This window comes from Streptomyces sp. NPDC001822 (assembly GCF_042892135.1).
Lineage (GTDB): Bacteria > Actinomycetota > Actinomycetes > Streptomycetales > Streptomycetaceae > Streptomyces.
In genome coordinates this window covers 1864-56728 of sequence record NZ_JBIATW010000016.1, presented here as the reverse complement: position 1 = coordinate 56728, position 54865 = coordinate 1864, and the positions used below count along the sequence as shown (strand labels likewise).

The window sequence follows — 54865 nt, the reverse complement described above, 5'->3', positions numbered from 1 at the left end:
TGCGCACCGCCCATTCACCGGCGAGCCGCCCGGACCGCAGGGCGAAGGAGATTCCCTCCCTGGTCCAGGGTTCCAGCAGCCCGGCGGCGTCGCCGCAGACCACCACCCGGCCGCGCGAGAGGGGCGAGTCGTCGCTCCGGCACCGGGTCAGATGACCGGAGGAGACCGTCGGCTCGAAACCGGCCAGACCCAGCCGGCCGACGAAGTCCTCCAGATAGCGCTTCGTCCCCGCCCCGTCGCCGCGTGCCGAGATCACGCCGACGGTCAGCGTGTCGCCCTTGGGGAAGACCCAGCCGTAACTCCCGGGCATCGGCCCCCAGTCGATGAGCACCCGGCCGGCCCAGTCCTCGGCGACCGTCTCGGGCACCGGGATCTCCGCCTCGAGGCCGAGGTCGACCTGGTCGAGCTTCACTCCGACATGGGCTCCTATGCGGCCCGCGCTGCCGTCGGCGCCGACGACGGCACGGGCGAGCACCGTCTCACCGCCGGCCAGCACCACGGCAACGGTGCGCCGGTCCGGCACGGCGGGCCCGTGCTGCTCCACCCGCGTCACCGTCGCGCCGGTGCGCAGCTCGGCGCCCGCCTTCTGGGCCTCCTCCACCAGACCGGCGTCGAACTCCGGCCGGTTGATGAGCCCGAAGAGCATGCGCCGGGACCTGCGGGTACGGGACAGCTTCCCGTTGAGCGAGAAGGTCACCGCGTGGATCCGGTCCTTCAGCGGGAGTTCGAACCCCGGAGGCAGGGAATCCCGCGAGAACCCGATGATCCCGCCGCCGCACGTCTTGTATCTGGGGATCTCCGCCTTCTCCAGCAACAGCACCCGCCGCCCTGCGACGGCTGCCGCGTACGCCGCGGAAGCTCCGGCCGGACCCGCGCCGACCACGACGACGTCCCATACCGAAGACTCCTGCGGCACCGAGGACTCCTGCGGTACCGACGACGACTCTTCCGGCTCACGTCCGGCGTCTGCGTTCTCGCTGCTCACGATGTGCTTCTGCTCCCGATCCGACCAGTGACCCAACTGCTCACGGCATCCTACGGCGCGGCGCGGCCGAGCTCCTCTGTGGGAGGATCAGCCATGAATTCGTCGTACACGCAACGTCGCACCCTAGGCGTCGCACACCGTCGCGCCGACACCGCGCCATAGTCCTAACGTCGCACCCACCAGGAGCGTGCCCATGACCGCCCGTCCGATTTCCGAGACCGTTGCCTCGCTGATGCCCCGTGCCAAGGCGGAGCTGACCGAGTTGGTGGCCTTCCGGTCGGTGGCGGACCCGGCTCAGTTCCCCAGGAGCGAGTGCGAGGCAGCGGCCGGCTGGGTCGCCGACACGCTCCGGGGGGACGGTTTCCAGGACGTCGCACTGCTCGACACCCCCGACGGAACCCAGTCGGTGTACGGCTACCTGCCCGGCCCGGCCGGCGCGCCCACGGTGCTGCTCTACGCCCACTACGACGTACAGCCGCCGCTCGACGAGGCGGCGTGGCTCTCCCCGCCGTTCGAGCTGACCGAGCGCGACGGCCGCTGGTTCGGCCGGGGCGCCGCGGACTGCAAGGGCGGATTCATCATGCACCTGCTCGCCCTGCGCGCCCTGCGGGCGAACGGCGGCGTCCCGGTCTCCGTCAAGGTGATCGCCGAGGGCTCGGAGGAGCAGGGCACGGGCGGGCTCGAACGGTACGCCGAGGCGCACCCGGAGCTCCTGGCGGCCGACACGATCGTCATCGGCGACACCGGCAACTTCCGGGTCGGCCTGCCCACGGTCACCGCCACGCTGCGCGGTATGACCATGCTCCGGGTGCAGTTGGACACCCTCGCGGGCAACCTGCACTCCGGTCAGTTCGGCGGCGCGGCCCCGGACGCCCTGGCCGCGATGATCCAGTTGCTGGCGTCCCTGCGGGCCGAGGACGGCACGACGACGGTGGACGGTCTCACCGCGGACGCGCGGTGGGACGGACTGCAGTATCCGGAGGACGAGTTCCGCGCGGACGCCAAGGTCATCGACGGTGTGGAACTGATCGGCACGGGCACGGTCGCCGACCGGATCTGGGCGAGGCCCGCGGTCACCGTCGTCGGCATCGACTGCCCGCCGGTCGTCGGAGCCACCCCGTCGCTCCAGGCCTCCGCCCGGGCGCAGATCAGCCTGCGGGTGCCGCCGGGCCAGGACGCCGTCGAGGCCACGAAGCTGCTGACCGCCCACCTCGAGTCGCACGCTCCCTGGGGAGCGCGGGTGACCGTCGAACAGGTCGGTCACGGGCAGCCGTTCCGTGCGGACACCGACAGCCCCGCGTACACGTCGATGGCCGAGGCCATGCGGCTCGCCTACCCGGGTGAGGAGATGCAGGTCTCCGGCATGGGCGGGTCCATCCCGCTCTGCAACACCCTGGCCGCCCTGTATCCGCAGGCGGAGATCCTCCTGATCGGTCTGAGCGAGCCGGAGGCCCAGATCCACGCGGTGAACGAGAGCGTGTCGCCCGAGGAACTCGAACGGCTCTCGGTCGCCGAGGCCCTGTTCCTGCGGAAGTACGCCGAGTCCAAGGCGGTCTGACGCCCGGCCGGTGCGCGGGTACACCCCCGGCCGGGCCGCGCTCGGCGGGGGGGTACGCGTGCGCCGTCCTGCCTCGGCGCAGGGTGTGCCGGTCCGCCGGTACACCCCGCCCCCGGCGGGTCGCCGTGTGCGCGGCGGCCCGCCGGTGCCTATCCGCCCACCGGGACGCCCGCCTCCAGATTCAGCACGGCGGACCGTTCGCGGGCGCGCAGTGCCCAGCGCAGCCGCTCGAAGCGGGTGGGAGGCAGCAGGCCCGCCGCCTCCTCCTCGGTGACGAACCGCCAGCCCCGCAGTTCGGCCCCCGGCAGGAGCAGCTGTGCGGCCTCCTCCGCGCACAGCCGGCCGCCGTCGAAGAGGAAGCGCAGTCCTCCGTACGCCGGCGGTCTGGGCGCCTCCCAGTCGACGACCAGGAGCCTCGGCGGCCTGCCGAGGCTCAGCCCGAGTTCCTCGGCGACCTCGCGCACCCCGGCCTGTGCGGGCGCCTCGCCGGTCTCGACCACTCCGCCGGGGAACTCCCAGCCCGGCTTGTAGGTGGGGTCGACGAGCAGGACGCGGTCCTGTTCGTCGAAGAGCAGAACTCCGGACGCGACGGTCTCCGCGCGCGGTGCGGGAGTCTGCACGATGCCGCATTCCCTGGCCGCACCGCTGCTCAGGGCCTCGGCGATGCGTTCGGCCGTCCCGTGCGGGGTCAGCGAGCTGGTGTCGATGGTGTGCGCGTCGGCCTCGATCCAGCCGAGCGCGGCCCGGTAGGGCTCGATGTGGTCGTAGGCCCATTCCCTGATCCGCTCGCTGTGTCCCGGATCGTCGGCGAATTCCTCGCGCGCGGCGATCCGTTGCCGCAGGATCGTTTCCTCTGCTGACAGCAGCACATGCCGGACGGGTATGCGCCGGGAGGCGAGCCCGCCGAATATCTCGTCCCGGTAGTCCTGCCTCAGCAGTGTCATCGGCACCACCAGCACCCCGGACAGCTCGGCGAGCAGCGCGGCGGCCGTGTCGACCACCAGGCGCCGCCAGATCGGCAGGTCCTGGAAGTCGGTGACCTCCGCGAGTTTCTTCTGGGGCAGCATCCGGCGCAGTTCACCGCCGATCAGCTCGGGGTCGTACAGGGTGCTGTTCGGGATCAGATCGATCAGTTCGCAAGCGGCGCTGGTCTTGCCCGCGCTGAACGCACCGTTGATCCAGACGATCACGGGTCCCCCTCTTCCGTAGCCCCCTGTGGCTTGCCCGCAACACCCCGCTGCGGAAACCCCGTCGGGGCGGTGCGGTTGCGCCGGGGCGAAGGGCGGGAGCGTCCCACCGTACGAGCGCGTACGGGCCGGGCGGCCCGTAACGGGGGACGGCGGGCGTCGTTGGAGCGGATAGCCACAGGAACGACGACGGGGGTGCGCGGTGCGCCGCACGGTACTTGAGCAGTTTCCCGCGGGAGGACCGCGGGGCAGCCGGCCCGCGGAGGAGTTCGCCGCGGCCCGACGCGGCGAGGGCCTGGCAGCGGAGGTCGTGATGGACCTGGAGCAGGACGCGTTCCTCGTGGTCGTGCCCCAGCAGACGGCGGACCGGCGCCGGAGGGCTCGCTGATCCGGCGCCGTACGACCGCTGCGGAGCCCCGGACCCGGGCGTCCCCGCCTACTTCGCCGCCGCGGCCCGTACGCCGTTGACCCCGGCGGGCCGGAGAGCCGAGGCAGCGGCAGCCGCACCCACCAGACCGGCGTCCGTGCCCATCACCGCGGAGGTCACCGTGAGGCCCTGGACGAAGGAGAGCGTGGCGTAGTCGCGCAGGGCCTCGCGCAGCGGCGCGAACAGGACCTCGCCGGCGCCGGCCACTCCCCCGCCTATCACCGCGATGTCGATGTCGGTCAGGGTGGCGGTGGCGGCGATCCCGGCTGCCAGCGCCTGGGCGGCCCTTCCGAAGGAAGCGACCGCGACCGGGTCACCGGCCCGCGCCGCGGCGGCCACCGCGGCCGCCGTCTCGTCGCCGTCGGGCCCCGGACGCCAGCCGTTCTCCAGGGCTCGCCGGGCGATGTTGGGCCCGCTGGCGATGCGTTCGACGCAGCCGCGCGCGCCGCACGGGCACAGGTCACCGTCCAGGTCGACGCTGATGTGACCGATGTGACCGGCGTTGCCCGAGGGGCCGGGGTGCAGCTTTCCACCGAGGACGAGCCCGCCGCCGACCCCGGTGGACACGACCAGGCACAGCGCGTTGTCGAAACCGCGGGCAGCACCCAGCCAGTGCTCGGCCGCGGTCATCGCGACCCCGTCGCCGACCAGCGAGACGGGCATCCCGCCGGTCGCGGCGGAGACGCGCTCCACGAGCGGGAAGCCGCGCCAGCCCGGGACGTTGACCGGGCTGACCGTGCCGGCGGAGGCGTCGACGGGGCCCGCGCTGCCGATCCCGACCGCACCCACCCGGGGCCACAGGGCGGAGGCGGTCAGTTCCGCCAGGACGTCACTCACGGCGCCCATGACCGACTCGGCACCCTCCCGCGCGGGCGTGGGCCGCTGCGCCCGTACGAGCAGGGATCCGCTGCCGTCCACCAACGCGCCGGCGATCTTGGTGCCGCCGATGTCGAGGGCGGCGACGAGGTCGGTATGCATCGGTGTGGACTCTCCGGAGGGGTGAGGGGCAGGACCTGCGACTTCGGTCGACAGTCCTCCCCAGTCTCCATTCTGTTGACAACGTTGTCCAGGGCCTATGCTCGACGCCACAGCTTCGGCACGCTCTTCCGGCACCGCCGAGAGGCGCCCGAAGCACCCGTTCCCGACGACAGGACAGCGCACCGTGGCCGAGACCACCCGTCATTCCGAGTCCCGCTACGGCAACAGGCCGACCATGAAGGACGTGGCGGCGCGAGCCGGAGTGGGCCTCAAGACGGTCTCCCGGGTGGTGAACAGCGAACCCGGGGTCACACCCGACACGGAACGCCGCGTACAGGAGGCGATCGACGCCCTCGGCTTCCGCAGGAACGACAGCGCCCGCGTCCTGCGCAAGGGGCGCACGGCCTCGATCGGACTCGTCCTCGAAGATCTCGCCGACCCCTTCTACGGGCCGCTGAGCCGCGCCGTGGAGGAAGTGGCCCGTGCCCACGGGGCCCTGCTGATCAACGGCTCCAGCGCCGAGGACCCCGACCGCGAGCAGGAGCTCGTCCTCGCCCTGTGCGCGCGCCGGGTCGACGGACTGATCGTGATTCCGGCGGGTGACGACCACCGCTATCTGGAGCCCGAGATGAAGGCCGGCATCGCCACCGTCTTCGTCGACCGCCCGGCGGGCCGGGTCGACGCGGACATGGTCCTCTCGGACAGCTTCGGGGGCGCCCGCGAGGGCGTCGCGCACCTCGTCGCACACGGGCACCGCAGGATCGGCTTCGTCGGCGACCAGCCGCGCATCCACACCGCGACGGAGCGACTGCGCGGCTACCACGCCGCTCTGACGGAAGCCGGCATAGAGGTCCAGGACTCCTGGGTGTCCCTGGGGCCGACCGACCCCGACCGGGTGCGGACGGCCGTCGAGACCATGCTGTCCGGACCCGAGCCGGTGACCGCGCTCTTCTCGGGCAACAACCGGGTGACCGTCACCGCCGTGCGCGTGCTCGCCGAGTGCGACCGCCGGATCGCGCTGGTGGGCTTCGACGACATCGAACTCGCCGACCTGCTCGGCATCACGGTCATCTCGCAGGACGCCGCCGCGGTCGGCCGGACCGCGGCGGAGCACCTGTTCCGCCGCCTGGACGGCGCGGGCCACCCGCCGGCCAGGGTCGAGCTCCCGACCCGGCTCATCCCCCGCGGTTCGGGGGAACTGCCGCCCGCCTGAGGCCGCTCACGGCGCCGTCACGGTGAGCGCGCCGCGGCGGGGCGAGGCGAAGGCGTCGAGGTCTTCCCGGGTCAGACCGGTCGAGGCCTCGACCTCCGCGGTGTCCAGGGCACCGCAGTCGACGCCTCGCAGCAGATAGCCGCTGAGCGCCTTGGCGGTGGCCGGCTCGTCCATGACGTCCCCGCCGGCCCTGGCCACGTAGGCGGCGAGCCGGGAGGCCGCCTGGGCCAGACCCTCGCGGTAGAAGGTGTAGACGGCCGCGTAGCGCGTGGGCAGGTGGCCGGGGTGCATGTCCCAGCCCTGGTAGTAGGCGCGGGCCAGAGCGCGGCGGGTGAGGCCGTGGTGGAGGCGCCATGCCTCGTGGACCTGCTCGGTGGGTCCGACCGGGAGCACGTTGGTGGAGCCGTCGCAGACGCGTACACCGGTGCCCGCCGCGGCGACCTGCATGACGGCCTTGGCGTGGTCGGCGGCGGGGTGGTCGCTCGCCTGGTAGGCCGGGCTGACGCCCACGCAGGCGCTGTAGTCGAAGGTGCCGTAGTGCAGGCCGGTCGCCCGGCCGCGGGCGGCGTCGATCATGCGCGCGACGGCGGCGGTGCCGTCGGCGGCGAGGATCGACTGGCTGGTCTCGATCTGGATCTCGAACCCGAGGCGGCCGGCCGGCAGACCGTGGGCCTGTTCGAATGCCCCTAGGAGCCGTACGAAGGCGGTGACCTGCTCGGGGTAGGTCACCTTCGGCAGCGTCAGGACGAGCCCGTCGGGAAGGCCTCCGGCCCGCATGAGGCCGGTCAGGAAGATGTCCGTGGTCCGGATTCCGCGGTCGCGCACGGCGGCTTCCATGCACTTCATGCGGATGCCCGTGTACGGCGCGGCCGTTCCGTCGGCGTACGCCTCGGCGACCAGCCGGGCCGCACGGGCCGCGGCCTCGTCCTCCTCGGCGTCCGGGCGCGGCCCGTAACCGTCCTCGAAATCGATGCGGAGGTCCTCGACGGGCTCGCGCTCCAGCTTGGCGCGTACGCGGTCGTAAACGGGCGCGGCGAGCTCCGGCGGGATCCCGAGGACCGCGGCGAACGCGTCGGCGTCCGCGGCGTGTTCGTCGAGCGCCGTGAGGGCTCGGTCGCCCCAGCTGCGGACGGTGGTGGCGGTGAAGGTGTCGGCGGGCACGTAGACGGTGTGGACCGGCTGGCGCGTGCCCGGGTCTCCCGGGTACCGGCGGGCGAGCTCGGCGTCCACCCCCGTGAGGGAGGCGCTGATCTCCTCACCGACCGCGCCGGCGAGGCTCGTCGCCACCTTCTCCTGCTGACCCATGGCCGTACCCTCCAGTGTGACTATTTCCGCTTCCTGGAATCCTTCATCCGCATAGCGAAGTTATAAGCCCCCCGGTTCTGCGTCAATGGTGATCGGAAACGGCCTGGGGCCGCGCGGTGGAGAACACCACGCGGCCCCAGGCCGTCGTACGGGCAGGACGTCGCCGGATCAGCCCTTGCGGGACTTGACCTCTTCGGTGAGCTGCGGGACGACGGCGAACAGGTCGCCGACGACGCCGTAGTCGACGAGGTCGAAGATCGGCGCCTCGGCGTCCTTGTTGACCGCGACGATGGTCTTCGAGGTCTGCATGCCGGCGCGGTGCTGGATCGCGCCGGAGATGCCCGAGGCGATGTACAGCTGCGGGGAGACCGACTTGCCGGTCTGGCCCACCTGGTTGGTGTGCGGGTACCAGCCGGCGTCGACCGCGGCGCGCGAGGCACCGACAGCCGCACCGAGCGAGTCGGCGAGCGCCTCGATGATCCCGAAGTTCTCGGCGCCGTTGACGCCGCGGCCGCCGGAGACGACGATCGCGGCCTCGGTCAGCTCCGGGCGCCCGGTCGACTCGCGCGGCGTGCGCGAGAGGACCTTGGTGCCGGTGGCCGTGGCGGAGAAGGAGACCGCGAGGGCCTCGACGGCACCCGCGGCCGGGGCGGCCTCGACGGCGGCCGAGTTCGGCTTGACCGTGATGACCGGAACGCCCTTGGAGACACGGGACTTGGTGGTGTAGGAGGCGGCGAACGCGGACTGCGTCGCGACCGGGCCCCCGTCACCGGCCTCCAGGTCGACGGCGTCGGTGATGATGCCGGCGCCGATGCGCAGCGCCAGGCGCGCGGCGATCTCCTTGGCCTCCGCGGAGGAGGGGAGGAGCACGGCGGCCGGGGACACCGCGTCGTAGGCGGCCTGGAGGGCGTCCACCTTGGGTACGACGAGGTAGTCGGAGAACTCCGGGGCGTCGGCGGTGAGCACCTTGACCGCGCCGTGCTCGGCGAGCGCGGCGGCGGTGTCGGCCGCTCCGTTGCCGAGCGCGACGGCGACCGGCTCGCCGATGCGGCGGGCGAGCGTCAGCAGCTCCAGGGTGGGCTTGCGGACGGCACCGTCCACGTGGTCGACATAGACGAGTACTTCAGCCATGGGACTTCAATCTCCTGCGTGCGAGGGAGTGCGGGGCGGTGGAGGGGACGGCCGGGGCTAGATGAACTTCTGGCCCGCGAGGAACTCGGCCAGCTGCTTGCCGCCCTCACCCTCGTCCTTGACGATCGTGCCCGCCGTACGGGCCGGACGCTCGGCGGCGGAGTCCACCGCGGTCCACGAACCGCCCAGGCCGACCTCGTCCGCATCGATCCCGAGGTCATCGAGGTCCAGGGACTCGACCGGCTTCTTCTTGGCCGCCATGATGCCCTTGAACGACGGGTAGCGGGCCTCGCCCGACTGGTCGGTCACGGAGACCACGGCGGGGAGGGACGCCTCGAGCTGCTCGCTCGCGGAGTCGCCGTCACGACGGCCCTTGACCGTGCCGCCGTCGACGGAGACCTCGGAGAGCAGCGTGACCTGCGGGACGCCGAGGCGCTCCGCGAGCAGCGCCGGGAGGACGCCCATGGTGCCGTCCGTCGACGCCATGCCGCAGATGACCAGGTCGTAGCCGGTCTTCTCGACGGCCTTGGCCAGCACCAGCGAGGTGCCGATGACGTCGGTGCCGTGCAGGTCGTCGTCCTCGACGTGGACGGCCTTGTCGGCGCCCATCGACAGCGCCTTGCGCAGCGCGTCCTTGGCGTCCTCGGGGCCCACCGTGAGCACGGTGATCTCCGCGTCGTCGGCCTCGTCGGCGATCTGCAGCGCCTGCTCGACGGCGTACTCGTCGAGCTCCGACAGCAGACCGTCGACGTCGTCACGGTCCAGGGTCAGGTCATCGGCGAAGTGCCGGTCGCCGGTGGCGTCGGGCACGTACTTCACACAGACAACGATCCTCAAGCTCACGCCGGCTCTCCTACTGCATCGTCATTTCTGGGCTGCCTTGTTGCACGCAGCATAGGCGCCTCATCGGGCGGTTTCCGGTCGGGAGACCGGGCCCCCAGCCGAATATTACTCGCCAGTACACCCAGTACGTTACCCGTAAGCAAGCGCTTGGAACTGTGACGTAGCCAACCAGACCCGCCCCCTGCTCCGCCCTGCTCGGCCTCAGTCTCGCAGAGCCGTGAAACGACCTTGGTGGTAGACCAGCGGCCGGCCGCCCCCGGACGGGTCCCCCGACTCCACCTCGGCGATCACGATGCGGTGGTCGCCCGCGGGAATCCTGGCCACCACACGGCAGACCAGCCAGGCCACCACCCCGTCGAGCAGGGGTACGCCCTCCGGTCCCGCACGCCAGCCGGTGGACGGGCCGAACCGGTCGGCGCCGCTGCGCGCGAAGGTCGCGGCGAGTTCCCGCTGCTCCTCGCCGAGGAGGTGGACGCCTATGTGCCGGGCCTCCGCGACGACGGGCCAGCTGGAGGACGCCGTGCCCACCCCGAAGGAGATGAGCGGCGGTTCGGCGGCGACGGAGTTGAGCGACGTGGCGGTGAAGCCCACGGGCCCGTCACCGGCGGCCGTGATCACGGCCACACCGGCGGCGTGCTGCCGGAACACGGATCGCAGGAGCTCGGGTGCAGCCGTCCTGGGAGTGCGAAGACCGGGCGAGGCCGTCATGGAGAAGTCCTTCTGGGAGAGGGCGTACGGGGCCGTTGGGGGATCAGGCACCCGGACAGCGCGCACTCGCGTGGCGCACGAGGTCGACGTGCACCCGGCAGAAGAGAAGGAGTTCCGGCGGCATGTCGTCAGACTGACGATGCGGTGCGTACACAGTCAAGTGCGTCCCGTCATGTGGGAGATGCGTCACGGCCCGTCACATCGCCTGCCCCAGCGCGGCGACGACATCCGCGGTGCGCGGCTGACCGGTCGCCCGCCGGACCACGCGGCCGGCCGCGTCGAGCACCAGGACGGTGGGCGTCCTGGTGATGCCGAGGCTGCGGACCAGCTCCAGGCGGGCCTCGGCGTCGACCTCGACGTGGGCCACTCCCTCGACCATCCCGGCGACTTCGGCGAGTACGCGCCGGGTCGCACGGCAGGGCTGGCAGAACGCGCTCGAGAACTGCACGAGGGTGGCCCTGTCCCCGAGTTCAGCGCCCAGCCGGGCGGCGTCCAGTGTGCCGCCGGTCTTCCGCCCGTCCATTCCGGCTCCCTTCCCAGAGCTCCGCGCAAAGGGTCAGCACCCGGCGTGCGCATTACATTCCCGGAGGTTTCACGTGACGAGAATCTCTCACCAGGGAGCCTTTGGGGCTGGCCACGGCGTCGCACATGGGGCACCATCGCCACAATGCCGAAAACCTACGGCTGCGTAACTTCCGCGGGGAGAACCCTCCCCAGGCATTGACGAAGGGTCTTCATCCAGATGGCAGAGCTCGTCTATCGACCGGTCATCGGCGCCGCTCGCACCCTGTTCAAGGCGCTTGACCTGAAGATCGACACCCAGGGTTCGGAGCACATCCCGAAGACCGGTGGCGCGGTTCTGGTCAGTAACCACATCAGCTATCTGGACTTCATCTTCACCGGACTCGGCGCCCTGCCGCAGAAGCGGCTCGTCCGCTTCATGGCGAAGGAGTCGGTGTTCCGCCACAAGGTCTCCGGTCCCCTGATGCGCGGCATGAAGCACATCCCCGTGGACCGCGCGCAGGGCGAGGACGCCTACGCGCACGCGCTCGCGTCCCTGCGCTCTGGCGAGATCGTCGGCGTGTTCCCCGAGGCGACCATCTCGGAGTCGTTCACGCTCAAGAGCTTCAAGTCGGGCGCGGCGCGGCTGGCCCAGGAGGCCGGGGTGCCGCTGATCCCGATGGCGCTGTGGGGTACCCAGCGCATCTGGACCAAGGGGCGCCCGCGCAACTTCAAGCGCAACCACACCCCGATCACCATCCGCCTCGGCGAGGCCATGGAGGCGCCCGCCGACCAGTACGCGGGTGCGATCACCCGCCGGCTGCGCGAGCGCGTCCAGGAGCTCCTGGAAGCCGCGCAGCGGGCCTATCCCGTGCGCCCCAAGGACGCGGCCGACACCTGGTGGGTGCCGGCGCACCTCGGCGGTACGGCTCCGACCCCCGCCGAGGTGCGCGAGCGCGGCTGACGCCGGCCCGCGGCCGCCTGCCCCGGCGAAACGTCACACCACGGCACGTGCGTCGCTGAGGGGCGCCCCGGCGCTTCCCGCCCGCCCGTGGGCCGGGCATGACGGCGCGGCCGGACGGAAACCACTCCGTCCGGCCGCGCGTCCACTGCGGGGGCCTAGCGGGCCATCTCCTCCTTGAGGGCCTGCACGAAGGCGTCCACGTCCTCCTCGCGGGTGTCGAAGGCACACATCCAGCGGACGTCTCCCGCCTTCTCGTCCCAGAAGTAGAACCGGAAGCGCTTCTGCAGCCGCTCGCTCACCTCGTGCGGCAGCCGCGCGAAGACGGCGTTGGCCTGCACCGGATAGAGGATCTCCACCCCGTCGACCGTGCGGACCCCGTCGGCGAGCCGCTGGGCCATGTCGTTGGCGTGGCGGGCGTTGCGCAGCCACAGGTCCCCCGCCAGCAGCGCCTCGAGCTGGACCGAGACGAAGCGCATCTTGGAAGCCAGCTGCATCGACAGCTTGCGCAGATGCTTCATGGCACGCACGGAGTCCGGGTTGAGCACGACGACGGCCTCACCGAAGAGCGCGCCGTTCTTGGTGCCGCCGAAGGACAGCACGTCGACGCCGACCGCATTGGTGAAGGTGCGCATCGGCACGTCCAGCGACGCGGCGGCGTTCGCTATCCGGGCGCCGTCGAGATGCACCTTCATGCCGCGCTCGTGGGCGTGCTCGCAGACGGCCCGGATCTCGCCGGGCGTGTAGACGGTCCCGAGCTCGGTGTTCTGGGTGATCGACACGACCTGCGGCATCGCCCGGTGCTCGTCGTCCCAGCCGTAGGCCTCGCGGTCGATGAGCTCGGGGGTCAGCTTTCCGTCCGGGGTGGGCACGGTGAGCAGTTTGAGCCCGCCCATGCGCTCCGGCGCGCCGCCCTCGTCCACGTTGATGTGCGCGGATCCGGCGCAGATCACCGCGCCCCACCGGTCGGTCAGCGCCTGGAGCGCGGTGACGTTGGCCCCGGTGCCGTTGAACACCGGGAACGCCTCGGCAGTGGGGCCGAAGTGGCTGTGCATGACCCGCTGCAGGTGATCCGTGTAGTCGTCCTCCCCGTAGGCGACCTGGTGGCCGCCGTTGGCGAGAGCGAGGGCCGCGAGTATCTCGGGGTGCACACCGGCGTAGTTGTCACTGGCGAAACCGCGTACCTGCGGATCGTGATGACGTCGCGCGTCGGTCCTTACGGTTGCGGGGTCAGCCACAGACGCTTTCCGTTCAATTCTCCGGCGGGCTTGTCCCAGACGCCGGCGATGGCCTCGGCCAGCTCCTGGACGTCCGTGAAGCCCGCGAACTTCGCTTGGGGGCGCTCGGCGCGCATCGCGTCGTGCACCAGTGCCTTGACCACCAGGATCGCAGCGGCCGCCGTCGGGCCCTGGTCGCCCCCCGCCTTGCGGAAGGAGTCGGCGAGTGCGAGCGTCCATGCCTCCGCCGCCGCCTTGGACGCGGAGTAGGCCGCGTTGCCCGCGGTGGGACTGCTGGCACCCGCCGCGCTGATCAGCACGTAACGTCCCCGGTCGCTGCGTCCCAGCACGTCCTGGAAGGCCAGCGAGGTGGACTGGACGGTCCGGATCAGGAGCTTCTCCAGGAAGTCCCAGTCCGCCAGACTGGTCTCCGCGAAGCCCGCGCTGCCGCGCCAGCCCCCGACGAGGTGGACCAGGCCGTCGACACGGCCGAATTCCTTCTCCGTCTTGAAGGCCCAGTCGCGGGCGGCTTCCGGATCGAGCAGATCGACGGTGTCACCGGTGACCGTCGCGCCGCCGTGCGCGTACCGCGCGGCGTCGACCGCTTCGGCCAGCCGCTCGGGGTTCGCGTCGGACGCGACCACGGTCGCGCCCGCCTCGGCGAGCCTGAGCAGGGTCGCCCGCCCTGCCGGTCCCGCCGCTCCGGCCACCGCGACGACGGCCCCCTCGAGCGCACCGCTGTCGGCCCTGCCTGTTGCGTTCATCGCCACCGCCTCCTCAGACCGCGCCCTCACGCGGCTGCCCGCCCGGCATCCGCCGCAGTGATCCCCTTGGTGGAGGCGATCACATGCTTCAACTTCTTGGAGAGCGCCTCATAGAACATGCTCAGGGGAAACTCGTCCGGAAGCACGTCGTCGACGAGCTTACGGGGCGGTTGTGCGAGGTCCAAGGCCTCCGGGCCCTTGGCCCAGCGGGAGCCCGGGTGGGGAGAAAGATAGGTCGCGACCAGGTCGTACGCCGCGAACCAGTGCACCAGCTTCGGGCGGTCGATGCCTTCGCGGTAGAGCGTCTCGATCTCTCCGCAGAGCTGGTTGGTGACCTGCGGGGCGCGGGCCCAGTCGATCTTGAGCGTGTTGTCGGTCCAGCGGACCACGTCGTGCTTGTGGAGGTACGCGAAGAGGAGCTGGCCGCCGAGACCGTCGTAGTTGCGCACGCGCTCGCCGGTGACGGGGAAGCGGAACATCCGGTCGAAGAGGACGGCGAACTGCACGTCACGGCCCTGGCCGAAGCCGTCGGACTCCAGCTTCACAGCCTCCCTGAAGGCGGTGAGGTCGCAGCGCAGCTCCTCCAGCCCGTACATCCAGAACGGCTGCCGCTGCTTGATCATGAAGGGGTCGAAGGGCAGGTCACCGTGGCTGTGGGTGCGGTCGTGGACCATGTCCCAGAGCACGAACGCCTGCTCGCAGCGCTTCTGGTCGCCGAGCATGTCCTTGATGTCGTCGGGCAGTTCGAGGCCGAGCAGGTCGACCGAGGCCTCGGTGACCCGGCGGAAGCGGGCGGCCTCGCGGTCGCAGAAGATGCCGCCCCAGCTGAAGCGCTCCGGCGCCTCGCGCACGGCGATGGTCTCGGGGAACAGCACGGCGGAGTTGGTGTCGTATCCCGCGGTGAAGTCCTCGAAGGTGATGCCGCAGAACAGAGGGTTGTCATAACGCGTGGCCTCGAGGTCGGCCAGCCACTCCGGCCAGACCATCCGCAGCACGACGGCTTCGAGATTGCGGTCGGGGTTGCCGTTCTGCGTGTACATCGCGAACACGACCAGGTGCTGAAGGCCGTCGGCGCGGTTCTTCGCGGGCTGGAAGGCCAGCAGGGAGTCGAGGAAGTCCGGGACACCGAAGCCGTCCGCGACCCAGCGTCGCAGGTCCGCGACGAGCGCGCGGTGGTAGGCGGCGTCGTGCGGGAGCAGCGGCGAGAGCTCCTCGACGGCGGTGGTCACCCGCTCGACGACGGAGGCGGCGGCCTCGGCGGAGGGGGCGTTCTCGGCGTCAAGGTCTATGGAGCCGTCCTTGGACTGCCAGGGGCGGAGCTCCTCCACGGCACTCTTGAGCGCGGGCCAGGCCGGGTGCTCCACGACCCGCTGGGCGGCAGCCGTCGCACCGGCGGTGGCGGTCTGCTCAAGAATTTCCGTCATGACACTTCCTTCACGGGAGAACCTCGCGTCAAGTAACCGTATCCATGTGCGGTTCCTTCGGACAAGTGGAGAGCAGAAAATTATCCTGCCATCCCCCATGCTCACCGCGATTTTTCCTGCCACACATCCGCAGGACAACTTCTTCCTCACGACTGGCCGGGCAGTCGAGGCCCGGCGCGCACGAACTGGTTCTCTGGGGGGCAGGAGTCGCACACAGGGCAAGGACGACGGACGGAAGCGGGAGTGTCTTGACTTTTCTCACCATCGGTCATCGCGGAGTCATGGGTGTCGAACCGGAGAACACGCTGCGCTCGTTCACGCACGCGGAGCGGGCCGGCATGGACGCCGTCGAACTGGATCTCCATCTGAGCAAGGACGGCGCACTCGCCGTGATGCACGACGCGTCCGTGGACCGGACCACGGACGGACAGGGGCTGATCGCCGAGAAGACGCTCGGGGAGCTCCGCGAGCTCGACGCCGGGCAGGGCGAGCGGGTGCCCGTGTTCGAGGAGGTCCTCGACGCGGTCCGGTCGCCGCTCCAGGCGGAGATCAAGGACGTGGCGGCGGCTCGGGCGCTGGCGGACGTGATGCTGCGACGCGACCTGGCCGGCCGCGTGGAGGTGTCCTCGTTCCACGACGAGGCCGTCGCCGAGATCGCGCAGCTGGTTCCGGGGGTCAGGACCGTCCTCATCGCCAGCCGCTGGCAGGGCGACGTGGTGGACCGCGCGAAGGCGGTCGGCGCCGCCACGCTGGCTCTCAACATCCGCCGCCTCACCCTGGAGGTGGTCGAGCAGGCGCACGCGGAAGGCCTGAAGGTGATCGGCTGGGTCGTGAACACCCAGGACCACCTGCGGCTGGTGCGCGCGCTGGGCCTGGACGGCGCGACGACCGACTACCCGGAGATCCGGCGCGCGGGCCGCTTCACCGCGTGAGACCCCCCGGGGTCCGGCGCGCGGGCCGCCGTCAGAGGCGCTTCACCAGCAGTTCGAACGCGAGGTCGTCACGCTGCGGGACCCCGAAGCGCTCGTCGCCGTACGGGAAGGGTGTCAGCTCTCCCGTACGGCGGTAGCCCCGGCGCTCGTACCAGGCGATCAGCTCCTCGCGGACCGAGATCACCGTCATGTGCATCTCGTCCACCCCCCAGTCGGAGCGGGCCGTGCGCTCCGCCTCGGCGATGATCACCTTGCCGAGTCCCGCGCCCTGCAGCCCGGGCCTGACGGCGAACATGCCGAAGTAGGCGGCTCGGCCGCGGTGTTCGAGCTGGCAGCAGGCGACGGTCTCGCCCTCCTGCTCGGCGATCAGGACCCGCCCCGAGGGATCGACGATGATCCCGCGCACCCCGTCGGCATCGGTGCGCCTGCCCTTGAGTATGTCCGCCTCCGTGGTCCATCCCGCCCGGCTCGCGTCCCCCCGGTAGGCGGACTCGACGAGTCGCACGAGGGCCGGGACATCGTCCTCGGTCGCGTCGCGGAAGGTCAGTTCTGCCCGTGCCGTGGCGGGTGCGATGTCCATGGGGCTCTTCTCCGGTGAGGCGCTGCCGACTGTGCCTTCCCGAGACTAACCCGCCCCCCGACCGCCCCCCGCAGGCCCGGGCGCGCTCCCCCAGTACTCCAATGCGCCCCGGTAGGAGCGGTCCGGACGGGGCATCGATGGGACGACACCGGCGTCGTCCGGCGTAGGGGGAGGTGTGCTGTGCACGGTCCGGCACTGTCCGGCTGGCTGCTCATGGTGCTGTGCGGGCTCACGGGGACCTACTGCCTGCTGCGTACCCGGGACGGCACGGAGCGGGAGCGCGGCATGGCGCGCGCCGAGGCGCTGATGGGTTTCGGCATGGCGGCGATGGCCGTGCCCGCGGCCCTGCTCACCCTCCCGAACTGGATGTGGGCCGTGTACGCCGTGACGTTCGGCGCGTCGGCCCTGCGCGCCCTCGCGTACGCCCGGGCCGGAGGGCATCACTTGCACCATCTGGTGGGGTCGCTGGCCATGGTCTACATGTCGGTCGCGATGATTCCGGCGTCGGGGCTCACGGCCGACGGTCACTCGGGGCACGGTGCCGGTGCCGCGGGAGGCGTTCCCGTACTGACGGGAGTGCTGCTCGTCTACTACGCGGCCTACGTCCTGCGCTCGGCGGGACGGCTCATTCCGGCCTCCCCGCCCGTGGCCGTGGCGGACGGCGGGACGGTGGGCGTCGGCTGGGGTGCGCGGCCGGAACTGGCACTCGCCTGCCGGCTGACCATGGCGATGGCCATGTTCGCCATGCTTCTCACACTGTGAGACAGCGGCCGTCCCACACCGTGGCGTACGTCACTTGACGCGCACGGCCGTACCCCGGGATACGGCGGCGCTCATAGGGTGACGCCCATGTTGGTCTCCCTGGCCCTGCTGCTGCTCGGTGTCCTGGCCGCCGTCGCGGCCCCGGGCCTGATGGCGAAGGCCCGGTGGCCGGACCGTGAACCCGTCGTCGCCCTGTGGGTCTGGCAGTGCGTCGTGGCGGGCGTCCTGCTGTCGTTCGCCCTCTCCATGACCTTCAGCGCGGCAGCCGCCTGGCAGGCGGTCCGGGGCCACGTCTTCGCACCCGCCCCGCACGGCGTGGTCGAGGCGTACGCCCTCGGCGCGTACGGGCCGTGGTCGGCGGTCATCGCGGTGCTGCTGGCCCTCGGCGGCCTGTGGAGCGGCGCGATGCTCGTGCGGGAGATCCACCGGGCCGGCCGCCGGCGGCGGCAGCGGCGTTCCGAACTGCTGGCGCGCTCCCCGCTGATGCCGGGCGAGGAGCCCGGCGGCGGACGCATCGTGGTCCTGGAGGGGGAACGCCCGGACGCCTGGTGGCTGCCCGGTTCGGCTCCTCAACTGGTGGTCACCACGGCGGCACTCGACCGACTGAAAGGCCGTCAGCTGGACGCCCTGCTGGCTCACGAGCAGGGACACGCCCGGGCCCGGCACGACTGGCTGCTGCACTGCTCGGGCGCCCTGGCGAACGGATTTCCGCAGATCCCCGTCTTCGCGGCGTTCCGGGACGAGATGCACCGGCTCGTCGAGCTGGCCGCGGACGACGTGGCGTCACGACGCTTCGGACGGCTGACCATCGCGCTCGCCCTGGTCGAACTCAACGAGGGCCGTGGGGTGTTCGGACCGGGCCCGGGGTCCGGCACCCATGTGCCGCTCCGGGTCGACCGCTTGCTCGCGCCGACGCAACGGCTGTCCGCGGGACGCCGGCTGCGGCTGACGGCGGCGGCCGCACTGGTGCCGGTCGTGCCGCTGCTGGTGGCCTTCGTGCCGGGACTCAGCGCACTGGGATAGCCGGACGCTCCCCCCGTCCGCGAGGATCGTCCCCATGCATTCCCCCTCACGCGACACGCATTCCGGCCGCCCTCTCCTCCTCGTCGCGGGCCTCGCCTGCGCCGTCCTCTCCGCCGTCCTGCTGTCGCTGGTCGCGGTGCGCTGGCCGCCGCTGATCTCCGCGGACGGCTCGGTGGCGGAGGCGTTGCACCGCAGCGCGGTGGGAGAACCGGTTCTGGTCCACGTCAACCGCGTGCTGACGGACTGGGTGTGGGACCCCTGGACGATGCGGGCGCTGACGGCCGTGGCCGTGGTCGTCCTGTGGTGGCGTGGAGCGCGGTTGCTCGCGGTGTGGGTGGCCGTGACGAGCGTCGTCACGACACTCGTGCAGCAGGGGCTCAAGGCCCTCGTGGGGCGGGAACGCCCCCGGTGGCCCGATCCGGTGGACTCGGCGAACTACGCGGCCTTCCCCTCGGGGCACGTGATGACCGCGGCGGTGACGTGCGGGCTCCTCCTGTGGCTGCTCCGCCTCCACGGCGCGCAGGCCCCGCTGTGGTGGGGCTCACTCGCCCTCGCCGTGGTGTCGGTGGCCGGCGTGGCGCTGACGCGCCTCTACCTGGGTGTGCACTGGCCGAGCGACGTGCTGGGCGGAGCGCTCCTGGGCGGGGCCGTGTGCGCGCTCTCCGTCGCCGCGTACACGCGCCGCACCGGCGGGGCGCCGTCGACGCGCAGCCGCCCTTGTAGGCAGGTCACGGGGCGGCGATGATCGGGCCATGCAGATCAAAGGCGCACTCTTCGACTTCTCCGGAACCCTCTTCAGGATCGAGCCCGTCATCTCGTGGCTGCGCGCGGCCATGGACCGCACGGGCACGGTCCTGGACGAGGCCGATGTCGAGAGGTACGCACAGCGCCTGACGGCCGCCGGGGCACTGCCCGGAGGCCCGCCCCCCGAGCGGATCCCGTCCGAACTGGCCTCCGCCTATGCCGTTCGCGACAGCAGCGCGCGGCTCCACAGGGAGGCGTACACGGGCCTGGCCCGGCAGGCCGGCCTGCCGGATCCCCGCCTCTGTGACGCGCTGTACGAACGCCACATGGATCCCGCGGCCTGGCAGCCGTATCCCGACGCGGAGGCGGTACTGCGCGGACTGCGCGACGACGGGGTCGCGGTCGGTGTCGTGAGCAACATCGGCTGGGACCTTCGCCCCGTCTTCCGGGCGCACGGCCTGGACGGCCTGGTCGACGCCTACGTGCTGTCCTACGAACACGGCGTCCAGAAGCCCGATCCCGGGCTGTTCCGCACGGCGTGCGCGCTGCTGGGCCGGGATCCGGCGGACGTGGTCATGGTCGGTGACGACCGCCACGCGGACGGAGGAGCGGCGGCCATCGGCTGCGAGGTGCGCTTCGTCGACCACCTCCCCGTGGCGGAGCGGCCCGACGGCCTCCGGGCACTCGGCCTGGCGGACCTCACGGACGAGGGCCGCGTCACCCGCGGTTCGTGAAGGATTCCGGGAGGAGGTGTGAGGGATATCCCTGTCCGCGAGGGGGGTCCGCGGCTCTGACGGGGCCTAACCTGGTGGGCATGTCCCCGTATCCGAACACGTCCGCCCGCGTGCGCCCCGCCTCTGTGGTCAACGAAGCGATCCGTGACCTGTGGCAGCGCTCGGGGGGACTGCTGTCTCCGGACGACGAGACCGAGTACCAGCGCCTTCTCGTGGAGTGGGCCGCCGCCGCGGGTACGAGCGTGCGGCCGGCGGCCTGACGTCCCGGCGGGCCGGTCCCGCCCGCGGCTGATTCCGGCGATCCCCCGCATCGCCGGAATCAGGGGTACAGCATGGCCCCGCGCGGTCCACCGGTCAATGAGACGGACGCGCCCCGCCGGACGGGGACCGTCCGGCGGGGCACTCGTTCTCACCTGCGGTGGAGCGGTCGGTCAGTGGCGGAAGTACTCCGGCTGCGTCTGCACGTTGAGCTCGGGCAGGCGCACACGCTTGGCCGGGTCCGTCCGCCGGTCGTCGAGCTTCAGGACGTCGAAGCCCTTGGCGATGTCGTTGGAGTAGATGTAGCCGTTGTAGTAGTACGCGGACCAGGGGCCCGCGGTGGTGACGGCGTCCGTGGAGACGGGGCCGCGCTCGAAGTACGCGATCTCCTTGGGCTTCGAGGAGTCGGTGAAGTCCCACACGGAGACCCCGCCCTGGTACCAGGCCTGGACCATCAGGTCACGGCCCTTGACGGGGATGAGCGAGCCGTTGTGGGCGACGCAGACCTCCGTGTCGGCCTGGGGGCGGTCGATCTTGAAGTAGCTGCGGAAGACCAGCTTGCGCTTGTCGCCCTTGCCGGTGATGTCGTAGATCCCGTCCGCACCCCGGTTGGGGCCGATCTCGTCGTTGCAGGTGGCGGCGCCGCCCCCGCCGAGCTCGTCCGTGAACACGACCTTGTCGGCGTCCTGGTTGAAGCTGGCGGAGTGCCAGAACGCGAAGTTCACGTTGTCCTGGACCCGGTCGATGATCTTCGGGTTCTCCGGGTCCTTGATGGAGAACAGCAGGCCGTCACCCATGCAGGCGCCCGCGGCGAGGTCCTTGGACGGCAGGACGGTGATGTCGTGGCAGCCGGTGGTCTTGGACACGCCCGGGTTGTCGGGCGCGCCCGGGTTCCCGCCGTCCGGGAAGAGGACGGGGAAGGAGACGATGCGGGCGCTCTCGGGAGCCTTGCGCGGCACCTTGATGACGGAGATACCGTCGTGCGGCGGCTGGCAGTCCGGGAACGTCGCGTTCGGCGAGTAGGAGGAGACGTAGACGTAGACGTCCTTGCGCTCCGGAATGATCGTGTGGGTGTGCGAACCGCACGCCGTCTCGACCGCGGCGACGTACTTCGGGTTGCGCTTGTCGCTGATGTCGAAGACCTTCATGCCCTCCCAGGACGACTTCTCCGTGGCGGGCTGTGTGGTGCTGGCACACGAGTTGTCGCTGCGCGAGGAGTCGGTGGACAGGAACAGCAGGTTGCCCGAGACCGAGATGTCGTTCTGCGAGCCGGGGCAGAGGACCTGTGCGACGGTCCTCGGCTTCTTCGGGTTGCTGATGTCGAAGATGCGGAAGCCGTCGTAGTTCCCGGCGTAGGCGTACTTGCCCTGGAACGCCAGGTCGGTGTTGAGCCCCTGGAGCGCGTCCTTGGGGATGTTGGTGAGGTGCTCGATGTTGTCGCTGTGGACTATCTCGTCCACGCCGGGTATCTCACCGCTCTTGATGGCGGCCCTGGCTTCGGCCTGCTCACTCGCGGAGACGCCGCCGCGGGTGGTGGCGGCGTCGCCCGGGTCCGGCGTGGCCGCGGCGGGCCCGGCTGTCAGCAGAGTGGCGAAGAGCCCGGCCGCGGCTGCCGCCACACCCAGACGTCTGCGCCGCACGCTTGTGGTGTGCAACGAGGTCACTGCGTCCTCCCTTGTATCCGTTCGTCGAGGAACGGTTCATGGACCCCGGCAGTATCGTCCCTCCCATGTACACACCAACAGATGGCAACACAGATGTAATGAAAGTTTTTGATCATCACCCGGTGGAAGGTGTTAGGACGGTCTGCAACACACTCAAGTGCCCATGGAGGTCACCGTGCTGATACGCCGTCGGACGTCACGCCTGCGCACCGTCGTCCTGGTGGCCGCCCTCTCGGCCGCCCTGTTCGCGAGCGGCTGTGACGAGGACGGCGGTGACGGCGCGACGAAGTCCGCCGCGGACAGGGGCCCTTCGGTCATCGCACCCGGAAAGCCGGGTGAGCCCGCGCGGACGCTGTCGCCCGGCGAGGCGGTCGCGGCCGCCGGGGACGACACCCCCAACTCCGCCGACATCCGGTACGCCCGGATGATGATCGAGCATCACCGCCAGGCACTGGTCCTCACCGCCCTCGTCCCGGACCGGGCCCGGTCGGCTTCGGTCGAGCGGCTCGCGCAGCGCATCTCCGCCGCCCAGAAGCCGGAGATCGCCGCCATGGAGGGGTGGCTGAAGAACAACGGCGTGGAGGGCCGCGAGGAGACCCACGAGCATGCCTCGATGCCGGGGATGGCGACCGAGGCGCAGATCGCAGAGCTGCGTGCGGCGCGGGGGAAGGCATTCGACGCGCTCTTCCTGAAGCTGATGATCACTCACCATCAGGGTGCGGTCACGATGGCCACGGAGGCCCTCGCGGACGGCAACAACGTGCTGGTCGAGGAGATGGCCAACGATGTCGTGGCGCAGCAGACCGTCGAGGTGGAGCGCATGCGGGCGCTCATGACCTGAGCCGTGCGGGGACCCCGGGCCGGCCGCTCAGCTCTCGCCGTGGCGCTCCGCCTGGAGGGCGGCCGCACCGAGGACGCTGTCCAGCAGTCCGGGGAACAGCGCGTCCAGGTCCTCCGCCCGTACACAGTTCAGCTTCGCCGTGCCGCGGTAGAACTGGCTGATGACGCCGCTCTCGCGGAGCACCCTGAAGTGGTGCGTCGAGGTGGACTTGGACACCGGGAGGTCGAAGCGTGAGCAGGCCAGTTCGTCGGCCGCCCCCGCAAGCTGGCGCACGATCCTGAGCCTGACCGGGTCGGAGAGCGCGTGGAGCACTCCCTCGACACGGATCTCCTCGCGCGAGGGGTGGACGAGCACGCGGGCGGCGTTCGGCGTCACGACGGCTCCACTTCGTACGGGGACTCCATTGTACGAGAGTCATCGAATTTCATTCCGGCACCGCTGCCACCACGAGGCGGGCCCGCGGGCTTCCGTCCTGCCTCCGGCCGAGGCTCTCCAGCGGCAGGAGCCGGGTACCGAAGCCCGCGCGGCCGAGATCGGCCAGGACCCCGGTCAGCGGGAACGTGCGGTAGTACATGATGAATCGCGGGCGCAGGAGGGCGTTGCGCACCCTCATGGCGGCATCGAAACCGAGCAGCGACCAGTAGGCCCGGGAGCCGACCGGGGGCGGCGCGCCCACCGGGAAGACGAACAGTCCGCCCGGCCTCAGGGACGCGCGCACCTGGGCGAACAGCCCGGGGCGCTCCGACGGCAGGAAGTGCCCGAACGCCCCGAGACTCAGAGCCAGGTCGAAGACCGGCCGGAACGGCAGGGCCCGGGCGTCCGCCCGCACCCAGCCCGCGTCCGGGCGGTCGCCGTCGGCCGGGTGCGAGCGCCCGGCCACGGCGAGCATGCCCGCGCTGAAGTCGACGCCGGTGACGCGCTCCGTGCACAGACCGCGCAGCACTCCCACCCCGGCACCGGTGCCGCAGCAGACGTCGAGGCCGCTGCCGAAGGGCCCGAGGGGCCGCACCGCGTCGGTGACGGCGTCGAGGACCCGGTCCGGGGTGCGGTACGGCGTCAGGTCGAACTTCGGGGCGAGCAGGTCGTATCCGCGCATCGTCGAGGAGAGCGCCTGTACGGCCAGTTCGCGAAGCGTGGGGCCCTGCGGAGTGGACATCGCGGTCAGCGTACCGACAGGAGTGGCGTCACACCGCTCGGCCGTACTGATTCGGCGTCCGGACCTCGCCGCCGAGCTCCCTCGACGCCCTGCGGGCGAAGTAGGGGTCGCGCAGCAGTGCACGGCCGAGCAGGACCGCGTCCGCACCTCCGTCGGTGATGATCTTCTCGGCCTGGACCGCGTCGGTGATCAGTCCGACGGCCGCGACCGGGAGGCCGGTCTCGGTGCGTACGCGTTCGGCGAACGGCACCTGGTAGCCGGGCTCCACGGGGATCCGCGTGTTCGGCGCCAGTCCGCCGGTCGAGACGTCCAGGAGGTCGACTCCGTGCGCGAGCAGCAGACGGGCCAGGCGGACCGTCTCGTCGGCGGTCCAGCCCTCGCGTGCGTCGTCCGCGTTCTCGGTCAGCCAGTCGGTCGCGGAGACGCGGAAGAACACCGGGAGTTCCTCCGGCCACACCGCGCGCACCGCGTCGACGACCTCCAGGGCGAGACGCGTGCGGTTCTCGAAGGAGCCGCCGTAGGAGTCGGTGCGGTGGTTGCTGTGCGGGGACAGGAACTGGCCGATGAGGTAGCCGTGCGCACCGTGGACCTCGGCGACCTGGAAGCCCGCGGCGAGCGCGCGGCGGGCGGCCGCCGCGAAGTCGTCGACGATCTTCTTGATGTCGTCGACGGTCAGCTCGGCGGGTGCGGGGTCACTCTCGTCGTACCCGAGGGGACTCGGGGCGACCGTCTGCCAGCCTCCGGGCTCGCCGGCCCCGAGGGGAGTACCGCCGCGCCAGGGCAGATCCGTCGAGGCCTTCCGCCCGGCGTGCGCGAGCTGGATGCCGGGGACCGTTCCCTGGCTCCGGAGGAAGTCGGTGACGCGCCGGAACGCCTCCACCTGCCGGTCGTTCCAGATGCCGAGGTCCGAGGGGCTGATCCGCCCCTCGGGGCTGATGGCGGTGGCCTCCGTCAGGACGAGTCCCGTGCCGCCCACCGCGCGCGCCGCGTAGTGGGCGAAGTGCCAGTCGTTGACCGTGCCCGCGTCGGGCCCGGAGGCCTCCGCGCTGTACTGGCACATCGGAGCCATCCAGACACGGTTGGGGACGGTCAGCGACCTCAGGGTGTAGGGCTCGAAGAGTGCACTCACGGGGGGCTCCGATTCATCGGGACGCGACGGGGGGCGGCCGGCCGGGACGCACCCGGTCACCACTTCGTACGAGAATCACCGTACTACGAGAATTACCGTACTACGACGAGCGTCGAATTATGAAGTCGCGCGACGGCCGCCCCGTCAGCTCCCCGGGCGCAGCCGGCGCCTCAGCCCGATGTCGGTCTCGGCCGAGTAGACCTGGCTCCAGCTGCGTCCGGCTCCCGATGTCCACGTCACCAGGACGTTCGCCCCGTCCGGCCTGACCGACTCGACCGTCATGCTCCGGTTCCCGTCGCGCACGTCGCCGCGCAGCAGTTCACCGGCCTTGACCGTGACGGGCTCCGACCCGGCGTTCTCCGCCTCGGCCGCCGCGGCGACGAGCGCCGAGGCCAGCTCCCTGGCCGCAGCGGGGGAACAGGTCCAGGAGGCGCGAAGCGCGGGTCCCTCGACCCGGATGCCGACCCGCGCGGGTCCGTCCTCCGGGCCGGGCCCGATGCCGAGCACCGCCTCTCGGCCCTCGGTGTCCTGGACCTCGACGCTCATCCGTGTCTCCTCCTCGTCCCGCTCCGGCCGGCGGAACTCGGACCACCGGCCCTCATGGAGTACCACGACGGGGCCGGCCGGGCGGAATCCGAGGGCCCGGGACCCGGGCCGCCCGAAAGTTTCGACGGAGCCCCGCACCCCCTCGGAGCGGGTGCGGGGCTCCGCTCCTCACTCCCGGGCGAGCGGCGGTTCGAGCGACGTGGCGCACACCATGCGCCGCCGGTGATCGACGGTGCGCTCGGGTCCGGTGAGACGCAGCCGCACGGTGTGCTTGACGTCCGCCGGGTCGCTGGACGTGGCGAAGCGGAGTTCGAGGTCACCCGGCTCCACGATCCGGCGCCCCGCGGTCCCGGTGAAGGAGACCAGGTCCGCGTGGAAGCGGAACCCGACCCTGCGCGACTCCCCCGCGGCGAGCGGCACCCGGGCGTAGGCGATCAGCCGGGCCTCGGGGCGCGTGGTCTGGGCGACCGGGTCGTGGGCGTAGAGCTGGACGATCTCGGCCCCGTCGCGGTCGCCGGTGTTGCGGACCGTGATCGCGAGGTCCGTCTCTCCGTCGGTGGGGAGCTCGGCCGGCACATCCGGGCCGGGCTCCCAGTCGAACGAGGTGTAGGACAGCCCGTGCCCGAACGGGTAGAGCGGGCTCGGGTCGAGGTTGCTCACCCCGTTGGCACGGCCCAGCGGGGGCTGGAGATACGTCCACGGCTGTCCCCCGGGACCTTCGGGGACCCCCAGCGGCAGACGTCCGGAGGGATTCACCCGTCCCGAGAGCACACCGGCGAGCGCCGGACCGCCCTCCTCGCCGGGGAAGAACGCCTGCACACAGCCCGCCGTCCTGCCGGCCCACCGGCCGAGCGCGTACGTACGTCCCGTCAGCAGGACCAGGACGACCGGGGTGCCGGTGGCCAGGAGTGCGTCCAGGAGTTCGCCCTGCCGCCCCGGCAGGGCGAGGTCCGCCGCGTCACAGCCCTCTCCGGACGTGCCCCGCCCGAACAGCCCGGCCCGGTCCCCGAGTACGGCGACGCAGACATCGGCCCCGGCGGCCAGCGCGGCTGCGGCCGCGATGCCGGAGGTGTCCGTACCGTCCACCTCACAGCCCTGGGCGTGGTCGACGCCGGCGCCCGGGAACTCCTCGCGCAGGGACTCCAGCAGCGTCGGAACCTCGATGCCCATGGGAGAGCCGGGGTGCTGGACCCCGACGTGGCTGGGGAACGAGTAGCAACCGAGCATGGCCAGGGGGTCGTCGGCGCGCGGTCCGACGACCGCGATCCGGCCGGTGCCGCTCAGCGGCAGCACGCCCTCGGGGTTGGCCAGCAGCACGCAGGAACGCTCCGCGAGCAGCCGGGCCAGGGCCCTGTTCCGTGGCGGGTCCAGGTCCACCGTGCCGCGTGCGCGGCCCGGCTCCACACCGTCGAGCGCCGCGGGCAGGGCCGACTGCCCCGGGTCGAGCAGTCCGAGCGCGCACTTCTGCAGGAGGACGCGGTGCAGGGCGCGGTCCAGGAGCTCCTCCGCGATACGGCCGTCCCGCACGGCGGCGACCAGTTCGTCGCCGTAACTGCGCACGGTGGGCAGTTCGACGTCGACTCCCGCGGTCAGGGCGAGGCGGGCGGCGTCCCCACGGTCCCCCGCCACCTTGTGCAGGGTCTCCAGGAAACCGATGCCGAAGTAGTCGGCGACGACCGTGCCGGTGAATCCCCAGGTGTCCCGGAGGAGTCCGGTGAGCAGGGAGGGGTCGGCGGCGGCGGGGACGCCGTCGATCTCCGCGTAGGAGTGCATCACGGAGCGCGCCCCGCCCTCCCCGACCGCCATCTCGAACGGCGGAAGGATCACGTCCGCCATCTCCCGGGCGCCGGCCCTGACGGGGGACAGATTGCGTGCCCCCGCCGACGCGGAGTACCCCGCGAAGTGCTTGAGGGTCGCGACGATCCCGGCGGACTCCAGACCGCGGACGTAGGCCGTGCCGATGGTCGCGACCAGGTAGGGGTCCTCACCGACGGTCTCCTCGACGCGGCCCCAGCGCAGGTCCCGCACCACGTCCAGGACCGGCGCCAGTCCCTGGTGGACGCCGACCGACCGCATGTCCTCGCCGATCCGCCGGGCCATCTCGGTGACGAGCCCGGGATCCCAGGCCGCACCCCAGGCGAGCGGGACCGGATAGGCGGTAGCGCCCCAGGCGGTGAAGCCGGCCAGGCACTCCTCGTGGGCGAGTGCCGGGATACCGAATCTGCCGGCCGCGACGATCCTGGCCTGGGCGGTGGCCAGCGCGACGGCTCCGACGCCCGGGTCCACCGGAGCGGTGCCGAACGGCCGGGTGAGCTGGCCCAGTCCGCGGGTGGTGAGGTCCTCGAAGTCGACGGGGTCGACCATGTCGTTCTGGTGCGGCGCGACTCCGTCGCCCTCGGCGTCGGCACCCACCCAGATTCCGTACAGCTGGGCGGCCTTCTCCTCCAGCGTCATCCGGGACGCCAGATCGGCCACCCTCTCCTCGGGGCTGAGCGCGGGATCGCGCCACGGGCCGTCCGCGGCCGGGGGCGGGTCGGCCGGACGGGCCTGCGGTGCGGGGTGGATTGCCATGGCGGCAGGGGTTCCTCTCATGAGTGCGGTGGTCCGGGGCGGCGTGGGGGCTCTACTTGCCGCCCACCCCCATCAGTCCGTCGATGAGCGCCCGCCGGGCCACGAGGTACACGGCGAAGATGGGGACGACGGAGAGGACGATCGCTGCCAGGACCGCGGGGATGTTCACTCCGAACTGGGTCATGAAGTTGAACAGCCCGAGCGTCAGGACGCGGTTCTCCTCCGACTGGGTCAGGATCAGCGGGAAGAGGAAGCCGTTCCACGCCTGCAGGGCGGAGAAGATCGCCACCGTGCTGATCCCTGCCCTGGACAGCGGGACCGCGAGCTGCCAGAGCATCCGGACGGGTGACGCGCCGTCGAGGGCCATCGCCTCGTACATCTCCTCGGATACGTCGCGCATGGTGCCGCTGAGGACCAGGACCGCGACCGGCATCGCGAAGGCGGCGGTGGGCAGGATGATCGCCCAGAGGGTGTCGTACAGGCCCAGCCTGCCGATCATCAGGTACAGCGGCACGATCACCGCCTGGGCCGGGATGGCGACACCCAGCAGGAACATCCGGAAGGCGAGCGAGGAGAGGCGGCTGCGGGTGCGCACCGCCACGTAGGCCACCGGGACGGAGAGGACCAGGACGATCGCGACCGTGGCGAAGGCGACGATCGCGGTGTTGCCGAGCAGTGCGGCGAAGCCGCTGTCCAGCACGGTTTCGTAGTTCTCGAACGTCGGGTCGGCGGGGACGGCCAGCGGGTCCCCGTTCAGCGCCTGGTCCTGGCGCATCAGCGACGCGGAGACCAGCGTGTACAGCGGCACCAGGACGACGACGAGCCAGATCAGCGAGCCGAGGCCGGCCACCGGGTTGCCGAGGCGCCTCCGGCGCCGGACCGTGCGCGCACCGCTGGGAGCGGCGGGCACCGGCCGGTGCCGGGGTGGTGCGGTACGGGTGTCGGTCGACATGGCGTCACATACCTTCCCGGGTGGACCGCATGGTCCCGAACCCGCTGAAGCGGACCATGATCAGCGAGATGCCGGTCGCCACCACGACGAGTGCGGTGGCGATGGCCGCGGCGTAGCCGAGGTCGTACGTCTGGAAGCCGGTCCGGTACATCAGGTAGGGCAGGATCGTCGTGTCCGTGCCGGGGCCGCCCTTGGTCATGATGAGGACGGTGTCGAAGTACGTCAGCGACCCCACGATCATCAGCACCGACGAGGTCGTGATCGTGTGGCGCAGCTGCGGCAGGGTGATGTGGAAGAACTGCCGCACCATGCCCGCGCCGTCGATGGCGGCGGCCTGGTGGAGGACTTCGGGGATCTGCCGGGCCCCGCCCTGGTAGATCAGCGTGTGGAACGGCATGAACTGCCATCCGCCGACGAACGCCACCACGAGCAGGGCGCCGGTGGAGGACCCCATGACGCCGGGATCGATGCCGAGCCAGGGTCCGATCGTCTTGATCACACCGAAGTTGGGGTCCAGCAGGGCATGGAAGAGCATCGCGATCGCGGTGGTGGAGAGCAGCAGCGGGACGAAGAAGACCGCCGACAGGAAGGCGCGGCTGCGCTGGCGGCCCGCCGCCCAGACGCCCAGGAGCAGGGCCACCGGAGTCTGGAAGGCCCAGCTGACCGTGGTGAGCAGCAGGCTCAGCCAGGCGGCCCGGCCGAACTCCGCGTCCTGGAACAGCCGGGTCCAGTTGTCCAGGCCCGTCGGGGTCGGGGAGCCGAGCCCGTCCCACCGGCAGAACGAGAGGTAGACGGCGATCGCCAGGGGCACGATCGCGAAGACGGCGAAGAAGAGGAGGCCGGGGACCGCCCAGACGACCGGGGGACGGCCGGCGTTGCCGACGGCCGTGCCCCGGTCCCCGTGCCTCCTCGCGGCCGGGATGTGAGAGTGCATCGTTACTCGGCGGCCTTCATCGCTGCGACGAACTGCTCGGGCGTGCTCTTGCCGGCGAACAGCTTGCTGATCTCCGTCAGAAGCGGTGTGGCGTACCGGGCTTCGAGCGCCTGGTCCCACGAGAGGGTGAAGCTCGGGGCCTTCTGGACCATGGCGTACTGATCCGCGGCGAACTGCGGGTTGGGCGAACCGCTCAGCATCGAGGCGGCGTTGGAGGTGGTGGGCACGTCACCGTTGTCGACGAGGGCCTGGGCGTAGGTCGTGGACGCCATGGTCTTGAGGAACGCGACCGCGGTGTCCTTGTGCTTGGTACGGGCGTTGACCGACCAGTAGTTGGTCGGGTTGCCCACGACGTTCGCCGCGTCGCCCGCTCCCCCGGCGACGGTCGGGAACGCGGTCCAGCCGAGGTCCTTCTTCGCGAACTCGGGGGCCTTTCCCAGCTGGGTCGAGTACTCCCACGAGCCCATCAGGTGCATGGCCGCCTTGCCCTTGTTGAGCAGGGTCGGAGCGCCGCCGTTGCCGTAGTCGACCGAGTTGAAGTTCTTGCCGAAGGCTCCGTCGTCGATGAGTTTCTCGACGGTCCTGGCCGTCTCCAGCACCGCCGGGTCGCCCCAGCCGCCGGTGTCGCCGTTCTGGATCCTCCGGAAGACCTCGGGCCCGCCGATCCGGTCCAGCAGGTACTCCATCCACATCAGCTCCGGCCACTTGTCCGCGCCGCCGAGGGCGAACGGTGTGACACCGGCGCCCTTGAAGGTGGTGACGGCCTTCTGGAGGTCCTCCCAGGTCCTGGGCGCCTGGAGGCCGTGCTCCTTGAACAGGGCCTTGTTGTAGAAGAGCATCACGGGCTGCATTCCGCGCATCGGGACCCCGTAGATCTTCCCGTCGAGGCTGCCGGCGGTCATGACGGACGGCAGGAAGCCGTCCTTGAGCACAGCGTCGTTCTCGACCGTGGAGGTCAGGTCGACGAGGTTGTCGGAGTCGACGTACGGCTTGATGGACCCGCCGCCCCAGTTGAAGAAGACGTCCGGAGCGCCGGGTGAACCCATGGCGCTGCGCAGCTTGTTCACGTAGTCGGTGCCCGGGACCGACACCAGCTTGACCTTGACCTCGGAGGTCTTGTTGAAGGCGTCGACCGCGGCCTGCTGGACCTTGACCGCGTCGTCGCCGTAGACGTAGGCGGTGATGGTGCCGCCGCCGTCCCCGCCGGTCCCGGAGCCGCAGCCCGCCAGCAGCCCTGTCATCACCATCGCCGCAGCTGCGGCGGCCCATCTCGTCGTACGCGTGCCCTGAGCGAATGTCCCCGACCGCATGACCGCACCTCTGTCGAATGTTTCGGCGTGCCGTTCGAATGTTGCCGGAACCGTACGGTCGCGTTTCGGGCTCGTCAAGAGGGCGGGAGCAAGGATTCACGGACCCCGCCCGGACCTCCGTCCGCCCGGCCGGGGAAGCTACGATTCGTGCATGAGCCCTGCAAAGGTCCAGCACCAAAAGGAGAAGGCGTCTTCCGGCGAGCCGACGGAGGGCACCGCCACGCTGGCGGAGATCGCCCGAGCGGCCGGAGTCTCGGCTCCGACAGTTTCGAAGGTGCTGAACGGCCGTGCCGACGTCGCCGCCGGCACGCGCACCCGGGTGGAGGAGCTGTTGCTCCTGCACGGCTACCGCCGGCGGCGCGGGACCACCCAGCAGTCCCGGCTGATCGACCTCGTCTTCCACGAACTGGACAGTGCCTGGGCGATGGAGGTCGTCCGCGGCGTCGAGAACGTCGCCCGGGAGGAGGGGCTGAGCCTGGTCCTCTCCGAGAGCGCGGGCCGGCTCACCCCGGGCCAGACGTGGGTGGACGGCGTCCTGGCGCGCCGCCCCGCCGGGGTCATCCTGGTGCTCTCGGACCTCGACGCGGCACAGCGCGCCCAGCTGACCAGCCGGTCCATCCCGTTCGTCGTGGTCGATCCGGCCGGCGACCCCGGGGACGACATCCCGTCGGTCGGGGCGGCCAACTGGCAGGGCGGCATCGCCGCCACCCGCCATCTGACCGGCCTGGGCCACCGGCGGATCGGCGTCATCGGCGGGCCGTCCCGCATGATGTGCAGCCGCGCGCGGCTGGACGGCTACCGCGCCGCCCTGGAGACGTCCGGCGTGAGCATGGACCCCGGTCTCGTCCGCGAGGGCGCGTTCAACCACGAGGACGGATACACGGCGGCGCTGGACCTCCTGCGACTGCCCGAACCCCCCACCGCCATCTTCGCCGGGAACGACCTGCAGGCCCTCGGCGTGTACGAGGCGGCGCGCGAGCTGGGACTGCGCATCCCGGAGGACCTCAGCGTCGTCGGCTTCGACGATCTGCCGCTCACCCGCTGGATCGGGCCGCCCCTCACCACCGTGCGGCAGCCCCTCATAGAGATGGCCGAGACCGCTGCCCGGCTCGTCCTTGATCTCGGGCGGGGCGGGAAACCGGCGACCACGCGGGTCGACCTGGCGACGAGCCTGGTGGTCCGCAGCAGCACGGCCCCGCCGTCACGCTGAGGCGGCACGGCGGGTACCCGGCGCGGCGCCGGTCCGGACGGGAGCCCCCTGCGCGCGTCGTCGCTACGGCCCGTTGTCAGTGCCGGGGTGCAGACTGACCCGTATCCGGCACAAAGGCGTTTCGGGAGGTCCTGTCATGACCGATGTACTGCTCACCGTCGGCACCCGCAAGGGACTCTTCATCGGCCGCAGGCGCGGCGGGACATGGGAGTTCGGCGATCCGCACTTCAACGCGCAGGCGATCTACTCGATCGCGATCGACACGCGGGGAAGCGCACCGCGGCTGCTGGTGGGCGGAGACAGCGCGCACTGGGGCCCGTCGGTCTTCCACTCCGACGACCTGGGGTCGACGTGGGTGGAGCCGAAGCAACCCGCCGTGAAGTTCCCCCGGTTCACCGACGCCTCGCTGGAGCGGGTCTGGCAGCTGCACCCCGCCGGGCCCGAGGCGCCCGACGTCGTCTACGCGGGAACGGAGCCGGCCGCCCTGTTCCGTTCGGACGACCGGGGGGAATCCTTCGAGCTGGTCCGCCCGCTCTGGGAGCATCCGACGCGATCGCGGTGGGTGCCGGGCGGGGGCGGCGAGGGGCTGCACACCATCCTGACCGACCCCAGGGACGCCGCAGCCGTGACCGTCGCCGTCTCGACCGCGGGCGTGTTCCGGACCGAGGACGGCGGCGAGCGCTGGACGCCCTCGAACAAGGGCGTCTCGGCCGTGTTCCTCCCGGATCCCGATCCCGAGTTCGGCCAGTGCGTGCACAAGGTCACCCGTGACGCCGCCGATCCCGACCGGCTCTATCTCCAGAACCACTGGGGTGTGTTCCGCAGCGACGACGGCGGGAAGCGCTGGAAGGACATCGGCGCGGGCCTGCCCTCGGACTTCGGCTTCGCCGCCGCCGCTCACCCGCACCGCGCGGACACGTTCTACGTGTTCCCGATCAACGCCGACGCCGACCGGGTGCCGGCCGGTCACCGCTGCCGGGTCTTCCGCACCCGGGACGCGGGTGACACCTGGGAGCCGCTGACGCAAGGGCTCCCCGACGGCGACCACTACGGCACGGTGCTGCGCGACGGCCTCTGCACGGACGACGCGGACCCGGCCGGCATCTACTTCGGCAATCGCAACGGCGAAGTGTACGCGAGCGCCGACGACGGTGACAGCTGGCAGCAGCTGGTCTCCCATCTGCCGGACGTGCTGTGCGTGCGTGCGGCGGCGCTCGGCTGACCGGGGGCCGCTCCGCGACACGGCAGCCGTAGGGGGCGGTTCCGCGACGCGGCGGGCCGAAGCGCGCGGCCGGCGGACGTGACCGGCACGGGCGGCCGACGGACGCCGGGGGCGGCCGGTGTGCCCATCGGCCCCGTCGGGTCGCTCCGGGCCGCTTCGGGCCGGGTCAGATCTCCGTCGGCACGCACAGCACGGGCACGGTCGACAGGTGCAGGAGCTTGTGCGGGGTGGAGCCGAGCAGAGCCCCTCGCATCGGGCTCTCGCCCCAACTGCCCACGACGATGACCCGCGCATCGTGGCGGGAGGCAGCCTCGATCAGCGCCTGCGCCGGGCTCAGGTCGATGACTTCGACCGTGGTCGGCACCTCGGCCGCCTCCGCCGAGGCGACCGCGCGTTCCAGCCCCGTGCGTCCGGCCTGCCGGATGGCCTCGTAGTGGGCGCGGTACTCCTCACCGGTGGGGCCGGGCGGAGCGGCTCCGTAGACGAGGACGAGCTTCTCGCCGAACGTGGCGGCCACCTCGATCGCCACCCGCAGGGCACGCACGGAGCCGGGCGACTCGTCGTACCCGAGCACCACCGACATCTCAGGACTCCTTGCCGTGCACGAGACCCGGGTCGACCACACCTCGCCGCTCGGCCCAGAAGGCCGGCGACCGGAACCGCAGGACCACCATGATCACCACGCCGATGAGGATGATGGCGATGCCGATGACGAGCGGCGGGCCGAGTCCGAACCACGAGGTTCCGCTGTAGGAGTTCGCCGGATCAGACATGTCCATGACGGACCGGACCAGCAGCCACGTGAGCAGCCCGGCCCCGACCAGGGGACCGAGGCCGATGAGGAGGAAGTTGCGCAGGCTCTCGGTCAGATGGCGGCGGTAGTAGATCGCGCAGGCCACGCCGGTGAGCGCGTAGTAGAAGGCGATGAGGAGGGAGAGCGCGGTCAGCGAGTCGAAGAGGGCGTTCTCACTGATCTGGCCGACGATCAGGTACCAGGCGATGGCGATGCCGGCCACCCACCACGTGCTCACGTCGGGGGTCCGGAACCTCGGGCTGATGCGGGCGAAGTGCTTGGGCAGCGCGTGGCGCCGGGCCATCGACAGGGCGGTGCGCGAGGCCGGGATGATGGTCGTCTGAGTGGAGGCGAGCGCGGAGGTCGCGACCGCGAGGAGCACGATCCAGTCCCAGTCGCCCATGACCTCACCGGCCAGCAGGGCGAAGACGAACTCCTCCTCCCCGGCGTTCTCCACCAGATACTCCGTTCCGGCGAAGGCGACGACCGCGAAGCCGACGGAGAGGTAGGTCACCAGCAGGATGACGGTCGACCACACGCCGGCCTTGCCCGGCGCGGTCGCGGAGTCCTCGACCTCCTCGGTGAGGTTGACGGCCGATTCCCAGCCCCAGTAGATGAACACGCCCAGCAGCAGACCACCGGTCAGCGCCGCGCCGCCCGCCCCGAAGGGGTTGAGCCAGTCGACCGCGGGTGTGATCGAGTCGAAGTCCGTCGTGCCCGCGTAGACGCGGTAGAGCGCGACGATCACGAACACCAGGAGGAAGGCCACCTGAGCCAGGATCAGGGCGTTCTGCACCTTGGCCGACAGCTCGGTCCCGATGACACACAGCCCGGTCATCACCAGGATCAGGACGACGGTCAGCAGTTGGCGGACGAAGTCGTTCTCCGCCCAGCTGTCGAGCCCCACGGCGAGCAGTCCGAAGCTGACCGCGATGTCGGCCAGTGACCCCACGACCAGCACACCGGTCATGGCGATGGCCCAGCCTCCGAGCCACCCGGCCCAGGGGCCCATGGCGCGGGTCACCCAGGAGAAGGTCGTCCCGCAGTCCTGGTCGGCCTTGTTGAGGTAGTAGAAGGCCGAGGCGATGAGCAGCATCGGCACGAACGAGGCGAAGAGCACCCCGGGTGCGTAGATGCCGACGAGCGCCACCACCGGGCCGATGACCGCGGCCACCGAGTAGGCCGGGGACGTGGCGTTCAGCCCGATGACCAGCGCGTCGACGAAGCCGATCGCGTTCGGCTTCAAGCTTGCCGGCGGTGCTGATCCGGCACGGACCTCTGCCATGCTCCCTCGCTCGGTCACAGGCCTGAAGAGAAGGCGGAATATTTCCTTCCACATGCTAGGGAGGTACACCCCCGCGTGCACGTCCGGTGAGGCGTTCCCGCGCCGCGCACGCGGGTACGCCTCGCACCGCTCACTGCTCGCGCATGCCCCAGGGGGCGCCGTACTCGTTCAGCAGATCGAGGAACGGCCTGGGCGGCAGGGCTTCGGGGCCGAGTACTCCGGTCCCGCTCCAGATGCCGCCCGCCAGGAGTTCGAGAGCGGCCACCGGATTGACGGCGGTCTGCCAGACGACGGCCTGGGAGCCGTATTCACGCATCGACCACTGGTTGTCGACCACGTGGTAGAGGTAGACCTCCCGGGGCCGCCCGTCCTTGGTGCCCTTCACCCAGGTGCCGGCGCAGGTCTTGCCGTGCATCCGCTCCCCGAGCCCGGCCGGGTCGGGCAGGCACGCCGCCACCACGTCGCGGGGGGACACCTCGGCGGCCCCCGCACCGCTCTTCACCGAAACCGGATCCGTGCGGTCCAGGCCCAGCTTGTGGAGCGTGCGCAGGACACCGATGAACTCCTCTCCCAGCCCGTACTTGAAGGTGACGCGCCGGGCCTTGAGCCAGCGCGGCACGAGCAGGACCTCCTCGTGCTCGACGTTGACGCACTCGACGGGGCCGATGCCCTCCGGGAAGTCGAACATCTCCGGTTCGCTGAAGGGCTCCGTGGTGAACCAGCCCCGGTCCTCCTCGTAGACGACCGGCGGGTTCAGACACTCCTCGATGGTCGTCCAGATGCTGAAGGACGGGGCGAAGTCGTAGCCCTCCACCGTCAGGTCGGCGCCGTCACGGATCCCGATCTCGTCGATCTCGTCGAAGAGCTCGTCCGAGGCGTAACGGGCGAACACGTCCGAGAGTCCGGGCTCCACGCCGATCCCCACCAGTGCGAGCCTCCCGGCCGCCTCCCAATCGGCCGCACGTTCGAACTGCGCGTCCCCCAGCTTGACGCCGCACTCCTCGTAAGGGCGTGACGGATGAGGCCGGGACAGGGACATGGCCATGTCGAGGTAGTGCGCGCCGTGGGCGAGGGCCGCCTCGAACAGCGGCATGACGAACCGCGGGTCGGTCGCGTTGAGCAGAACGTCGCACCGGTGTTCCGTGAGCGCGGCGCGCACGGCGGCGGGGTCGGAGGCGTCCAGCCGGGCGGCACCGAACCGGGCACCGCTGTCCCCCAGTGCGGCGACGGCGGTCTCGGCCCGCCCGAGGTCGTAGTCCGCCACCGTCATGTGCTCGAAGAAGGATCGCCGGGCCGCGATACGCGTGATCGCCGTACCCACGCCTCCCGCCCCGACCAGGAGGACACGCATGGGAAACCTCTCCTCTGCCGTTCCGGCGCTGCGAACGGCTGCAGCCGGGCCGGCCGGTCCGGTCGTCCGGGGACGCTAGCAGCCGGGCCGCCCTGCCACGGGGCAACCGTCCGGACGGTGTCCCGCGTCCGGGCTATCCGGGCCGCCTGCTCCCACTCCGACGGGCGCGTACGGTCCTTGCCGGCGGCATCTGCGGCGGCGCGTCATCCGGCTCCGCGCCCGACCACGCGCCGTGGCCGCCCCTCACCGAGGCACCCGGCGCAAGGACCAGGCCCGCTGCCGCGAGGAAGTCCTCAAGGCCGGTGACACCGCCACCGGTGCCGTCGTCCCATTCGGTCAGGAGCCCGGAGCGGCCCTCGTTCCAGGACTCCGACGTCTCGGCGTCATCGTCGGGACCGGGATGCCACTCGACGCGGCCCTCACCGTGCCGGTACCGGAGATACAGGTACTGGCCGTCCGCCGTCCAGGCATCCCACTGAGACGGATACGCGGAACACGTCTGGGCGACCCAGGTCAGCGCCCGCCCCTCATTCGCACTCATCCGACGATGGTCGTGCAGCGTCGGGCGCCCTGCAAACGACTTCATGGGCATCCCGACGACCCGGCAGACGTGGCCTGTCGCGACATCAGGTCCGCGCGTCCAGCCTGTGCCGCAGCGAGATCGCAACCGGGAAGAAAGTCCGGCCCCACCGACGGGGGGATGACGGTGGGGCCGGAGGCTCACACAGTGCTTGGGGGGAAGCACCGACCTGAGCTCGGGTCACAGGGGCTCGTGCCCCGTAATCGAGGTCTCATGCGGAACCGGCGCAGAGGATCCGGAAAGACGCCGCGGACCGCGCCCCTCAACGCTGTGAATCACCGGGCGTCACCTACTCGGGCAGCACGCCTGAACGCCGCGGGACCTCGTGTCCCGCACTTCCCTGGTCAGGGCAGACGCCAGTCCACGGGCTGCTCGCCCAGGCCACTCAGGTAGTCGTTCGTGCGGCTGAACGGCCGCGAACCGAAGAAACCCCGGTCGGCCGACATCGGCGACGGGTGTGCGGACTCGACCGCGGGCAGGTCCCCGAGGAGCGGGCGTACGTTGCGCGCGTCCCGGCCCCACAGCACCGACACCATCGGTTTGCCCCGCGCGGCCAGTGCCCGGATCGCCTGCTCGGTCACTTCCTCCCAGCCCTTGCCCCGGTGGGCGGCGGGCTTGCCCGGCGCCGTCGTCAGCGCCCGGTTCAGCAGGAGCACTCCCTGCCGCGTCCACGGCGTCAGGTCCCCGTTGGACGGCCTGGGAAGACCGAGGTCGGTGTGCAGCTCACGGAAGATGTTCTCCAGGCTGCCGGGAAGACGGCGTACGTCAGGGGCCACGGCGAAACTCAGACCGATGGCCATTCCCGGTGTCGGGTAAGGGTCCTGACCGACTATCAGGACGCGTACGTCGTCGAAGGGCTGATGGAAGGCCCGCAGGACGTTCTGCCCGGACGGCAGGTACGTCCGCCCGGCGCCGATCTCGGCGCGGAGGAAATTGCCCATCTCCGCGATCCGGCCGGCCACGGGTTCCAACGCCTGAGCCCAGCCGGGCTCCACAAGTTCACTCAACGGTCGCGCTGCCACGTGCGTCACCCTACCGGCCCACACCGACACCGTGATCATTCGGTCCTCCGCGGCCGCCGTCCTGGGGATAGGCTGCGCGTCGTCCTCGGTCCTCCAGCCCCCGGAGTCGGTCCACATGGTCACGCAGGCGTTCATCGAGGATGGGCGGTGCCCCGCGCCCGGGGTGATCGCGCGGGCCGGGCGGCCGCCGTCCGAATCGTGGCCGCGGTGAGCGCCTCGACGGCCGGACTGGTCCTCGGGGTGGACTCCGGCGGTTCGGGGCTGAGGCTCGCGCTGGGAACCGTGGACCCCCTGCATGCGGTCCGCACCGCCGTGTGCGCCGAGCCGGTGAGGACCGGCCCCGCCGGGATCGACGCCGCTCACCTGCTGGAGCAGTTGCTGCCCGAGGTGCACGCGCTGCTGGAGGCGGCGGGACCCGGGGCGGCCGTGACCGCGGCGGCGATCGGCGCGGCCGGGATGGCTACCCTCGGCGGCCAGTTGCGCGCGGAGCTGCCCGCCGCGCTCGAGTCCGCACTGGGGGTGCGGCGGGTCGCCCTCGCCGCCGACGCGGTGACCGCGTACACCGGCGCGCTCGGCCAGCGGCCCGGCGCGGTGGTCGCCGGGGGCACCGGGATGATCGCGCTCGGCACCGACCTCTCGACGTGGCGCAGGGCGGACGGCTGGGGGCATCTGCTGGGGGACAGCGGCGGCGGGGCCTGGATCGGCAGGGAAGGACTCGACGCGGCGATGCGGGCCCACGACGGCCGGCGCGGTGGTTCCCCGGCCCTGTTGGCGCGGGCCGAGACGGTCTTCGGCCCCGCGGCCGGTCTGCCCGGCCTGCTCTATCCCCGCACGGACCGCCCGGCGCTGCTGGCCTCCTTCGCGCCGGAGGTCGCGGCCTGCGCCGGCAGGGACGGGACGGCGGCGGCGATCCTGCGGCGGGCGGCCGCCCACATCGCGGAGGCCGCGGCCGCTGTGTGCCCGGCCCCCGCCGAACACCGGACCGGGGCATACGAAGTCGCTCTGACCGGCGGGTTGTTCCGCATGGGCGAAGCGCTTCTCGGACCGCTGCGCGAGGAGTTGGCGGAGCAGGTGCCGCAGGCACGGGTGGTGCCGGCGGCGGGCGACCCGCTGCACGGGTCGTTGGAGATCGCCCGGGCGTTGGCGGGACCGGGGCTGCGACTGCCGCCCCACCCGGCCCTGTTGTTCGTACCGGGAGTAACGTGAGCAGGTCGGACGATCAGCGGTCCCGGACAGAGCAGGTCAGTTGCCCGCTATGCCGCTCTACAGACATATACGGACAGATAACGCCCAGCCGCCCCCTCCCCGAACAGAGCGGTACCCAAAACCAGTAGCATGCGGCGCCATGAGCACCCCCACTGGGCCCGCCTCCGGCCTGCCAGTACGAATGCCGCGACCTCGCCAGTCCGGACGGCACCGCCGCCCTGAGCCCGTGGTCGCACCCGAGGGCGCTGCCGCGCTCGTTCTCGCCGTTCCCGGCACCCCTTCCGCGGCATCGCGCAGCCTTGCCGAGGAGGTCGTCAGCATCGCCCGTTCCGAGCTGCCCGGTCTGAACGCGCAGATCGGCTATCTCGACGGCGACGGTGACGACACCGAATTTCCCGCACTCGCCTCCGTCCTGACCCAGGCCGCCGCCGAGCGCGTCGCGCGCTTCGAGCAGGCCACCGCGGCAGGTCGTGAGGTCGCCGAGCCGACCGGCCCGTCCGCCGTCGTGGTTCCGCTCCTCGCGGGCCCCGACAGCGCCCTGATCCGGCGCATACGGCAGGCCGTGATGGAGAGCGGTACGCAGGTGGAGCTGACCGACGTGCTCGGTCCGCACCCGCTGCTCGCCGAGGCGCTGCACGTGCGCCTCTCGGAGGCGGGGCTGGCACGTGCCGACCGCGCCAGGCTGTTCACCGTGGCGACCGCGGCCGACGGCATCGTGCTGGCCACGGTGGGTGGCGAGGAGGCCGTACAGGCCGCCGGCATCACCGGCATGCTGCTCGCCGCACGTCTGGCGGTCCCGGTGATGGCCGCGGCACTGGATGTGGAGGGCTCGGTCGCCTCCATCGCCGCCCAGCTCCAGGGTTCCGGCTCGGTGCAGCTCGCGCTCGCGCCCTACCTCGTCGGGCCGGAGATCGACGCCGCGCTGCTGGAAGCCGCTGCGAAGGAGGCCGGCTGCGCCACCGCCGAGCCCCTCGGCGCCTACCCGGCCATCGGCAAGCTGGTGCTCTCCCTCTACGCGACGACCCTGGGCATCACCCCGGCGACGCCGCAGGGAGCCCAGACGCACTGAGGCGCGCAGTGCCCCGTGGTACGGCCGTTCCGGTCCGCGCCACGGGCGCGCCGGTCCGGACAGCGCAGCTCCCCGCCCGCCCGAGGGCGGACGGGGAGCGCGGTGTCAGGCGAAGACGACGCAGGAGGCCGCCGGGACGTCGATGGACCCCTCGGGTGACGGCATGCCCGTCTCCGCGTCGAGGGAGAACCAGCTGACGTTCCCGGAACGCTCGTTGGCCGCGTACAGCCACTGTCCGGTGGGGTCCAGGGCGAGGTCTCGGGGCCAGCGGCCTCCGCAGCCCACGGCCGCGACGAGGACGGGCTTCTCGGCCGTCTCGTCCAGGGCGAGCACGGAGATGCTGTCGTGGCCCCGGTTGGCGGTCCACAGGAACCGCCCGTCGTGCGACACCACCACCTCCGAGGGGTACGCACGCACCGGGTCGCCGCCGTCGTCGGCTCCGTGGGGCAGCACGGGGGCCTCACCCATCGGTTCGAGCAGGCCGGTGACCGCGTCCCAGCGGCACACGGTGACGGTGGGCTCCAGCTCGTTGAGTACGTAGAGGTGTCCCCCGGCCGGATGAAAGGCGAGATGGCGCGGGCCGGTCCCCGGACGCAGCACCGCCTCGGAGTGCGTGCGCAGGGAGCCCGTGCCGGGGTCGAGTGCGCAGACGCGCACCGAGTCCGTCCCGAGGTCCACGCTCAGCACCCAGTCGCCCGACGGGGCGGCGAGCACCTGGTGAGCATGAGGAGTGGCCTGGCGTGCCGGGTCCGGCCCGCCGCCCGCGTGCCGCAGGACGCCCGCGGCCGGGCCCGGGGAGCCGTCGTGCCGCAGGGGAAGGGTGGTGACACTGCCCGAACCGTAGTTGGCGGTGAACAGGTGGCCGCCCCTGACGTCCAGGTGCGTGGGGCCGTCGCCCTCCACCGGCCGCGGCTCGCCGATGAGTGCCGGCGCGCCCCCGCCGCCGATGTCGAAGGCCGCGGCGGCGCCGTCGGAGACCTCGCTGACCGCGTACAGCACGGGGGCGCCCGCGCCCGGTGCGCGGCCGACCGCGAGGAAGGAGGGGTCGGCCAGGACGTCCGTGGACGCGAGGACGGACAGCTCCCCGGTGTTCCCGTCCACGTCGGCCACGGTGATACCGAGTCCCCCCGCCGAGGTGAACGACCCTATGAATGCCCGTACGCCAGTGTTGGCGCCCATAGCGCTACCCCTCTTCGCATGCGTCGCGATCTTCACCGCCGACCGTAGCAGGCAGCCCCTTGTGGTCCAGACCAATTGGTTCACTTCGATGAGGCTGCGGACCGGGCCCGCCGACCCGCACGCGAGAGGCCTGCCCGCGCGCCAGGGCGGGCGTCAGGACCGGGCCGCCCTGGCGCGCGGGTCTGCGATCCGGCCGTCGTCACGCCCCGACGAGCGGGGCACGCGGAGAGCTGTGCAGGGGGGCCGCCAGCTCGGCGAGCGCCCTCTCCAGGCCGTGCAGATGAGCGAGCGCAGGCTCGACGGCACCGACGGGCTGCGGTACGCCGACGGAGGTCAGGACCTCACGGTGCCTGCGGGCCGGGGCGGTCAGCGCCTCCACGGAAGCCTCCACACGCCAGCACGCCGCGGCGAGCCGTGCGTCGTGCGAAGCCTCGGGGTCCGCCGCGACGGAGGCGAGTCCCCTGACCTCACGTGCGCAGTCGTCGAGCAGGGCGAGCACCCGCCCCGCACGCGCCTTGCGGGCCCGCAGCGGGCTCAGGGGGTGCACGAGCGGACCGAGCGACAGCCGTACGCGGCCCAGGAGGGCTTCCAGTTCGGCGACCCGGGGAGCGGGATCGGCGGTCGCCGACCCGGCGAGCCGTGCGGTCGCCTCGGCGGTGCAGGCGTGCACGCAGCGCAGGGCCCGCTGGATCCAGGCGTCCGTCGTGGCGTGGGTCGTGACCGGCAGCACGACGAGCACCGCCAGCATCGCCCCGAGCGCGCCGACTCCGGTCTCGACGAGGCGCAGTGCCAGCAACGCGGGGTCGAGCACACCGAGCGCCCCGTACAGCGCTCCGGCCAGGACCGTCACCGAGAACATCATCCAGGTGTAGGAGACCGCGGCGGAGTAGAAGATCCCGAACACACCGAGCGCCACCAGAAGCGCCGTGGGCACGGCCGCGCCGTGCAGGGGTGCGATGACGAGCAGACCGACCGGTATCCCGATCAGCGTTCCCAGCACCCGGCGGAAGCCGCGCACCAGCGTCTCACCGCGCGACGCCGTGTTGACGAACACCCACCAGGTCGCCCCCACGGCCCAGTACCAGCGCTCGTCGGAGAGGAGCTGGCCGGCCAGGAGCGCGAGCGCTCCGCCCGTGGTCGCCTGGACCGCCTGGCGGGTCGTCGCCCGGGCCAGCCCCCGGCCGGCCACCGGGGCGGGGAGGACGGCCGCCGGCAGCCGGCGCTCGTAGCACCAGAGGCCGAAGCGGACTGTCGACGCCGCCAGCAACGAGAGCAGGACTGCGGAGAAGAGCTCGGGCAGTTGCCCCGGGAGGGTGTGGAGGAACTGGGTGATGAAGAAGCACATGAAGCCGAAGACGCCGAGCGCGTGGCCGCGAGGACCCCACCGCCGGGCGTAGACACCCGCCCCCATCACTGCGAGGAAGGCCAGGTCACGGGCCACCGGGTGGTCGTGAAGCACGGCGGCGAGGGCGAGGACCGGCAGTCCGGCCACCGGGAGCAGCGCGGTGGTCACGGCCTGTCCCCGCACGGTCGTGTCGGTGACCGTGAAGAGGGCCAGCAGTGCGGCGAGCCCGCCGGTGATCGCGGCGACGAGCGAGTGCCCGGCAGCACCGCAGACGACGACCGCCAGCCCGATGCCGAGGACGGCCCTGGTCGCGTGCCGCAGCCGCAGCCGCCCGGGGTCCGGAGCCACGAACACCTTCTTCAGCAAGACTTCCCGCCCCTTCTCATGAAAAAGGGCGCCACGGAATCCGCGGCGCCATCGACGGGTCCATGAGACCACGCTCACGACCGATGGCTCAACCGGTGGGGTTCCGACTGAGCCATTGGACCATCCATGGAGCAGTTCTCTGTGCCACGACCCTGCCATTGGCAGACTTCGGACGCCGGGGCGCACCGGATCGCGGTGCGGGCGGGCGGACACGACGGAGGGGTGCCGGGATCCGTCCGGTCCGGCACCCCTCAGCCCGCGTCGCGGGCCCGCCCGTCTCACCCGGGGGCCATGGCGCGAGCCGCCGGACAGCCGTCCGGGGTTCGCGCGAGCCGTCCGGGTGGCGCCGCTCAGCTCCTGCGGCGGCGGAAGATCGCCCACGCGAGGACCGCGGCTCCGGCGGCAACCAGCAGCACCGTGCGGTTCTCCCGTGCCACCAGGGCGCCCTCGGCCGCCTTCCGCCGCACCGGTTCCGGCGCCTTGTCCTCCCACAGGCTCCCGGCCTGTGCGGCCTTGGCCCGGACTTCGCCCGCAGCCTGGGCCGCCTTGTCCTTGACCGGCGCCGGCACCGTGTCCTGCACCCGCTGCGCGGCATCGGCCGCCTTGGCCTTGAGCTCCCCGGCCTTGGCCGTGGCCTGCTCCTTGACCTCGGCGGACTTCTGCCTGACCTCCGCCGTCTTCTGCTTGGCCTGGGCCTTCACGTCGGCCTTGGCCGCCAGCGCCTCGACCGTCTGTCCGAGTTCGTCTCGGGCCTCCTCGACCTGCTCACGGAGTGCCTCCGGGCTGGAGGGGGTCGGCTTGTCGTCGAACGGCTTGGTCATCGGTGGGCACTCCTCTTGATCTCGGCCACGTCGGCCTTCACGTTCTCGATCGCCTGCTCGGGCGCGGGAGGCGCCGCACGGACGACCTCCTTCTTCCCCGCCAGGGCCATCACCGCGGCGATCGCGCCGAGCGCGGCGGTGACGATCAGGGCTGCGGCCCACACCGGCAGGGGCACCGCCAGGGCGGCCACGGCGGTGGCCACGAGGGTCTGCAGCATCAGGAAGCCGATGACGCCGGCCCCTCCGAACAGCCCGCCGCCCTTGCCGTAGTGCCTGCCCTTCTCCTTCACTTCCGCCTGTGCCAGCCGCAGTTCGCCTCGCACCAGCTCCGTCAGCTGCTGTGAGGCCCGCTGCACCAGCTCGCCCACCGGCTCCGCCCCGGATGCGTGAACATCACGGTCGGAGCGCGGGGAGTACGGCTGCGTGTCCGACACGGCGGTCACCTCCTGTCCTCTCCTCGATGAAGCCGGACGCCGAGGGGGCGCCCTGACCATGCGTGAGCCCACGCGTACCCCGAACGGAGCGGTTCAGCGCACCGGCCTGCGACCGGGGGCCGGCCGCGGGGCCGGAACCCGGCGGCTGCGCGCGCCCGTGGGGCGGCGTTCACGCCTCGTCCAGCCGGCGCAGGTCCTTCTCGTCCCAGGTCCGGGTGTCGCGGGGCCTGGTGTAGGGCTCGGCCTCGGGCGGGTGTCCGCCGGCGATGGCCCGCTGCCTCGCCGTCTCCGCGTCGAACTGCAGGCCGAACAGGACGGCGAGGTTTCCGATCCAGAGCCAGACCAGGAAGACGACAAGGCCGGCCATGGTGCCGTAGGTCTTGTTGTAGGAGGCGAAGTTGGCGACGTACAGGGCGAATCCCGCCGAGGCGGCCAGCCAGACCACCAGCGCCAGGACACTGCCCGGCGTGATCCACCGGAACCCCCTGACCTTGGCGTTCGGCGCCGCCCAGTAGAGGATCGCGATCATGGCGGTGACGAGCACGATCAGCACCGGCCACTTGGCGTACGCCCATACCGTCAGCACGCCGTCCCCGATGCCGAGCACGCTGCCAGCCCGGTCGGCGACGGCGCCGGTGAACACCACGATGAGCGCGCTGACGACGGCGAGCACCATGAGGACGACCGTCACCCCGACCCGCACGGGGAGGATCTTCCAGACGGGGCGGCCCTCGGGCATGTCGTAGACGGCGTTGGCGGCGCGGATGAAGGCGGCGACGTAGCCGGAGGCCGACCAGACGGCCAGGGCGAGGCCGACGATCGCGAGGACCGATCCGGTGCCGGCGCTGTCGCGTAGCTGTTCCACGGCGTCCGTGATGATGTCCCGGGCGGAACCGGGAGCCAGTTCACCCAGCCCGGAGACAATCTTGTCCGTGGCGGACCTCCCCGTGATGCCGAGCAACGAGACCAGTACGAGCAGCGCCGGGAACAGCGACAGGACGCCGTAGTAGGTCAGTGCCGCGGCGCGGTCGGTCAACTCGTCGTCCTTGAACTCCCGCAGCGTGCCGCCGATGACCGCGCCCCACGCCCGTTTCGGCATCTGCGCGGGCCGGTCGGGTTCCGCTTCCTCCACCTCCGGCCCGGGGCCGGCCCGCTCCGGATCCGGCACCGGCCGTCCGTTCCGCTGGTCCTGTCGCCCTGGAATTCGCAGATTCGCCATAGGACCCGGGTAGCCGCAGGGCGGATCCCTACACCCCCGGCCCGCCGCCGATCCCGGTCCAGCCGCTATGCGGCGGGCGCCTCCCCTTCCGCCCCGACGGACCGGCCGGGCCCCGGGACAGCCGGGGCACGGGGCGGGAGTCCACCGGCGCCACCCACCAGACGCAGGTGGCGCCCGGCGGCATGGCGCGCCGGTGGCCTGCGGAACAGCCGCTCCTCGACACGGTCCATTCCGTACAGGAGCAGTCCGAGCCCGGGCAACAGCAGAAGCGCGACAGCGATCACGGCACACGTCCTTCCCGACCGACGACAGTCCATCGGGTGCCCCGGAGGGCTCGGGTCAGCGGCCGCCGAGTTGAAGGTCCGGTGACCACCGCACGGAGGAGCCCCGGTGTTCCGGGCGCGGATCCCGGACGGACCGGCTGTCCGGGTCCGCGCTCGCCGGGCACGTACCGCACCGGCCGCCTCGCGTACGGCGCCGCCGCACCGCCGTCACCCGCCGTACGTGCTGCGGCACAGGTCGACGATGTCCGAGGAGGCGACCCCCCGGCCCGTCGCGCACACGGACCGCATGTCGTACGTGCGCTTCGGCTTCACCCAGCGGGGTACGGCCCGGCGGGGGCGTTCGGGCCGGGCGGGGGCCGGTCGGCGCGACCGCTCACGCGCCCTCCTGGGCGCGGCCGGGGCTGCCGCTTCGGCCCGGCGGGAACGCGCGCCCTCGCGTTCCTTCCGCTTCTTCCCCTCCCCGTCCGGCCGCCGCCCTTCCGTCCTGCCGAGCGCGTCGTGGACGGCGGCGGGCGCGGAGGGCACCGCCGAAGCCTGTGCGGCGGGCGTGTTTCCGTACGGCCCGGGGGCGACCGGGGCGGGCCTGTCCGCGCCCGCCGGGACGGAGACACAGCCGGACGCACTCAGCAGGGCAACGAGCAGGAGGGACATCGACCGCAGCTTCATGCCCTGGTGAACGACGGCCGGCCCGGCCGGACACGTCCGTCGGGGTACGGACGCGCGGCGGGCCCAGGGCCGGCGTGCCGCAGGCCGGGGCCGCGCCCTCGGTACAGTCGGGCGACCGAGAACCGAGCCCAAGGAGCCTGCCGGACATGGCGGTGGACGCCCTCGACACCCGTATCCTGCGTCTGCTCATCGAGCAGCCGCGCACCAGCGTGCGCGAATACGCGCGCGTCCTGGGCGTGGCACGCGGCACCCTCCAGGCCCGCCTCGACCGGTTGGAGCGGGACGGAGTGATCACGGGCACGGGCCCTGCCCTCTCGCCTGCGGCACTGGGGCACCCGGTGCTCGCCTTCGTGCACCTGGAGGTCACGCAGGGGCATCTGGACGAGGTGGGGGACGCGCTGGCCGCCGTCCCGGAGATCATCGAGGCGTTCTCGACGACCGGCGGAGGGGACCTGCTGACCCGCGTCGTGGCGCGTGACAACGGGCACCTCGAAGACGTGATCCAGCACCTGATCCAGCTCCCCGGCGTCGTCAGGACCCGGACGGAGGTCGCCCTGCGGGAGCGGGTGGCGTACCGGGTGCTCCCGCTGGTCGAGGCCGTGGGACGGGTGACCGGCTCCGGCTGAACGGCGTCGGGCATGCTGGAGGCCATGAAGACCCCGCGCGTCCAGGCCCTCTCCGTCCTGTTCGACCTGGACGGCACCCTCGTCGACAGCGAGCCGAACTACTACGAGGCGGGGCGCCGGCTCCTCGCCCGTTACGGCGTGGAGGACTTCAGCTGGGAGGACCACACCCGCTTCATCGGGATCGGCACCCGTGAGACGCTCACGGTCCTGCGCGCGGAGTACGGCATCGAGGCACCCGTCGACGAACTGCTGGCCGGTAAGAACGCCCTGTACCTGGAGCTCGCGGGGGCATCCACCACGGCCTTCCCCGAGATGCGCACCCTCGTCGAACTGCTCCACGAGGGCGGGGTCCCGATGGCCGTCGCCTCGGGTTCGTCCCGGGCAGCGATCGCCGCCACGCTCACGGTCACCGGGCTCGACGCGTACCTCCCGGTGTACGTCTCCGCCGAGGAGGTGGCGCACGGGAAGCCCGAACCCGACGTGTTCGTGGAGGCCGCCCGGCGGCTGGGTGCGGATCCCGCTTCCTGTGTGGTCCTGGAGGACGCGGTCCCGGGCGTGCGGGCGGCGCACGCGGCCGGGATGCGCTGCGTCGCCGTTCCGGACGCCGAAGCGGCCCCGGACCAGGCGGTGTTCGCCGCGGCGGAGCTGCTCTTCGCGGGCGGCCAGGCCGAATTCACCGCCGCCGCTGTGCTCGACTGGCTCGCCGGGGCGTGAGAACGCGGCTGGTCCGGCCCGCGGACTGGCCGGATCCGGCACCCGGGCCGCGGGCCGGGCGATCGGACGCCCGGCGTACGGATATCCTGATCACGCCGCGCAACCCGACGCACGTACCGAGGCGATGAGCCCGATGATGTCGCCGCCGCGGCAGTCGGAGCGGGCCACAACTCGAGATAGGTGTGCACAGGTGCTGGTTGCTGGACGGTACCGGTTGATATCCCCCATCGGCCGTGGCGGTATGGGCGAGGTGTGGCGCGCCACGGACGAGGTGCTGGGCCGTGCCGTGGCGGTGAAGCTGCTGCTGGGTGACCACGCCGACGCCTCGTCGACCGCGCGGTTCCGCCTGGAGGCGCAGACCGCCGCCCGCCTGAGTCACCCTCATCTGGTGGCCGTCTTCGACTTCGGCTCCTGGGAGGACCGCTTCTATCTGGTGATGGAGCTGGTCGAGGGCCGAAGCCTCGGAGACCTGCTGGAGGCTCAGGAGTCCGTCCACCCCGAGCAGGTGGCCCACATCGCCGGGCAGGCGGCCGCCGGACTGGCGGCGGCGCACCGGCAGGGCATCGTGCACCGCGACATCAAGCCGGGCAACCTGATGCTGGACGCCGACGGGTCCGTGAAGATCGGCGACTTCGGTATCGCCCAGTTCGTCGACGACCCCTCGACCGCTCTGACGACCGCCGGTCACATCGTGGGGACGAGCCTCTACCTCGCCCCGGAGCGGGCCCTGGGCCGGTCGGCGGACGCCGCTTCGGACATGTACTCGCTGGGCTGTGTCATCTATCAGCTCCTGGTCGGCCAGCCGCCGTTCCGTTCGGACACCGCCACCGCCACGCTCTACCAGCACGTCGACACGCCGCCGGTGCCGGTGAGGCAGCGCGGGGTGGAGATCTCCCCCGCCTTCGACTCGTATCTGCTGGGCCTGCTGGCGAAGAAGCCGGAGGACCGGCCGAACGCACAGCAGGTGTCCGACTGGTTCCGCACCGACGCCTGGCGCGGGCGTCCGGAGCCCCTGCCCCAGCACACACCCCCGAGCCGGCGGAGCGGCGCCCCGGCGGCACCGGCGGCTTCGGGAGGAGGCCCGGGCACCGGGACGGGTTCGACGTACCGTCTGCCGCAGGCCACCGGCCGCAGACGGGCGGCCCCCGCGCCGCGGACGTCGAAGTCGGCGACGACCCGCACGAGCGAGGCCATCCGCCGCCGTCCGCGTGTGGCCAGCGCCGTGGCCGGGACGGTGGCCTTCGTGGCGGCGGTCTACCTGGGCACGGTCCTGTTCGCACCGGACACCGGGACGGCGGACAGCCCGGACCCCGGCACCACGCCGACGGCCGGAGTCGACTCCCCCGCCCCGGCCGGCCCCTCGGCCGGCGCCGGCCAGGACGGATCCGGCCAGGACGGATCCGGCCAGGACGGATCCGGCCAGGACGGCCGGCAGGACGGCGACGACGAGGACGACTGAGCCCCGCGCCTCACCAGCGCGCGTGGACCTCGGCGCGGATCCGGCGGTCGTACAGATCGCGTACGGCGTCCAGGGTGCTCTGCGGGAGCGGCTGGAGCGCGGCGGCCGCGGCGTTGGCGCGTGCCTGCTCCACGGAACGCGCACCGGGGATGACGCTGGTGACACCGGGTTGCTGCAGGATCCAGCGCAGCGCGGTCTGCGCCGGGGTGGCGCCCTCGGGCGCGAGTCCCGAGAACTCCGCGGCGGCGGCCACTCCGGTCGCGTAGTCGATGCCCGAGAAGGTCTCGCCCTGGTCGAACGCCTCGCCGTGGCGGTTGTACGTGCGGTGGTCCTCGGGAGCGAAGACGGTGTCGGCGGTGTACCGGCCGGACAGCAGCCCGGAGGCGAGCGGGACACGCGCGATGATGCCGACCCCGGCCTCGGCCGCGGCCGGAAGCACCTCGTCGAGCGGCTTCAGGCGGAACGGGTTGAGGATGATCTGAACGCTCGCGACACCGGGCCTGGCGATGGCGGTGAGCGCCTCGGCGCAGGTCTCCACACTGACCGCGTAGGCGGCGATCCGCTGCTCGGCGACGAGCGTGTCCAGCGCGTCGTACACGGCGTCGGACGAGTAGACGGCGGTGGGCGGGCAGTGCAGCTGCACGAGGTCGAGGGTGTCGACGCCCAGGTTGGTCCGCGAGCGGTCGTTCCAGGCCCGGAAGTTGTCGAGGACGTAGTTCTCCGGCACCTGGTCCGCGCGCCGGCCCATCTTGGTGGCGACGAAGACGTCCGCGTCCGGCCGGTCCTTCAGGTAGCGGCCGATGAGCTGTTCGCTCCGGCCGTCGCCGTACACGTCCGCGGTGTCGAAGAAGGTGACCCCCGACTCGACCGCGGCGTCCAGGACGCCGAAGGCGTCCGCCTCCCGCACCTCGCCCCAGTCCCCGCCGAGCTGCCAGGTGCCCTGTCCCACGACCGATACGTCACGGCCGGTCCTGCCGAGTGTGCGCTGCTCCATGCGGATCATCGTACGCCGGAGTGCGGGGCCGCCGGCTGTGCGCGCCGTCGGCCCCGCACCGTCGCTCAGTCGCCGGTGGTCACGCGGACGTAGTCGACCACGAGCTGCTGCGGGAAGCTGGTGCTCCCGTCCGGATCGCCGGGCCAGTAGCCCCCGACGGCGAGGTTGAGGATGAGGAAGAACGGCTTGTCGAACACCCAGGCGTTGCCGTTGAGATCCGCGGGTGTGCGCCGCTGGTAGACGGTGCCGTCGACGGACCAGGTGATGGAGCCGGGCGCCCAGTCCACGGCGAAGGTGTGGAAGTCGTCGGCGAAGGCCTGCCCGCCCGGCAGGGAGTAGCCGGCGCCGATGCCCGCGCTTCCGGAGTAGCCGGGGCCGTGCAGGGTGCCGTGGACCGTGCCGGGTTCGAAGCCGACGTTCTCCATGATGTCGATCTCACCGCTGTTGGGCCAGCCCACATCGCCGATGTCGGCGCCGAGCATCCAGAAGGCGGGCCAGATGCCCTGCCCGCGCGGGATCTTCATCCTGCTCTCGACGTGCCCGTACGTCGAGGTGAACTTGCCCGAGGTGTTGAGCCGGGACGACGTGTACTCGCAGGTCCCGTACCAGCACTGGTAGTTGCCGGGATTCTCCTTGCGGGCGGTGATGACGAGGTTGCCCTGGCCGTCGAGGGCCGCGTTGGAGTTGCCGGCGGTGTAGTACTGCCGCTCGTGGTTGTTGACGTTGTCGCCGGTCTCGGTCTGCCACTTGCCGCCGTCGACGGCCGATCCGGCGGGCCCGTCGAACTCGTCGGCGAAGGCCACGGCGGCCGCCGCCCGGGAAGACGCGGCGGACGCAGCCGTGTGGGGGTCGGGTGCGGCCGAGGCTCCGGCGGGAAGTGCGGTCAGGACCAGGGAGCAGCAGAGCAGGGAGAAGGCGGACAGGGTCGTACGCCGCCGCGTGGCGCGGTGCTTCTCGGCCCGGTGGGGGGAAGGCACGGACATCACATCTTTCCGGTGGGGGATGGCGACGGAATCGCCCGCCGCCAGTCATGCACATGACAGATACGCGCCGAGAGGTGAACGCGGTGGGGACGCACCCCCCGGCGCATACTTCAATACTTGATTTAAGGCAGGGGTCACGGGGGCCGTCAAGGACTTGGTCCGGACCGGGCGGGCACGGGTGGAAGTCGGCACGAAGGGGAAGCGACAAGTCATGCGCATCCGTACCGTAATCACCCTCCCCGCCGTTGTGGCCCTCGCACTGCCCGCCTCGGCCGGGGTCGCGACCGCGTCCACGGCCGCCGCTCCCCAGGCCTGCCGTGAGCACAGCCTGACCGTCGCCGCACGCGCCTCGGACCAGCCCGACGCCGTGCGAATCAGCATCAGGAACCACAGCCGGCACGCCTGTGTCGTCGACGGCATCCCCACGGTCGTCTTCGGCGACCTGGACGGGGCGGCTCTGCCGGTGCCGGACGGCACGAGCGCGCCGTACCGCGTGGCAGCGGGCGGCACCGCGTACGCGGCGGTGCGCACCCTGGACCCGGCCTCCACGGAGCTGCGGGTCGTGGACCGGCTGACCGTCGCCGGTGACCCGGCACACCGGGGACGGACGTTCGGTGCGGCCGCTCTGGACGCGCCCGGCGGCATCCGGGTCTGGGAGCCGGTCACCACCCGGTGGCACCGGTCGGCAGCATCGGCGGACGCCGTGCTCGCGCGGCACACCGACTGACCGGCACTTCGGCCCCGTCCGCGCGCCGCCCGCCGCGATGCGGCGGGCGGCGCGCGGACGCAGAGTGGAGATACGCACTGTGCGGGGCCGTACGGACCTGACCACGGACCTGACCACGCAGGGCGCGCATCGTCCGACCGCATCCCGGCGAAGGGAGCCGGCGTGGACAGCGAAAGCACACAGCGCTTCGTGGTGCAGATCCACGAGGCACGGCGCATGCACTTCGACTTCCGGCTGGAGGTGGACGGCGTCCTGAGGTCCTGGGCGGTCCCACGCGGCCCCTCCGACAATCCCAGTGACAAGAGGCTGGCCGTGCCGACGGAGGACCACCCCTTGGAGTACCGCGAATTCGAGGGCGTCATCCCCCATGACGAACAGGGCGGCGGCACGGTGATCGTCTGGGATCAGGGCACGTACCGGCCGCTGGGCCACGACCCTTCGGGCGACCCCGTCCCGTTCGCCGAGTCCCTGGATCGCGGGCACGCGGACTTCTGGCTCGACGGGACGAAACTGCACGGCGAATTCACCCTCACCCGCTTCCGGATCGACGACGGGGACGGCACCCGGGGCCCCGAGGCCTGGCTGCTCATCAAGGCCGACGACGGGCAGGCCGTGCACGACCGGCCGGGCACCCCGGACCCGCACCACGCACGCTCCGCGCGCACGGGCCGGACGCTGCACCAGGTGGCCGTGGCGGGACGAGGCAACAGGACCTGACCGGGCAAGCCGTCTCAGGTGCTCTTGACCGAGGCCAGGTGGGCGAAGACAACGACGTTGTCCTCGTAGTCCTTGGCCTTCTTGTCGTAGTTGCCGCCGCACGTGATCAGCCGCAGCTGGGCCGTGCCCTTGTCGGCGTACACCCTCTTGTTCGGGAAGTCCGTCTTGCTGAACGTCTCGACCGAGTCCACCTCGAAGGTGGCCACGACCCCGTCCTCCCGGGTGATGTCCACCGTGTTCCCCGCCTTGAGCGTGCTGAGGAGGAGGAACACCGCGGGGCCCGTCTTCGTGTCGACGTGTCCCGCCACCACCGAGGTGCCTCGCTCGCCGGGGGTGGCCCCGTCCTTGAACCAGCCGGCCAGGTTCGCGTCGTCCGCCGGCGGCGGGTCGAGCCGCCCGCTGGAACCGATGGAGAGAGGAGTGAAGGGGGCGTCGACGGCGATCGACTTGATCGAGATCCGCTCGGGCTCGGAGCGGGGCAGACCCGACGGCAGGAGCGACGGGGAGCCGGACGGCGCGGGCGAGGCCGACGCCGACGGAGCGGGCAGCGAGACCACCGCGGGGGCCGGCGTGACTCCCGCCGAGGCGTCGAAGGAGTTGTAGACGAGGAGGAAGCCCAGCCCCACCGCCGCGACGGGCCACAGCAGGGAACGGCCGAGGGCAGAGGAGGCGGGTTTTTGAGCTGACTGCTGCGGGGCGGCCATGCGCGTGCTGCCTTTCGCGTGCGGGTGGGGGCGGGTCCGGCCGGGACGCCGGGAGAATCGGCGCGGCCACCGCCCCGGATGAGGGCGGCGGCCACGACAGGATTCATTCAGTGCTGCGGGGCGCCTGCCGGAGTCAGACTGCCGCGGTACCCGAGGCGTTACGACGGCGCAGCTTGTACGCGACGGCACCGATACCACCGAGCATCAGCACCGAGCCCGCGGCCAGACCGCTGCCGGAGAGCGCCATCGCGCCACCGCCGGTGTGCATGCCGCCCTCGGGCTTCTCGTGCTTCCAGGTCTTCTCGCTGTCACCGCTGCCGGAGCCGGACTCCTTGTCCTTCTCCCAGTCGTCCGCCGACACGCCGGCCAGCGCGCCGCCACCGGCGTGCACACCGCCCTCCGGCTTCTCGTGCTTCCACGAGTCCGGCTTCTCACGGTCGTCGTTGCTCCCGGAACCGGACTCCTTGTCCTTCTCCCAGTCGTCCGCCGACACGCCGGCCAGCGCGCCACCACCGGCGTGCACACCGCCCTCCGGCTTCTCGTGCTTCCAC

The 54865-nt window shown here is 71.8% G+C and carries 56 protein-coding genes and 1 pseudogene (1 of these 57 cut by a window edge); 20 read left to right on the top strand and 37 right to left on the bottom strand.

The window, feature by feature from the left end; all coding sequences use genetic code 11:
- Positions 1-985, bottom strand: the 5' portion of a protein-coding gene (locus tag ACFYY2_RS29170) for a geranylgeranyl reductase family protein (protein WP_388748465.1). Its footprint begins 299 nt before the window's first position; only the first 985 of its 1284 coding nucleotides appear in the window; it begins with the start codon at positions 983-985; its stop codon lies beyond the left edge, outside the window.
- 193 nt (positions 986-1178) lie between these two features.
- On the opposite strand from ACFYY2_RS29170, the gene ACFYY2_RS29165 reads away from it, so the two are divergent.
- A complete protein-coding gene (locus tag ACFYY2_RS29165) occupies positions 1179-2543 on the top strand; it encodes a dipeptidase (protein ID WP_388748463.1) in 1365 nt (454 codons plus the stop codon).
- A 149-nt stretch (positions 2544-2692) separates the two neighbouring features.
- Here ACFYY2_RS29165 and ACFYY2_RS29160 read toward each other — a convergent pair whose 3' ends face one another.
- Positions 2693-3733, bottom strand: a complete 1041-nt coding sequence (locus ACFYY2_RS29160) for an NUDIX domain-containing protein (protein ID WP_388748461.1) — start codon at positions 3731-3733, stop codon at positions 2693-2695.
- A 199-nt stretch (positions 3734-3932) separates the two neighbouring features.
- On the opposite strand from ACFYY2_RS29160, the gene ACFYY2_RS29155 reads away from it, so the two are divergent.
- A complete protein-coding gene (locus ACFYY2_RS29155) occupies positions 3933-4118 on the top strand; it encodes a hypothetical protein (RefSeq protein WP_388748459.1) in 186 nt (61 codons plus the stop codon).
- Between the two features lie 48 nt (positions 4119-4166).
- Here ACFYY2_RS29155 and ACFYY2_RS29150 read toward each other — a convergent pair whose 3' ends face one another.
- The gene (locus ACFYY2_RS29150; protein ID WP_388748457.1) at positions 4167-5135 is read right to left on the bottom strand and encodes an ROK family protein; all 969 of its coding nucleotides are present in this window, start codon (positions 5133-5135) and stop codon (positions 4167-4169) included.
- 184 nt (positions 5136-5319) lie between these two features.
- Here ACFYY2_RS29150 and ACFYY2_RS29145 point away from each other — a divergent pair, with 184 nt between their 5' ends.
- Entirely contained in the window at positions 5320-6348 is a 1029-nt protein-coding gene (locus ACFYY2_RS29145) for a LacI family DNA-binding transcriptional regulator (RefSeq protein ID WP_388748455.1), read from the top strand.
- 6 nt (positions 6349-6354) lie between these two features.
- Here the strand turns inward: ACFYY2_RS29145 and ACFYY2_RS29140 are convergent, their stop codons facing one another.
- From ACFYY2_RS29140 to ACFYY2_RS29120, 5 genes are all read right to left on the bottom strand, one after another.
- Entirely contained in the window at positions 6355-7653 is a 1299-nt protein-coding gene (locus ACFYY2_RS29140) for a DUF6986 family protein (RefSeq protein WP_388748453.1), read from the bottom strand.
- Between the two features lie 168 nt (positions 7654-7821).
- Positions 7822-8784, bottom strand: coding sequence for an electron transfer flavoprotein subunit alpha/FixB family protein (locus tag ACFYY2_RS29135; protein ID WP_388748451.1), 963 nt, complete (start codon positions 8782-8784; stop codon positions 7822-7824).
- Positions 8785-8841: 57 nt separating this feature from the next.
- On the bottom strand, positions 8842-9627 hold the full coding sequence (locus tag ACFYY2_RS29130; RefSeq protein WP_388748449.1) for an electron transfer flavoprotein subunit beta/FixA family protein: 786 nt from the start codon (positions 9625-9627) through the stop codon (positions 8842-8844).
- A gap of 201 nt (positions 9628-9828) precedes the next feature.
- Positions 9829-10335 (bottom strand): flavin reductase family protein, encoded by a 507-nt coding sequence (locus tag ACFYY2_RS29125; RefSeq protein WP_388748647.1) that lies wholly within the window; start codon positions 10333-10335, stop codon positions 9829-9831.
- A gap of 196 nt (positions 10336-10531) precedes the next feature.
- Positions 10532-10858, bottom strand: a complete 327-nt coding sequence (locus ACFYY2_RS29120; RefSeq protein WP_388748447.1) for a TlpA family protein disulfide reductase — start codon at positions 10856-10858, stop codon at positions 10532-10534.
- Positions 10859-11077: 219 nt separating this feature from the next.
- Here ACFYY2_RS29120 and ACFYY2_RS29115 point away from each other — a divergent pair, with 219 nt between their 5' ends.
- Positions 11078-11800, top strand: a complete 723-nt coding sequence (locus ACFYY2_RS29115) for a lysophospholipid acyltransferase family protein (protein WP_388748445.1) — start codon at positions 11078-11080, stop codon at positions 11798-11800.
- 155 nt (positions 11801-11955) lie between these two features.
- Here ACFYY2_RS29115 and ACFYY2_RS29110 read toward each other — a convergent pair whose 3' ends face one another.
- From ACFYY2_RS29110 to ACFYY2_RS29100, 3 genes are read right to left on the bottom strand one after another with little or no spacing between them, the layout of a single operon-like run.
- Positions 11956-13035, bottom strand: a complete 1080-nt coding sequence (locus tag ACFYY2_RS29110; RefSeq protein WP_388748443.1) for a threonine aldolase family protein — start codon at positions 13033-13035, stop codon at positions 11956-11958.
- Positions 13014-13778 carry an SDR family NAD(P)-dependent oxidoreductase gene (locus tag ACFYY2_RS29105; protein ID WP_388748441.1) on the bottom strand — a complete coding sequence of 255 codons (765 nt, stop codon included), beginning with the start codon at positions 13776-13778 and terminating at the stop codon, positions 13014-13016. Before ACFYY2_RS29105 ends, ACFYY2_RS29110 begins: the two co-directional genes overlap by 22 nt.
- A 26-nt stretch (positions 13779-13804) precedes the next feature.
- Positions 13805-15202: a DUF6421 family protein gene (locus ACFYY2_RS29100; protein WP_388748438.1), complete on the bottom strand. Its 1398-nt coding sequence runs from the start codon at positions 15200-15202 to the stop codon at positions 13805-13807.
- Positions 15203-15450: 248 nt separating this feature from the next.
- Between ACFYY2_RS29100 and ACFYY2_RS29095 the strand changes: the two genes are divergently transcribed.
- Positions 15451-16134, top strand: coding sequence for a glycerophosphodiester phosphodiesterase (locus tag ACFYY2_RS29095; protein ID WP_388748436.1), 684 nt, complete (start codon positions 15451-15453; stop codon positions 16132-16134).
- A 31-nt stretch (positions 16135-16165) separates the two neighbouring features.
- On the opposite strand, the gene ACFYY2_RS29090 is transcribed toward ACFYY2_RS29095, so the two are convergent.
- A complete protein-coding gene (locus tag ACFYY2_RS29090) occupies positions 16166-16714 on the bottom strand; it encodes a GNAT family N-acetyltransferase (protein ID WP_388748434.1) in 549 nt (182 codons plus the stop codon).
- Between the two features lie 180 nt (positions 16715-16894).
- Between ACFYY2_RS29090 and ACFYY2_RS29085 the strand changes: the two genes are divergently transcribed.
- The 5 genes from ACFYY2_RS29085 (at position 16895) to ACFYY2_RS29065 (ending at position 20237) form a co-directional block, all read left to right on the top strand.
- Positions 16895-17476, top strand: a complete 582-nt coding sequence (locus ACFYY2_RS29085; RefSeq protein WP_388748432.1) for a DUF5134 domain-containing protein — start codon at positions 16895-16897, stop codon at positions 17474-17476.
- Positions 17477-17563: 87 nt separating this feature from the next.
- The gene (locus ACFYY2_RS29080) at positions 17564-18499 is read left to right on the top strand and encodes a M56 family metallopeptidase (protein WP_388748430.1); all 936 of its coding nucleotides are present in this window, start codon (positions 17564-17566) and stop codon (positions 18497-18499) included.
- A 34-nt stretch (positions 18500-18533) separates the two neighbouring features.
- On the top strand, positions 18534-19244 hold the full coding sequence (locus ACFYY2_RS29075) for a phosphatase PAP2 family protein (protein ID WP_388748428.1): 711 nt from the start codon (positions 18534-18536) through the stop codon (positions 19242-19244).
- A gap of 7 nt (positions 19245-19251) precedes the next feature.
- Positions 19252-19977 (top strand): HAD family hydrolase, encoded by a 726-nt coding sequence (locus tag ACFYY2_RS29070; RefSeq protein ID WP_388748426.1) that lies wholly within the window; start codon positions 19252-19254, stop codon positions 19975-19977.
- Positions 19978-20057: 80 nt separating this feature from the next.
- Entirely contained in the window at positions 20058-20237 is a 180-nt protein-coding gene (locus ACFYY2_RS29065; RefSeq protein ID WP_327121200.1) for a hypothetical protein, read from the top strand.
- A gap of 171 nt (positions 20238-20408) precedes the next feature.
- Here ACFYY2_RS29065 and ACFYY2_RS29060 read toward each other — a convergent pair whose 3' ends face one another.
- Positions 20409-21899, bottom strand: a complete 1491-nt coding sequence (locus ACFYY2_RS29060; protein ID WP_388748423.1) for an LVIVD repeat-containing protein — start codon at positions 21897-21899, stop codon at positions 20409-20411.
- A gap of 163 nt (positions 21900-22062) precedes the next feature.
- Between ACFYY2_RS29060 and ACFYY2_RS29055 the strand changes: the two genes are divergently transcribed.
- Entirely contained in the window at positions 22063-22740 is a 678-nt protein-coding gene (locus ACFYY2_RS29055; RefSeq protein ID WP_388748421.1) for a DUF305 domain-containing protein, read from the top strand.
- Positions 22741-22767: 27 nt separating this feature from the next.
- On the opposite strand, the gene ACFYY2_RS29050 is transcribed toward ACFYY2_RS29055, so the two are convergent.
- The 8 genes from ACFYY2_RS29050 to ACFYY2_RS29015 form a co-directional block, all read right to left on the bottom strand.
- A complete protein-coding gene (locus tag ACFYY2_RS29050) occupies positions 22768-23115 on the bottom strand; it encodes an ArsR/SmtB family transcription factor (RefSeq protein ID WP_388748419.1) in 348 nt (115 codons plus the stop codon).
- Between the two features lie 49 nt (positions 23116-23164).
- Positions 23165-23896 carry a class I SAM-dependent methyltransferase gene (locus ACFYY2_RS29045; RefSeq protein WP_388748416.1) on the bottom strand — a complete coding sequence of 244 codons (732 nt, stop codon included), beginning with the start codon at positions 23894-23896 and terminating at the stop codon, positions 23165-23167.
- 28 nt (positions 23897-23924) lie between these two features.
- Positions 23925-25025 carry an NADH:flavin oxidoreductase/NADH oxidase gene (locus ACFYY2_RS29040; RefSeq protein WP_388748414.1) on the bottom strand — a complete coding sequence of 367 codons (1101 nt, stop codon included), beginning with the start codon at positions 25023-25025 and terminating at the stop codon, positions 23925-23927.
- A gap of 144 nt (positions 25026-25169) precedes the next feature.
- A complete protein-coding gene (locus tag ACFYY2_RS29035; protein ID WP_388748412.1) occupies positions 25170-25571 on the bottom strand; it encodes a hypothetical protein in 402 nt (133 codons plus the stop codon).
- Between the two features lie 168 nt (positions 25572-25739).
- The gene (locus ACFYY2_RS29030) at positions 25740-28142 is read right to left on the bottom strand and encodes a glycoside hydrolase family 3 N-terminal domain-containing protein (protein ID WP_388748410.1); all 2403 of its coding nucleotides are present in this window, start codon (positions 28140-28142) and stop codon (positions 25740-25742) included.
- Positions 28143-28194: 52 nt separating this feature from the next.
- On the bottom strand, positions 28195-29094 hold the full coding sequence (locus ACFYY2_RS29025; protein ID WP_388748408.1) for a carbohydrate ABC transporter permease: 900 nt from the start codon (positions 29092-29094) through the stop codon (positions 28195-28197).
- Positions 29095-29098: 4 nt separating this feature from the next.
- A complete protein-coding gene (locus ACFYY2_RS29020) occupies positions 29099-30028 on the bottom strand; it encodes a carbohydrate ABC transporter permease (protein WP_388748406.1) in 930 nt (309 codons plus the stop codon).
- 2 nt (positions 30029-30030) lie between these two features.
- Entirely contained in the window at positions 30031-31275 is a 1245-nt protein-coding gene (locus ACFYY2_RS29015; protein ID WP_388748645.1) for an extracellular solute-binding protein, read from the bottom strand.
- A 214-nt stretch (positions 31276-31489) separates the two neighbouring features.
- On the opposite strand from ACFYY2_RS29015, the gene ACFYY2_RS29010 reads away from it, so the two are divergent.
- Together ACFYY2_RS29010 and ACFYY2_RS29005 are read left to right on the top strand one after the other, a co-directional pair.
- Positions 31490-32548, top strand: a complete 1059-nt coding sequence (locus tag ACFYY2_RS29010) for a LacI family DNA-binding transcriptional regulator (RefSeq protein ID WP_388748404.1) — start codon at positions 31490-31492, stop codon at positions 32546-32548.
- A 136-nt stretch (positions 32549-32684) separates the two neighbouring features.
- Positions 32685-33770: a WD40/YVTN/BNR-like repeat-containing protein gene (locus tag ACFYY2_RS29005; RefSeq protein WP_388748402.1), complete on the top strand. Its 1086-nt coding sequence runs from the start codon at positions 32685-32687 to the stop codon at positions 33768-33770.
- Between the two features lie 166 nt (positions 33771-33936).
- On the opposite strand, the gene ACFYY2_RS29000 is transcribed toward ACFYY2_RS29005, so the two are convergent.
- From ACFYY2_RS29000 to ACFYY2_RS28980, 5 genes are all read right to left on the bottom strand, one after another.
- Complete coding sequence (locus tag ACFYY2_RS29000; protein ID WP_388748400.1) at positions 33937-34353, bottom strand: universal stress protein; 417 nt, start codon at positions 34351-34353, stop codon at positions 33937-33939.
- Between the two features lies 1 nt (position 34354).
- Positions 34355-35848 carry an APC family permease gene (locus tag ACFYY2_RS28995; RefSeq protein WP_388748398.1) on the bottom strand — a complete coding sequence of 498 codons (1494 nt, stop codon included), beginning with the start codon at positions 35846-35848 and terminating at the stop codon, positions 34355-34357.
- A gap of 130 nt (positions 35849-35978) precedes the next feature.
- Positions 35979-37199, bottom strand: a complete 1221-nt coding sequence (locus ACFYY2_RS28990) for a saccharopine dehydrogenase family protein (RefSeq protein ID WP_388748396.1) — start codon at positions 37197-37199, stop codon at positions 35979-35981.
- A 133-nt stretch (positions 37200-37332) separates the two neighbouring features.
- Positions 37333-37740, bottom strand: a complete 408-nt coding sequence (locus tag ACFYY2_RS28985; protein WP_388748394.1) for a hypothetical protein — start codon at positions 37738-37740, stop codon at positions 37333-37335.
- A 383-nt stretch (positions 37741-38123) separates the two neighbouring features.
- Entirely contained in the window at positions 38124-38801 is a 678-nt protein-coding gene (locus ACFYY2_RS28980) for a uracil-DNA glycosylase (protein WP_388748392.1), read from the bottom strand.
- A gap of 207 nt (positions 38802-39008) precedes the next feature.
- Here ACFYY2_RS28980 and ACFYY2_RS28975 point away from each other — a divergent pair, with 207 nt between their 5' ends.
- Complete coding sequence (locus ACFYY2_RS28975) at positions 39009-40007, top strand: BadF/BadG/BcrA/BcrD ATPase family protein (RefSeq protein WP_388748390.1); 999 nt, start codon at positions 39009-39011, stop codon at positions 40005-40007.
- Between the two features lie 139 nt (positions 40008-40146).
- Positions 40147-41076 (top strand): sirohydrochlorin chelatase, encoded by a 930-nt coding sequence (locus ACFYY2_RS28970; protein ID WP_388748388.1) that lies wholly within the window; start codon positions 40147-40149, stop codon positions 41074-41076.
- A gap of 105 nt (positions 41077-41181) precedes the next feature.
- Here ACFYY2_RS28970 and ACFYY2_RS28965 read toward each other — a convergent pair whose 3' ends face one another.
- The 7 genes from ACFYY2_RS28965 to ACFYY2_RS28935 all read right to left on the bottom strand — a co-directional run bounded on the left by ACFYY2_RS28965 (position 41182) and on the right by ACFYY2_RS28935 (position 47375).
- The gene (locus tag ACFYY2_RS28965) at positions 41182-42255 is read right to left on the bottom strand and encodes a lactonase family protein (RefSeq protein ID WP_388748386.1); all 1074 of its coding nucleotides are present in this window, start codon (positions 42253-42255) and stop codon (positions 41182-41184) included.
- Between the two features lie 199 nt (positions 42256-42454).
- Positions 42455-43966 (bottom strand): FUSC family protein, encoded by a 1512-nt coding sequence (locus ACFYY2_RS28960; RefSeq protein ID WP_388748384.1) that lies wholly within the window; start codon positions 43964-43966, stop codon positions 42455-42457.
- 350 nt (positions 43967-44316) lie between these two features.
- On the bottom strand, positions 44317-44787 hold the full coding sequence (locus ACFYY2_RS28955) for a DUF3618 domain-containing protein (protein ID WP_388748382.1): 471 nt from the start codon (positions 44785-44787) through the stop codon (positions 44317-44319).
- On the bottom strand, positions 44784-45230 hold the full coding sequence (locus ACFYY2_RS28950) for a phage holin family protein (protein WP_388748380.1): 447 nt from the start codon (positions 45228-45230) through the stop codon (positions 44784-44786). Before ACFYY2_RS28950 ends, ACFYY2_RS28955 begins: the two co-directional genes overlap by 4 nt.
- Before the next feature lie 160 nt (positions 45231-45390).
- On the bottom strand, positions 45391-46440 hold the full coding sequence (locus tag ACFYY2_RS28945) for a YihY/virulence factor BrkB family protein (RefSeq protein ID WP_388748378.1): 1050 nt from the start codon (positions 46438-46440) through the stop codon (positions 45391-45393).
- 65 nt (positions 46441-46505) lie between these two features.
- Positions 46506-46724 carry a hypothetical protein gene (locus ACFYY2_RS28940; RefSeq protein ID WP_388748376.1) on the bottom strand — a complete coding sequence of 73 codons (219 nt, stop codon included), beginning with the start codon at positions 46722-46724 and terminating at the stop codon, positions 46506-46508.
- A 207-nt stretch (positions 46725-46931) separates the two neighbouring features.
- A complete protein-coding gene (locus ACFYY2_RS28935; RefSeq protein ID WP_388748374.1) occupies positions 46932-47375 on the bottom strand; it encodes a hypothetical protein in 444 nt (147 codons plus the stop codon).
- A gap of 161 nt (positions 47376-47536) precedes the next feature.
- Here ACFYY2_RS28935 and ACFYY2_RS28930 point away from each other — a divergent pair, with 161 nt between their 5' ends.
- The 3 genes from ACFYY2_RS28930 to ACFYY2_RS28920 all read left to right on the top strand — a co-directional run bounded on the left by ACFYY2_RS28930 (position 47537) and on the right by ACFYY2_RS28920 (position 50189).
- On the top strand, positions 47537-48016 hold the full coding sequence (locus tag ACFYY2_RS28930) for an Lrp/AsnC family transcriptional regulator (RefSeq protein WP_388748372.1): 480 nt from the start codon (positions 47537-47539) through the stop codon (positions 48014-48016).
- Positions 48017-48040: 24 nt separating this feature from the next.
- The gene (locus ACFYY2_RS28925; RefSeq protein WP_388748370.1) at positions 48041-48730 is read left to right on the top strand and encodes an HAD family hydrolase; all 690 of its coding nucleotides are present in this window, start codon (positions 48041-48043) and stop codon (positions 48728-48730) included.
- Positions 48731-48971: 241 nt separating this feature from the next.
- Positions 48972-50189, top strand: a complete 1218-nt coding sequence (locus tag ACFYY2_RS28920; protein ID WP_388748643.1) for a serine/threonine-protein kinase — start codon at positions 48972-48974, stop codon at positions 50187-50189.
- Between the two features lie 10 nt (positions 50190-50199).
- On the opposite strand, the gene ACFYY2_RS28915 is transcribed toward ACFYY2_RS28920, so the two are convergent.
- Together ACFYY2_RS28915 and ACFYY2_RS28910 are read right to left on the bottom strand one after the other, a co-directional pair.
- Positions 50200-51192 (bottom strand): aldo/keto reductase, encoded by a 993-nt coding sequence (locus ACFYY2_RS28915; RefSeq protein WP_388748368.1) that lies wholly within the window; start codon positions 51190-51192, stop codon positions 50200-50202.
- Positions 51193-51248: 56 nt separating this feature from the next.
- On the bottom strand, positions 51249-52166 hold the full coding sequence (locus ACFYY2_RS28910) for a family 16 glycosylhydrolase (RefSeq protein ID WP_388748366.1): 918 nt from the start codon (positions 52164-52166) through the stop codon (positions 51249-51251).
- A gap of 211 nt (positions 52167-52377) precedes the next feature.
- Between ACFYY2_RS28910 and ACFYY2_RS28905 the strand changes: the two genes are divergently transcribed.
- Both ACFYY2_RS28905 and ACFYY2_RS28900 read left to right on the top strand, forming a co-directional pair.
- Positions 52378-52893, top strand: a complete 516-nt coding sequence (locus ACFYY2_RS28905; protein ID WP_388748364.1) for a DUF4232 domain-containing protein — start codon at positions 52378-52380, stop codon at positions 52891-52893.
- Between the two features lie 162 nt (positions 52894-53055).
- Positions 53056-53610 carry a DNA polymerase ligase N-terminal domain-containing protein gene (locus tag ACFYY2_RS28900; protein ID WP_388748362.1) on the top strand — a complete coding sequence of 185 codons (555 nt, stop codon included), beginning with the start codon at positions 53056-53058 and terminating at the stop codon, positions 53608-53610.
- A 14-nt stretch (positions 53611-53624) separates the two neighbouring features.
- Here ACFYY2_RS28900 and ACFYY2_RS28895 read toward each other — a convergent pair whose 3' ends face one another.
- Both ACFYY2_RS28895 and ACFYY2_RS28890 read right to left on the bottom strand, forming a co-directional pair.
- Entirely contained in the window at positions 53625-54314 is a 690-nt protein-coding gene (locus tag ACFYY2_RS28895; protein WP_388748360.1) for a class F sortase, read from the bottom strand.
- A 133-nt stretch (positions 54315-54447) separates the two neighbouring features.
- Positions 54448-54865 (bottom strand): annotated as a pseudogene (locus ACFYY2_RS28890) (hypothetical protein); the annotation flags it as partial.

Excerpts from the sequence above, each read along its gene's own strand:
- ACFYY2_RS29165 (WP_388748463.1), top strand. The coding sequence starts at position 1,179 with ATGACCGCCCGTCCGATTTCCGAGACCGTTGCCTCGCTGATGCCCCGT.
- ACFYY2_RS28905 (WP_388748364.1), top strand. The coding sequence starts at position 52,378 with ATGCGCATCCGTACCGTAATCACCCTCCCCGCCGTTGTGGCCCTCGCA.
- ACFYY2_RS28945 (WP_388748378.1), bottom strand. The coding sequence starts at position 46,440 with ATGGCGAATCTGCGAATTCCAGGGCGACAGGACCAGCGGAACGGACGG.
- ACFYY2_RS28995 (WP_388748398.1), bottom strand. The coding sequence starts at position 35,848 with ATGGCAGAGGTCCGTGCCGGATCAGCACCGCCGGCAAGCTTGAAGCCG.
- ACFYY2_RS29035 (WP_388748412.1), bottom strand. The coding sequence starts at position 25,571 with ATGAGCGTCGAGGTCCAGGACACCGAGGGCCGAGAGGCGGTGCTCGGC.
- ACFYY2_RS28970 (WP_388748388.1), top strand. The coding sequence starts at position 40,147 with ATGAGCACCCCCACTGGGCCCGCCTCCGGCCTGCCAGTACGAATGCCG.
- ACFYY2_RS29025 (WP_388748408.1), bottom strand. The coding sequence starts at position 29,094 with ATGTCGACCGACACCCGTACCGCACCACCCCGGCACCGGCCGGTGCCC.
- ACFYY2_RS29055 (WP_388748421.1), top strand. The coding sequence starts at position 22,063 with ATGGAGGTCACCGTGCTGATACGCCGTCGGACGTCACGCCTGCGCACC.
- ACFYY2_RS29045 (WP_388748416.1), bottom strand. The coding sequence starts at position 23,896 with ATGTCCACTCCGCAGGGCCCCACGCTTCGCGAACTGGCCGTACAGGCG.
- ACFYY2_RS28925 (WP_388748370.1), top strand. The coding sequence starts at position 48,041 with ATGAAGACCCCGCGCGTCCAGGCCCTCTCCGTCCTGTTCGACCTGGAC.
- ACFYY2_RS28985 (WP_388748394.1), bottom strand. The coding sequence starts at position 37,740 with ATGAGTGCGAATGAGGGGCGGGCGCTGACCTGGGTCGCCCAGACGTGT.
- ACFYY2_RS29140 (WP_388748453.1), bottom strand. The coding sequence starts at position 7,653 with ATGGGTCAGCAGGAGAAGGTGGCGACGAGCCTCGCCGGCGCGGTCGGT.
- ACFYY2_RS29000 (WP_388748400.1), bottom strand. The coding sequence starts at position 34,353 with ATGTCGGTGGTGCTCGGGTACGACGAGTCGCCCGGCTCCGTGCGTGCC.
- ACFYY2_RS29125 (WP_388748647.1), bottom strand. The coding sequence starts at position 10,335 with ATGACGGCCTCGCCCGGTCTTCGCACTCCCAGGACGGCTGCACCCGAG.
- ACFYY2_RS29150 (WP_388748457.1), bottom strand. The coding sequence starts at position 5,135 with ATGCATACCGACCTCGTCGCCGCCCTCGACATCGGCGGCACCAAGATC.
- ACFYY2_RS28965 (WP_388748386.1), bottom strand. The coding sequence starts at position 42,255 with ATGGGCGCCAACACTGGCGTACGGGCATTCATAGGGTCGTTCACCTCG.
- ACFYY2_RS29070 (WP_388748426.1), top strand. The coding sequence starts at position 19,252 with ATGCAGATCAAAGGCGCACTCTTCGACTTCTCCGGAACCCTCTTCAGG.
- ACFYY2_RS29090 (WP_388748434.1), bottom strand. The coding sequence starts at position 16,714 with ATGGACATCGCACCCGCCACGGCACGGGCAGAACTGACCTTCCGCGAC.
- ACFYY2_RS29010 (WP_388748404.1), top strand. The coding sequence starts at position 31,490 with ATGAGCCCTGCAAAGGTCCAGCACCAAAAGGAGAAGGCGTCTTCCGGC.
- ACFYY2_RS28895 (WP_388748360.1), bottom strand. The coding sequence starts at position 54,314 with ATGGCCGCCCCGCAGCAGTCAGCTCAAAAACCCGCCTCCTCTGCCCTC.
- ACFYY2_RS28930 (WP_388748372.1), top strand. The coding sequence starts at position 47,537 with ATGGCGGTGGACGCCCTCGACACCCGTATCCTGCGTCTGCTCATCGAG.
- ACFYY2_RS29075 (WP_388748428.1), top strand. The coding sequence starts at position 18,534 with ATGCATTCCCCCTCACGCGACACGCATTCCGGCCGCCCTCTCCTCCTC.
- ACFYY2_RS29135 (WP_388748451.1), bottom strand. The coding sequence starts at position 8,784 with ATGGCTGAAGTACTCGTCTATGTCGACCACGTGGACGGTGCCGTCCGC.
- ACFYY2_RS29005 (WP_388748402.1), top strand. The coding sequence starts at position 32,685 with ATGACCGATGTACTGCTCACCGTCGGCACCCGCAAGGGACTCTTCATC.
- ACFYY2_RS28935 (WP_388748374.1), bottom strand. The coding sequence starts at position 47,375 with ATGTCCCTCCTGCTCGTTGCCCTGCTGAGTGCGTCCGGCTGTGTCTCC.
- ACFYY2_RS29100 (WP_388748438.1), bottom strand. The coding sequence starts at position 15,202 with ATGACGGAAATTCTTGAGCAGACCGCCACCGCCGGTGCGACGGCTGCC.
- ACFYY2_RS29105 (WP_388748441.1), bottom strand. The coding sequence starts at position 13,778 with ATGAACGCAACAGGCAGGGCCGACAGCGGTGCGCTCGAGGGGGCCGTC.
- ACFYY2_RS29030 (WP_388748410.1), bottom strand. The coding sequence starts at position 28,142 with ATGGCAATCCACCCCGCACCGCAGGCCCGTCCGGCCGACCCGCCCCCG.
- ACFYY2_RS28915 (WP_388748368.1), bottom strand. The coding sequence starts at position 51,192 with ATGATCCGCATGGAGCAGCGCACACTCGGCAGGACCGGCCGTGACGTA.
- ACFYY2_RS29020 (WP_388748406.1), bottom strand. The coding sequence starts at position 30,028 with ATGCACTCTCACATCCCGGCCGCGAGGAGGCACGGGGACCGGGGCACG.
- ACFYY2_RS28955 (WP_388748382.1), bottom strand. The coding sequence starts at position 44,787 with ATGACCAAGCCGTTCGACGACAAGCCGACCCCCTCCAGCCCGGAGGCA.
- ACFYY2_RS29115 (WP_388748445.1), top strand. The coding sequence starts at position 11,078 with ATGGCAGAGCTCGTCTATCGACCGGTCATCGGCGCCGCTCGCACCCTG.
- ACFYY2_RS29080 (WP_388748430.1), top strand. The coding sequence starts at position 17,564 with ATGTTGGTCTCCCTGGCCCTGCTGCTGCTCGGTGTCCTGGCCGCCGTC.
- ACFYY2_RS29015 (WP_388748645.1), bottom strand. The coding sequence starts at position 31,275 with ATGGTGATGACAGGGCTGCTGGCGGGCTGCGGCTCCGGGACCGGCGGG.
- ACFYY2_RS29120 (WP_388748447.1), bottom strand. The coding sequence starts at position 10,858 with ATGGACGGGCGGAAGACCGGCGGCACACTGGACGCCGCCCGGCTGGGC.
- ACFYY2_RS28910 (WP_388748366.1), bottom strand. The coding sequence starts at position 52,166 with ATGTCCGTGCCTTCCCCCCACCGGGCCGAGAAGCACCGCGCCACGCGG.
- ACFYY2_RS28920 (WP_388748643.1), top strand. The coding sequence starts at position 48,972 with ATGGGCGAGGTGTGGCGCGCCACGGACGAGGTGCTGGGCCGTGCCGTG.
- ACFYY2_RS28990 (WP_388748396.1), bottom strand. The coding sequence starts at position 37,199 with ATGCGTGTCCTCCTGGTCGGGGCGGGAGGCGTGGGTACGGCGATCACG.
- ACFYY2_RS29065 (WP_327121200.1), top strand. The coding sequence starts at position 20,058 with ATGTCCCCGTATCCGAACACGTCCGCCCGCGTGCGCCCCGCCTCTGTG.